This is a genomic window from Bacillus sp. JJ1532 (assembly GCF_036965085.1).
GTDB lineage: Bacteria > Bacillota > Bacilli > Bacillales > Cytobacillaceae > Cytobacillus.
In genome coordinates this window covers 54,708-112,378 of record NZ_JBALOW010000015.1, presented here as the reverse complement: position 1 = coordinate 112,378, position 57,671 = coordinate 54,708, and the positions used below count along the sequence as shown (strand labels likewise).

Sequence of the window (57,671 nt, the reverse complement as noted above, 5' to 3'; positions counted from 1 at the left end):
ATTTTAAAGGAAGCAAAAGCCACGTTTCTCTGGACAAAGAGGAGCTTGTACTAATTTCAGACGATGAGTATAAGCTTGGTCAGCTTAAAGATGTGCTATTAAGTAAAATGATTAGAAGAGGCATTCCAATAAAAAATTTAGATTATGGAAAAATTGAAGGGGCTTCAGGAGGAACAGTACGGCAAAGAGCCAAGATTGCCCAAGGAATCGATAAGGAAAATGCAAAGAAAATTAATACACTCATTAAAAACAGCGGTTTAAAAGTAAAAAGCCAAATACAAGATGATCAAATTCGAGTTACTGGAAAAAACCGTGACGATCTGCAACAGATCATTGCCGCTATTAAGGAAGCGAGCCTAACCGTAGAGGTGCAGTTTGTTAATTACCGTTAATAAAATCTATAGTAAAAGCCAAAGGAAGAAATTTCCTTTGGCTTTTACTATTTAACTATTCCTGGGACCGTTTCTTTTTAGATCTTCTCCATACAGCTATGATAAACGCAATAAAGGCACCCCACACAATAATAGTTGCAGTTACATAGGGAAGATTCATCCCAGATTTTTGGGATAATACATATATTTCAGCTTCTTCCCGATCAATAAAAATCTTATATTGATGATCATTGTTCTTTACTAGATCATTCGTTAATAAGCCTCTCAGCTCTTTATCATCAGCAAATTCATCTTCATTTATCGTAACATGACGAGATTCAGAACTATTGTTAATAACAATAACAGTCGTTTCATCATTATAAGTACGTTTGTAAGCAAGAACACCATTTTCCTCGGCAATCAGCTTCATCTCTCCCCTGGTTAGGCTAGGGAAATTATTACGCAGTTTTCCCAGATTTGTGATGTAATCAATTAAATCCTTATCTGTTCTGAAATCCATCTGTTTATGATTATCATGCCCTAAACCGCCATCCAAGGCTATTTCACTGCCATAATAAACGATAGGAATTCCCGGCGAAGTATAAAGATAGGTTAAAGCAAGCTTCCATCTTGGACCAGGATGCTGATTTTGTTCAACCATATCCCTCGTATACCGTACTAATTTATGGTCATCCATTAATGAGCCCATTAAATATGGGTTTTTGTAGGTTGACATCAATTCATCTTTGCGAGTTTTTAGTTCATTTTGTGGTTGATCAACTTGGTCAAAGGCTGGCCTTAATGTTTCGGTTAATGGAAAGTCCAGAAATCCATCAATTCCAGTTTCCTCATATTCAGAAATGAAATGAGGATCATTTGACCTTACTTCACCGAGTAAATAAAAATCCTTCTTTGCAGCTTTAGACTGTTGAACAAAATCAGTAAGGAATTTTTTTGAAACCCCATCGACTTCATCAAGGTAATACCCGTCTATATCCGTTTCATTAATCCACCATTTTGCAGCATCCAGCAAATAGCCCTGAACTTCTGGATTATCGTGATTCAAGCTAGGAAGTTCATTTAGCCACTCATTTCCCAGATCCTGCTGAATTGGTGATTGCTCGGTTTTAAACCAATCCTTCTTAGTAGGATCCTTTAGCCATTCATGTTTTGTGCCAACATGATTAATAGGGAAATCCATCATCACTTTCAAATTTCGTTTATGAATTTCTGTCACAAGCATTTTAAATTCATCGATAGTACCAAAATGCTCCTCAGTATTGTAAAAGTCTTTAACCCAATACCCATGATATCCGTTTTCTTCATTATCAAAAATTGGTGTCAGCCAAATAGCTGTAAAGCCCATATCCTTTATGTAATCGAGCTTTTTAATGATTCCTTGGAAATCACCGCCATGGAAGCTTTGCGGATCCTTTACATTCACATGATAATCATTTTTAAAATCCCCATTATCAAATCGATCCACCATTAAAAAGTAAACGGATTCATCTTGCCATTTTCGATCTTCTTTTTCAACTGCTCCTACAGGCTGAGCGTAAAAAAGAAGCAACGGAATTAAGATAAGAGTCCACACTCTTTTTACCATCTCCGCTCCTCCCCCCTCTTTAAACAAACAAGCTATTATGCAACTCCTATAGATTAGCCTTTTTTCCCTTGTGCAGTCAAATATTTGATGTGAAATTACCTAGTTTTCTGCGATTTATCCAAATGAAATTAGGTGTTTATCCATTTCATAAAACCGATTGTGAGAATATGCTTTTTATAGGGGAAACTTTTTTATCCATAATGAATGAAGAATTATTTAGATCTGGTTATAAAATGAGAGGAAACTGTCTAAAAAGATTGTTGAGGGAATCAGATGGAGGTTTATTATGAATAGACAGCAGCGAACGAAACTGATTGAATATCAAACACGTGCCTATACCGAAGGATCTATTGAATATATTAATGATCAATGGGTTTTCTTTGATAAAGAAACGGATGAAGCATCATTATTGGAAGAATTCCTCCACCAGGAAGTAGAGATTTTTCGATTTAAACGCTGGAAAAAAGGGATATTATCTGAAGATGGGAAACTCGCAGTGGACAAAGAAATCCTTCTTTTGAAAGATCAAGACTCTGTAAGAATTAGAAAGCACCTTGTATTTTCATTAGAAAAATTACTAGAGGGAATGAATGATGATGCTTTTTTCCAATTTATCACAACATTAAATTCCTTGAGGTTCTCTATATATGATTGCATCTACTGCTATAATCAGCTCTCCTTCCTTGATCGAAATGAGAGAAAAAGCGGTGTTAATTTTATCGTATTTGACAACCAGGAACATATTTGCAGTGTACAGCATCATTTTAGTTACTTCGAAAAAATGAATGACCGCTTTGAATTTACATTAAATAGCGGAAAAAGAATGGTGATTGAGAAAATATCATCTTAACAAAGAAAAGTATAAGCGCCTTCGGAACATCAAAAGGCGAATGTTCCTGCGATGAATATTCGCTGATGCTTTCCTTTGTGGTCACCCCCGACAAGCACAAGACGAGCCTCACGGAAAGGCGAGCTCTACCTTTCAGGATTGGCTTGGAACCTCGAGGTCGACAAAAACGCGACGTCCTCCCAAAAGCTTCACTTTTGGTCGTGCGATGATTACGCTTCCGAAGCTTTCCTTGTCCTGTCGCATTGTCGACACTAGTACGTCCTGTACGTTGGGGGTAGGCGCTGGAACTAGACATAAAAGGTGACTCCTAAGAGCCACCTTTTTGTTATGTTATTTCTACTTTTTCCTTTAATCCTTTTTCAAATTCAGTTATGTTTAGCGGTTTATGAATATAGAAGCCTTGAGCATAATGGCAATTTAATTCTTTCAGAAGTTCAATTTGTTCCTTCGTTTCGACTCCTTCAGCCACTACCTTCACTTCTAAGCCATGCCCCATTGTAATAATTGCCTTCACAATAGCAATATCATACGTATCCACGCGCAAATTATTTATGAATGAACGATCAATTTTTAAAGTGTTAATAGGCAAATCCTTTAGGTAGCTTAATGAAGAATAACCTGTTCCAAAGTCATCGATCGACACCTTAACTCCGAGTTTTTGAAGCTCCCTCATGATCGGAATACTATAATCAATATTCGTTAGCATTGTACTCTCTGTCAGCTCAAGTGTTAAATACTGAGGCTCTAGTTTGGATTCGCTTAAAGCTTGTTTTACATCATTCATAAAGCCTGGCTGCTGAAACTGGTATGCTGACACATTCACTGCAACTGATAACTGATTACTTCCAAGTGTTTGCCACTTTTTATTCTGCAAACAGGCTGTCCGTAGCACCCATCTTCCAATCTCTTGAATAATGCCCGTCTCTTCTGCAAGAGGGATAAAATCTGCTGGAGATACGAGACCAAGCTTAGGATGATTCCACCGAATAAGCGCTTCACTGCCAAAGATTTTCCCGGATTCTAAATCGATTAACGGCTGAAACATTAGATAGAATTCATTTTTCTGCAAAGCTTTACGTAAGTAGCTCTCGAGCTCGAGTCTACTCAGCGCCTGCTCATTCATTTCAGTCGAGAAAAAAGTAATTTGATTTCCACCCTTGTCTTTTGAACGATTTGTCGCAATATCGGCATTTTTCAGAAGCTCATGTTCATCTGTCCCATCCTCTGGATAAAAACTGACCCCAATACTTGCGGTAACAAAGAATTCTTGATTTTCATGGTGAACTGGTTTTGAAATTTCCAATAAAATAGATTTCGCTGCTTTCATTACCTCTTCTACTTGCGCTTCCTTTGTGAGTATGACTGTAAACTTATCTCCTCCAAATCTCCCAATGTATGATCCGCTCGGGAGAACTTTTTCAATTCGAAAAGCTATATCCTTTAAAATCATATCTCCCGCAAAATGTCCAAGGCTATCATTGATTAACTTAAAACGATCAATGTCGATAGAAAGTACGGAAAGCATGCGCTTTTTCCGTTTTGCCCGCTGAAGCATTTGTTCAAGCTGCTCAGTAAATCTCATTCGATTTGGAAGTCCTGTATCATGGTCAAAATTCGCTAGTTCTGTAATCTTTTCTTCGATCTTTTTTTGCTCTGTCATGTTTTTTCCAATAACATATATTCCGACACATTCGCCATTAACTGTAATGGGAATATTTTTAAATTGAAATAAATTCATTTCCCCTGATTTGGATATGAGAGTAGCATTATAGTATTGTTCTTTGCCCTTTATCGCTCTGAAAAAGTGCATTCTTACCTTTGGGATGTCCTCGCTTAATACAATTTTAAAAGATGATGCACCCATTATCTCATCATGACGATAGCCAAACATGTCGTCAAATGCAGGATTCACATTTGTAAAGTGTCCTTGTAAATCAGTTGAATAAACAATATCTGTATGATTATTAAAAAGAGATTGATGGTATTGCTCAGAAATAGTCAAGCTTTCATGCAATTGCTGAAAATCTTCTTGCGAGGATTCCATCAAACGTGTAAGTGATGCTAAGGTTTTCAACTGTTCAGGCATCGAATATTTAAATGAAAGACCACGATTCTCCCGCTTTTCAAGCGATTGTTCTGACAGTGATAAGTACGTAAGAGATTGGCCTCCAAGCTGGGCCTTTCCTTCGTTTCCCGCTAATACCTCCCCATTTGAGAAGAAACCATTAGCTGGAGCAATACTCTGAAGCATCATTAGTTCTTTTTCTGAAAAATCTCGGGCAAACCGTTTTCTCGATAAGCTATTGTAGACAAAAATAGTTTCTACCGTCTTTTTTGCTAATTGCCTAAACCCCTGTAATGTTTGATCAATAGTTGCTTCTATATCTGGGAAGGAGAAAGTAAGTTTATCTCCTTCGGACACATTCCTGCTGACACGAATGGCCCCATTTTTCAAAATATCCATTATAAATAAAGAAACTTTCCCATCTTTTTGACTAACCATGAAAGGGAATTCAAATCTTGAATTAGAAATATCTTTAATAAAGCCTTCGCCCAAATAATGTTTTAAGATTTGCAAAGGTTTTTTCTTATCTAATGAATAGACAATATCACCATTCGACTTCGTAACGGCAAAAGCCTTTCCAACTTCCTGCCATTCAAAATGGCTTTGGACCTGTGCAAAAAGCTGTTTGCTTCGAAGGGCTACTCCTGCAACTCCCTGGCTCGTCAAATCCTCTCCCGCTATTGAAAAGGAATCTGAATTCGCTCGTGTATTTCCTGCAAGACCGCCTGACACGATAAGCTGCGGATTACCATCAAGGATCCCTTCTAATAGTGATTGAGAATCGATTTTATCTCCAACAGGAAAAATAATCAGTACTTTCGTATCAAAATCGATAATTTGCTCAGCTAACCTTTTTCCCATGTCATAACTGTTTTCAAAAGATTCCTGATGAAGCAAAGTAGACTTTACTTCTGTTTTATCAAATACAGTAAAAGAAAGAATCGTCTTATTTTCTGTGATATTTCCTTCAAAAATCTCACCAGATGCTGAACACCCAATAACTGCAGCAAGAGGCACCATTTTTTTTATGATGCTTTGCAAGTTAAATAGAGAATCCCTGTCTTCTATCCCTGAAAAAACTTGAACAAGGAGGCTAGGGTATTCTTTTAGTTCATGCATATCTATAAAGCTATTTAATTGATGTTCATCTTCATAAATACATGTTATTGTTTTCGCCATAGCTCCACCACTAATTCTGTTACATATTTATATGATAAAAATACCATAAAAACCGAAATGTTGATATGTCTAAAAAAAGAAAAAGCTGCCTTTTTAGCAGCTTTTTACTAGAAAATTGACAATTTTTATCAAAAAATGTTTTACATGAGGAAAGTTAATGGAAGTTTAACAAATCCTAAGTAAAGAACGAGGATAAAAGTTATAAGGAACAATAACCAAAACATTGTAGTTTTCTTTCCCTTAACCGAACGGACAATAATCATTTCCATCATACCGATTACTACAATTCCAAGTAATGACTTTAGGATATAAAGCGAACTGATGTTAATTTTACTTAATATTACTACACCTGTAATAATAATTAATAAATAGAAAAGCCTTAATACCATTTGAACTACTTTCAAGGCTCTAGCTTTTCCGCTCTTATGTAATCCTAAAGCTACAAAGAATAATACAAGTGCTAAAACCCATGTTGTTATGTGTGCGTGAATCATCGAATGGCCCCCTTAACTAAAATCGATACAATCATATCATATTTGGAGAAAAAAATGTAATTCACACTATTATCATAGGAGAAATACCATCCAATTGTCCAGCCAAATATTTCTAGGCACAATCTGTATATAGGCACATAGGATATAAAGAGAAATTAGCGTAAAGGATGTCAAAGATGCCAGCTATCGTTGGAGTCGTTCAGGTCGTTTCTATTGGGAGCAGCGGAGTATTTCATATCGGAGATGTTTATAAGATCATGCCACTAGCCAATGCGAAAACATTTTCTGGTGCAGGTTCCTTTAACACAGGTGATGGTCTAACTATTTATAATCAACAGAGCAGTACGAACACCTATGATTCAGACAGTTTGGATCAAGGAATTTTATTAAATGTTTAATAGTAGGGTGAAGAGAATGAACTTCTACATTAATCAATCCATTCATATTAATTTCATAAAGATCGGCGGTATTACTAACTCCTCAGTATTGCAGATAGGCAGTGCTGGCATTATTAAACCCGCTTCCTATCTATATAATACAGGAGGATTTACAGGGCCTGCTCCTCATCACCTCCTGCCTGGGGTAGGTGTTATTAGCGGAGAACCAACGCTAGAAGCACCTGCAGTGCCTTTACATTCTGCAGGAAGATAATGTGTGGCAATGATGTTCCGAAAAAAGTGAGGTGGTATGGATGGATCAGACATTATACTCTTACCTGCAAAAAATGCATATTTTTATAGAAGCACAAGAAAAAAGAATTATTTACCTGGAAAAAAAGGTAAGAGAATTAGAGAAACAGACGCAGGAATTGAAGACACGACCACCAATAACTGTAGATAGAATTGAATATAAATTCGACCAATTGAAGGTTGAATCATTAGACGGAACACTAAATATTGGATTAAATCCATCCGAACTTCAGGAAATTGAGGATTTTGCCATTAATAATAAGGGGATTCAGACTCCCTTTCAGCCAAAAGCCCATTTCCAAAGAACAATGGAAATCGAGGATGAAATCAATAAATTTTTGGAAAATGAATTACAGAGCGTAATTGAGGAAACAGCCCTTTCACTAAATAAATCTGTAGATGAATCATATATTTTATTCATTAAGGAAGATATAAAAAAGCAACTGCCTAACCGCATTGATTACCATCTTAAGCAACAACTTGCTGCAACAAACAGGGAACAAGGTACAGTACCTGATTTCAATGAAGAAATATTGGTGAAATTAAAGAAAGAAATTAAAAACGGGGTTCACACCTTTATCAGCCATTTGCCAGAACCAGAGAAAGGAATGGAAACGAATGAATTTTGAAGTGTATAACCGAGATATTTGCGTTGGTAATATTCGAGTTATCGGGGTAGCAAGCTCTTCACTCTTAATGGTAGGAGACACGCAAACAATCCAGCTTGCTTCTGTTTTTGATACGCCTCCTGAATCGTTAATAGTCGGACCATTTGTTCCATTGTCACCGAAGTGATGAGCCATGCTTAGCAGAACCTCAATTGTTGATCAGTTTAAGGCAGATACTCTTATCTTTTCATCTGTTATTGAAATTGGCGATTCAACCTATGTTCATGGATTTTCCCGTGCCCTCGCCGTGCATCGTGAAGCAGATACCTTTTTTGGAAATGAGGGGAATTTCTTATCTTTCAAAGCTTTCACGATAAGCGTTCCCCTCGTCCCCATTGAAGAAGTCATATCTATGCAAACCATGCATTTAAACCCTGCCATTAAGGTTAATAATATTGATATTAATGGGATATCAACATCTTCCGTTGTCCATATCGGCAGCAGCAAGCATATTTCTATGGAAGCAAGAGTTAAGCATATCCGGCAGTTGCTACAGCTTGAATGAAGAGCAAGATGGGAAAATAAAAAAATTGTAAAAGGAAGAGTTCATATGCCAGCCATTGTTGGTCCAGTACAAATTATGAATGTTGATGGCGGTATTGTACAATTTGGAGATGCTCTAAATGTATCGCCTAAAACTAGTGTGAAAACCTATTCTGGCCAAGGTGCATTAAATACCGGCGCATTGATTATTACGAACAATGGTATAAGTGGTACCAATGTCCTTGATACTAACTTAATTGACCAGCCTATTATAGGGAATAATTAAGAAAAGCGGCCGGATAAGGACTCACATCCTTATCCGGTCGCTTCTATAATTTAATAATATGTGCTCCATCAAAAAAGAATAAGTATCTCTCTTGAATGTCTCTTTTTAATATTTGTTCCAAAGCTCTTGCATACATATTAATTTGAACTCGGTAACGGTCCTCCAGTACCGTTTTTGCTTCGTCAATTCCGCCTTTAAAACGGCCGGTAATTTGATCGGTTTTATAGTCAACTAATACGAAGCCGTGTTCATCTTCAAAAAGACAGTCAATGATCCCTTGGATTAACACAGCCTCCTCTTCACCCTTCCATTCCGGATATATATCGCTTGCAGGCAAAGAAATACTGAAAGGAATTTCTCGGTTAATCTCTCTAGCCTGCATCATTCTTTTCCCTAGCTCAGTATGGAAAAACTGCTCAATTAATGAAGGGTCAATGGCTCTAAGCTGCTCTTCTGTCAGCAATTCTTTCTGAACCATTTCATCCATTTTAGCTGCAATTGATTTTACAGTGACCTGTTCTTTAAAGCTAATGTGCTGCATGACCATATGCATGGCAGTTCCCCGCTCTGCTGGAGATAATGACTTTTCTTGCATAAATTGTGGCCGGTTAAATAAAGGCTTTTTGATTGGATGAATGATTTCTAGCCCACTATCTTCTTGGGAAAATATTTCCTTTTGTCTTTTCACTTCAGAAACTGACTGCTTAGAACGATTCTTGGAAGCTTCTAAATGTGAATATTTCCATGATAACTGGTCCTCAACCATACTATTAAATGGCGATTGTACCGGCACTGCTTCACCTGAGAATACCATTTGCAAATAAGTGTCTTTTTCCGTTTCTATCACTTCAACAAGGTTTGCAACCTCTTCACTGTTAATAATCTGAACATTCCATGTTGAAGGATGGTCGGTAATGTCACTGGAAATAAGCGGGCTTACGCTGCTTTCATAATCTCTATGCCTCACTAGTGCTGGACCAACCCAATCAAGAAAGCTTGTCGCAGATGCACGATCAAATTCATTTAAAAGCCAATTTGGATTTTCGGCAGATTGCAGCCATTGGTTTACCTTTTTCTCAGCCTTTTTTACTGAAGATACTAAGTAAAGCTTTTCCTTTGCCCTCGTTAAAGCTACATATAGAACGCGCATTTCTTCAGAAAGCATTTCCATCTTCTTTTTCCTTTTAAAAGCAATTTGTGGAAGAGATGGATACGATATTCGTTTTTCAGCATTTACGTATTTTGCTGCAAATCCGTAATCCTTATCAAGCATATAGGCTTTTTTCAAATCCATCGTATTAAAATTCCGTCCAAGCCCAGCTATAAATACGAAAGGAAACTCAAGCCCCTTGCTGCTATGAATCGTCATCAGGCGAACAACATCCTCCTGTTCACCTAAAGCACGTGCAGCACCGAGATCATCTCCTCTATCCCGCATGCGTTCTATAAATCTTAAAAACCTGAATAATCCTCTAAACGATGTAGCTTCATATTGCCGTGCACGATCATAAAATGCCCGAAGATTCGCCTGTCTTTGTTTCCCGCCAGGCATGCCGCCTACGAAATCATAAAACCTCGTTTCTCTATATAACTGCCAGATGAGTTCAGATAGAGAGCCTTGCCTTGCCATTACGCGCCAATCCATTAGCTGATCAAAGAATGGCCGGACTTTTTCATATAATGATTCAAGCTCCATTGTAGGCTTGTTCTTACAAAATGATTCCACTGCCTCATAAAACGAAGCCTTCTTATGCTGAATTCTAATCTGGGACATGTCCTCCTCAGTTAACCCAACAATAGGGGACCTTAATACAGCTGCAAGCGGGATATCCTGATACGGATTGTCAATTATTTTTAATAGTGACATCATGATGGATACTTCAGTGGCCTCGAAATAACCCGTTGATAAATTTGCATATACAGGAATTCCCTGTTGCTTAAATTCCTCCATGATCTGAGGCGCCCATGTCATCGAGCGCAGCAAAATGACGATATCCCGATACTGAGCCGGACGCCCTGATTTGGTTTTTGGATTGTATACGCCCTTCCGCTCAGAAATGATTTCTTTAATTTTTGCCGCCATAAATCTCGCTTCCAGCTGGGACTGGGCAAGCTCTGCTGCGTCAAACCCTTCCTGCTCTTTGTCCTGCGGCTCTTCCTCTTCCGTCCCTTCTAAATCGATAACCGTTAATTCAATGGGGTAGGAGTCATCTTCTGGATATGGAGCACCTGCTTTCAGCTCCGCGGCTTCGTCATATTCAATTTCACCAACAGAAACGCCCATAATTTGTTTAAAAATATAGTTCGTTCCGTGCAGCACTTCTTTACGGCTTCTAAAGTTTCTGGCAAGATCAATTCTTAAGCCAGCTTCTTCTCCATTTTTCTCAAACCTGTTGTACTTGCTTAAGAATAGATTCGGTTCTGCAAGCCGGAAACGGTAAATAGATTGCTTCACATCCCCCACCATAAAAAGGTTGCCCGAATGCTCTGAGTCCAGGGTCACTAGCTGAAGTATCGCTTCCTGGACCATGTTCACATCCTGATACTCATCAACAAGAACTTCCTTAAACTGATTTCTGCAGGCAACGGCTGCATCTGAAGGTGTTAAAATTCCATCGTCACTCTTTTCAGAAAGTATATATAAACAGAAATGCTCAAGATCAGCAAAATCCACTAAACCTTTTTCTGTCTTTATTTGATTAAACCGAATGGAAAATTCCTTCACAATATAGACGAGTGTCTCAATATGTTGCTTCATTTCCTTCATATCTCGCAGAAAGCTTTCTGGCTTGCGGGCAAAAAGCTCATCCTGAAGATCTTGAATGATTTTTTTGGCCTTATCTCTCAGCTTCTTGGCCTTTTCAATTAATTCGCTATCATACTCATCGCCCTTGCAATTTTTTGCTCTGCCAAATGACCAAGATTGCATCGCCTCGTAAAGCGTTTCCCAGGAGTCTTTTTTAGCTTCCATTAGTGTATGGACAACATGAAGGTCGTCAACAAAGTTTTCTGCTCTTGGTGCAGGGCCTCCAGGCAGCTTTGTTAGCTCAAGCCCATATTCAAGAAGCTGCTTTGCCCCTTTCAGCTGAAGTTCCATATCCTGTAATAGGGACTGTACAAAAGGCATCTGTTCGATTTCACTATTTTCATCAACGTTATACATTTCGATGATGGAATCAAGGTAATCATCAGGTGAAGGATTTGAGCGTGCAAAATCATATATATCCCTGATAATATCTTGTAAGGCAGTGTCGCTTCTATCATTCGTAAAAGTATCAACAAGAGCATAAAACGGATCGTTGCCTTCTTTTCCATACTCCTCTTCGAAAAGATCTTCAAGCACTTCATCTCTTAAAAGCTGTGCCTCTGTATCGTCAGCAATTCGAAAGCTAGGATCAATATCGAGCAAATAGTAATATTTTCTGACCATTTCCAAACAAAAAGAGTGAAGTGTAGAGATTGATGCTTTATTTAAGAGGCTCAGCTGCTTTCGTAAATGGGCAGATTTAGGATTTGCATTAATCGCTTTATCAAGGGCTTCTCCAATCCGGTGTCTCATTTCTGCTGCCGAGGCATTCGTAAATGTCACAACTAGCAGCTCATCCACATTGATTGAATCTTCCTCAGATACAATTTTATTAATGATTCTTTCAACAAGGACAGCCGTTTTCCCGGAACCTGCTGCTGCTGCAACAAGAATGTCCTGGCCCTTTGCCATAATCGCTTTCCATTGATCATCGGTCCATGTAACATTCGCTGGCTTAGCTGGAATAGTTAATTTCATCCTTCCCTACCTCCTTTCGAATACTAGCAAGCACTTCATCTTTCGGCTGAGAAACAAGCATACGGTATTCACTTGCTCCTAGTGACTCATCGAATTGGCATACAGGCTTAAAGGAACAAAATGTACAAGGTGTTTTATCCTTCATTTTATAAGGAGAAATGTCCACTTTTCCTTCTGTAATTTGATTTCCTGTCTTTGTATACATTTTACGGACATACTGACGGAGATGATCAAATTCTTGCTTGCTAGCGATTTTGGAGCGTTTAGACAGCGTGCCGTCCTTCTTAAAGCCTGCAGAAATGATGGACGAGTCACCGTTATCTAATGTCTGATCCATTAGCTTAATTACATTTTCTTCCCCTAATATGAGGCCATTCATTTTAAACTTTTTAAATATCTCCTGCTCAATATCATCTAATGTGAGCATTTTTGAAGTGCTGATCATAGGATTGTGGACATGGAAATATAAAATCCCTGCTGGACTAGCTTCAGTCCCAATCAATGTATGAGAATGGGAGATAATAATATCTAAGTAAGTCAACATCTGCAGGGCTAAGCCATAGTAGACTTCATTAACGTTTATATCCTTCGAACTCGATTTATAGTCTATGACTCTTAAAAATACACCATCCTTGTCCAATGCTTTATCCACACGGTCGATCCTGCCAATTAGTTCCATTTTCGATCCATTTTTTAGCGGGAATGTAAGAGGAGGCAGATCCCCCTTAGGTCCAAAGCCGAGTTCAAGACCTATCGGTGAAAATCCGCTCATCTTTGCATGCTCACTTAATACATAAGAGGCACGGCTAATAATTTGCTCCAGCTTCCTTTTAATATAATAATGACGATTGGAGCTGAGCAGGATTTCATTTTGTAATTTTGGAGCGAGCATTTCGACCGCCTCTTGCGCTAGGATTTCACATTGCTGTCTAGTTAAATCAGTCCAGGAAAGCTTGTTGCTCATTACGGTTTCGGCGATGTATTTTAACGCAGCATGAAATAATTCCCCGATATCGGGAGCTTCAAGACGGAATACTTGACGTTCTCTTAGCTTTAATCCATGCTGGGCAAAATGCGAAAAAGGACATCCGTGAAATAGCTCCATTCTTGAAACACTTGCTTGAATGACATCTCCATATAAATCCTTGCTCAATTCTTCTCCTAATGGCTTTGTATGATTCTCGTAATTTAAACTTGATAAAACTTTAAGAGCCTGTCCTCTCCATTGTTCATGTTGTAAGAAATAATTATAAATATCCCACCAGAAATCATAAATCGGATAATTTCTTTTCTTTAGCTGCATTTGGGATGTTAAATAAGCTAAGGACGTGTGCAGATTTGCTGCATACTCCAGCTGTTCTATTTCCGGCAGCTCTGCAGGATCTGATAAATAATCATGGTGGACGCAATCAGGCAATAAATCTGTTAATCTTTTTATATAGGAAGACGGGAGCAATGCTTTTCCTTCCTCATTGGCAAGCGGATAGCTGATAAATAGCCAATCAGAAGGTGTGGCAAATGCTTTATAGGCTATAAATTCTTCATCTAGCAGCCGTGTTTTGCTGGCAGGAGCAATTTTTAAACCATTAACAAGGAGCTGTTCCCGATCACTGTCTGCTAACAGCCCATCCTCAGAAAATTTAGCTGGAAAAACACCATCATTCATTCCGATGATAAAGGCTGCTTTAATATCAGAAAGACGCGACATGTCCAAATCAGCAGCCATAACCTGATCCAATGCTGGCGGGATTAGGGTAAAACGAAGAGACTCCATTCCAGCTTCAAGGATGGAAGCAAACTGCTTCAATGTAGGTTCCTCTTCCCCGAGCATTTCTACATATTGGTCAAGCAGCTCCATAATAGCATTCCAAGACTGCTCGTGTTCACGGGATTTCACTAGATTGCCCTTCTCATCTTCTTCAAGCTTCCAGCGCTCCATTTTAGCCGGAACGTCTAATTCTTCGAGGTATAAATAGACAGCTTCACAATATTGCCGCCCCGAATGAGCTTTCTTTAAGCGGCGTGATAGTCTGAGGATTGGACCCGTTATTATATCTCTTAGATCATTTAGCTCCTGCTCGATTTCTTTTTCTGCATCCGTTTGTGCAAAGCTTTCAAACTCTAGCCCTCTAATTCTTCGATAAATCCATCTTTTCTTGTTCGTCCATTTATCTCCTTGAATGCCATAGGCTAAGCAATAGTTCTCAAGCCTGTCCATTTGTTCCCGTAAATGTTGAGCATTTACTTTTGCCGGAAATAATAATTCTGTTTTTACTGCTCTAAAAATCGGCTCATATCTCCAATTTCCGTTTATCACTTCAAGAGTGGAACGTATTAACTCAACAAGCGGATGATGCAGCATCGTTCTTTTTTGATCGATAAAATAAGGTATTTGATAATCATGTAAGATCGTTCCGATGATATCAAAATAATCCTGGCCATTTCTTGATAATATGGCAATATCACGATATCGAAGCCCTTCTAGTCGCACAAGCTGATTTATTTTTCTGGCAATGCCTTCAATCTCTGCCCTGCGATTTGCTGCATGGCCTATATGAACAGCTGTCTCCCCTTTATATCCTTCCGCTGGGCGTGATTCGAACTTTTCTTCAAGATGCTTTAAAGATGGCTTTTCCCATCTATTCTGGCCGTTTAAGATTACTTCTTCTACTTGAAGTCCGTTTCGTGCAGCGATTTCATAAATAGTCTGGCAAGTTTCGCCTGTCATTCTAAAGAGATGCAGTTCATTAGGTGGGTTGTGCTTATATGGCTGATCTAGGGTTAAAGCGATCGTTACTTTCTTACAATGTTTTATCAACTGCTCAACAATCATAAATTCTTGGGGTGTAAAGCTATAAAATCCATCAATATAGACTTCTGCTCTCTGTAAATATTCAGACTGTGCCGCTTTTTCCGCTAAGAGTCGAAAATAATCCTCGGAATCTACATATTTATCAATAAGTGATTCTTCAAAGCTTCTGTAAATGAGCTCAAGATCGTGAAGTTTATCTTGGAGAGCCTTATTTGTTTTATCTCCTTGTGTTAGTTGAGCTTGTTTCTCTGCAAGCTCTTCAGGTTGAACACAATATCTTTTAAATTCCGTCATCATTTGTTCTATTTGCTGAATAAATCCATTTTTATCGGCAGCACGCTGAAAAAGCTTTAGACTATCCTTTTTCTCGTCAATGATTTTTCGAATTAACATATTAATCCCGACACTGTTTAAATGATAGCGGCTAATACCGCCTGTTTCCTGAAGTATTTTCCAGGCAAGGCGAGTGAAGGAATATACTTGACTGCGGATCATACCGCCAAGACCCGGTGTTGAAATTAATTTATATTCTGATAGAAATGTCATTTGCTCAGGGACTAAGTAAATAAGTGGCGGCTCCCCAATTGGATCCCTTTTTAATTCAGCCCTTATTTCATTTAAACAATAGTCTGTTTTTCCACTCCCTGAGCGGCCAATTAATAAACGAACGGACATAGATAGCCTCTCTTCCTTTCGACATTACGTTCCATATTCTATTAAATATTTTAACATATAGGAGAGCATTTGTTTGGATTGGCCGAAGTTAAATTAATGGTAAATAAAATGCCGAAAAATACAAAAAGCGCGACTGATGATCGCGCTGCTAACAATCTTTCACTATGGAATTTTCAATCCCCATCCGCTTTAATTCTTTTTTATCCACTTTACCGACAGGCGTTTTGGGCATTTCCTTTAAGACAAAAATGTTTCTTGGGATTTTATATTTGCCTAATTTGGTACTGCAATAGATTCTAATTTCCTCATCTGTAATAACAGCCTTGTCTTTGAGAGTGAGGAAGGCAGAAACTGCTTCCCCCCATTTTCGATCAGGAAGCCCAATAACTGCAGCTTCATTGACTTCTGGATGTGCAGATAACCATTGCTCAACCTCTAGGGGATATACATTTTCTCCCCCTGTAATAATTATTTCTTTCTTCCTGCCTACTATATAGTAAAATCCATCTGAATCTTTTCTCGCTAAATCACCTGTATAAAGCCAGCCATCCTTAACGGTTTCCTTAGTTGCTTTTTCATTGTTCCAATAATGACTGAAGGCGTGCTTTCCCTTTATCAGTACCTCTCCGACCTCATTGATATTTGCTTCTGACCCATCTTCTTTAGCAAGCATGATTTCATTGAAAATCATTGGCCTTCCGACTGACCCCTTTTTTACGACTGCTTGATCAGTTGTAATAAAAAAATTATTCGGACCGGCCTCTGATAATCCGTAGCCCTCTTTAAATGGAAGTCCTTTTTGCTTGAACTTCCCATATATTTCTAACGGGCAAGGTGCTCCTCCAGAAAGAAATACTTTTGTATAGGGAAAGCTGGTTTTTGTAAATTCAGGTGATTCCGTTATCATATGGTACATGGTCGGTACAAACAAAACGATTGAGCATTTATACAAATTTAAGAACTGCATCGCTTTTACAGGTTCAAAATAATCAGCAATAACTACTGTCCCGCCAATCATTAGCAAAGGAATTGAAAGAGCGTTCAATCCTCCAGTATGGAATAATGGCAAATACGTAAGGGTTTTATCTCTATTCGTCAAATTCCAGCTTATTATGGTATTCATAGCATTCCATAAAATGGATTGATGTGAAAGAACAACCCCCTTTGGATTCCCTGTTGTCCCTCCCGTATAGATAATGACTAAAGGATCTGTTTCGCTTAAATGACTTTCAATCCTATCTACTCTATCTCCAGTTGCTAACTCTTCATACTGCTCGTTATTGATTTGCATCAAATGAGTTCCATCCATGCAATTGCCCTTCAGCAGTTCTGTAAAATCGCTATGACAGCCAATGATTTTAGGATTACAATCGTTAAGTATATATTTAATCTCTTCACCAGATAATCGCCAATTGACCGGTACAAATACTGCTCCAAGCTTACCGCAAGCAAACAAAAAATCAAAATAACTTATATGATTAGGTGATAGTAAAGCTACCCGATCGCCCTTTTTCACCCCTTGATGATTCAGCCAGCAGGCTATTGCTTGGGCACGCTTATTTACTTCATCATATGTCCGCTTCAGATTCGTATCGGCTTCAATGATGGCAACAGAAGCCGGTGATAATCTCGCTCTATTCTCCAGCCAATCGAGTTCCCACCCCACTATAATCTCTCCTTCAATCAAGATACCATTATATTAAAGAAAGAGAGTTACATAGAAGTTACATCATAATCCCGCCATCTACATGAAGAACCGTGCCATTAACATAATCCGATTCATTAGAGGCTAAGAATAAATAAGCGTTGGCAATATCCTCGGGGCTTCCGAGATGCCCTAGCGGTATCATCATTTTCATTTGTCCGATCACCTTTTCTGGGACCTTAGCCGTCATACCGGTGTCAATAAACCCTGGGGCTACTGCGTTAACATTAATCCCTTTACGACCAAGCTCCTTTGCCCACGTTTTTGTCATCCCGACTACTCCCGCTTTAGTCGCAGCATAATTTGTTTGGCCAATATTGCCATATACACCTGAAACAGATGAAGTATTAATGATTTTCCCTTTTCCTTGTTCAATCATGAAAGGCAGTACCGCTTGTGTACAATGGAAAACCCCTGTTAAATTCACATCAAGAACAGACTGAAAATCTTCTGCAGACAGCTTTGATAGCATGCCATCTCTTGTAATCCCTGCATTATTGATTAAAATATCTATTTTGCCGAAAGTATTTTTCACAGCTGCAACCATTTGATCGATGCTTTCTCGGTCCGCCACATTTACCTGAAAAAAATGAACATGATGTCCTTGCTCCTTCAGCTCTCTAGCTCTTTCGGCTCCTAAATCTGCATCAAAATCAGCGAGTGCTACAGCTGCGCCTTCCCTTGCAAAAATTTGTGCAGCAGCAAGTCCAATTCCATTGGCAGCCCCAGTAATAATGACGACCTTATCTTTAAGTCTCATGTTTTCAACTCCTTCATCTATCTAAAAATTCCGACATCACTTGAAGCAACTGCTCCCAATCATCGATCAGCGGGGAATGACCGCAATCCTTTAATTCTACAAAGCTTGCATTCTCCCCAATATCCTCCATGATTTCTTCATTCATTTGTCTCGTGATCACTAAATCCCTGTCACCTAAGAGGACGAGTGTTGGTATTTTGATTTTCCCTGCATCCCCTGTTCCTTCTATTAATCCATTATATGTCTGACTAATATTAAACGTATTCAAGGCATGGAGAATTTCAGCATAATTTCTTTGGGTAAGCATATCATCTATATACTCTTCGTAGCGTTCTGGTTCAGGTTTGTTTTTTGTATAAATAACTGCATCATAAATCATTCTTAATAATTCACGATTTCTCGTTGCGTATGCTTGCTCGGTAGTGATGACTTTTGCTTTCTCGCTCTTTGTCTGGGCATAAGTTTCAACACGCCGATTTAAGTCAAGCATCCCCTTTTCATCTGATTCATATAGTGGATATCCCCTTGTGGAACCTGATGCTAGCAAGATCATTTTATCGCACATTTCGGGATGGTCGGCAACGTATTGCATACTAACAGTGCCTCCAGTAGACCATCCGATTATTGAAAAATCCTTCAATTCAATTGCCTTCGTAAAATGGTCAATATCATCGGCTAGATCTTTAATTGAATAGATCGGATTTTGATAGCTTGATAGTCCAAAGCCTCTCTGATCGATTGCATAAAGCTTGTATTTAGGATCCATGTTTTCAAGAACAACATCCCAATGCTTTGAGGAATTCATATTGCCGTGGACAAGCAGAACTTTTTTAGTTCCACCTAATCTTTCACGATAGAAAATCGTTTCCCCATTCGGCAGACTTACGTTTTTTATCATTATTTCTGTCACTTCTGAATCACTCTCCCCATCTAATTGTAGAAGCTCCCCAAGCATAGCCAATGCCAGCACTGACTAGTACAATGACATCTCCGTTTTTCAATTTCCCAGATCTTTCAGCAAGCTCTAAAGATAAAATTTGATCAATTTGACCTATATGCCCATATTCCTCTAAATAGATTGAAGCTTCTTCAGTTAATCCTAACTCCTTTAAAACATAATCATGAGCGGACTTCTTCATATGAAGCATCCCGATATAGGAAATATCCTTCTCCTTGTATCCGCTTTTCCGGACAGATTCACGAATAACATGAAGGAAGTTCTTCATCGATTTTTTTTCGAGGCGCTCTTTCATGCCAGCAGGATCAAGAACGTCAAGTTTATATTTCCCTTCCTCTAACGCTTCCCTTGTTAGCGGATTTTTCGTCCCGCCTGCCACAACGACAACATCCTCGGAAAAAGAACCGTCTGTCAGCAGCTCCGTCTCCAATAATAAATTCCTCTTGCAGTCTTTTTGTAAAATAATCGCCCCTCCGCCTGCCCCAAGATTATACATAAATCTTGTCCGAGGGTTATGATAATCTATAAAATCCCCATTCCGATAACCGCCGGCTAAAAGAACAGTATTGATTGCCGGATCTGCGATCATCATATTTTTTGCTACCTTTAGCGCCATGACGGTCGTTCCACAGCGAAGTGCCACATCGAAAGCATAGGCATTTAACGCACCAATTTCCTCCTGCAGCTTAATACCTGCTGTCCAAAGCGGATATTCCTTATATTCCTCGCCAATATAGATGACGAGATCAATAGTTAATGGATCTAAATTCGCTTTTTTAATCGCTTTTTCTGCAGCTCTAATTCCCATTAGACATGTGTGATCTTCCGGTCCAGGAATAGTCTTCCTTTTTATCCCCATTTTACCTTCAACAATCTCTTGCGGAATTCCTGCCTTCAATGCAATTTCTTCACCAGTTATATATTCTTCGGGCAGATAGATTCCAGTACTAAGAATGCCGATATTCACGTTCTCACCTCATTCCTCATTATCTCGCCCCGGTGCCTCCGCTTTTCTATTTGTCTAGATGCGGCGCCTAGGGGCTCGAGGTCATAAGCCATTCCGACAAGAAGGTTAAAGTACAACCTTCCTGCCGGAATGGCTTATACTTGTCGCCCCTGGGCACAAAGGAAAGCTTCTGCGAATATACATCGCAGGAACAATTGCCCTTTGATTGTTCCGAAGGCGCCTCCGCTTTTCTATTAATCCCCAATAATATTTTTCATGAAATTCATCGCATCTTCGATTGATTCGAATAGTATTTCTATATCCTCTTGAACATGGGATACTTTAATGCGCCATTTTTTCTTTCCGGTATGTTCATCAATGTCTGCTAAATGAAAGCGGACGATGAAAGAGGCAATTTGTTTCTGCTCCATCCTGCTCCCCCTAACTGGCAATTTTCTCTTCTTCTTTACTCTCCTCTTTCTTCTTTCGCGTTAGTTTCAGCTTTTTTAACGTTCCTACAATCCCCATAGGGAAGAACATAACGGCCAAAATATAAATAATCCCGAAGAAGATGATCCAGCGTTCAAAGATCCAGTGGACCTTTGCCAATTCAGTTAGCCAGTGATGGGCAAATTCTATTAGTCCAGCCCCAATGATCGCACCGACTAACGTTCCCACTCCTCCAATTATAGTCATGAGCAATGCATCAAGTGTTATATCCATTGTGAACACACTCGTATTAACAAATCGCAGTGACATAGAATAGAGAAGACCAGCCAATCCCGCTATTACCCCCGATATGACACTCGCAATGACCTTATAATGGAGGATGCTGTAGCCGAGGGATTCTGTTCTTTGTTCATTTTCCCGAATGGCCTGCAGGACTCTTCCTAAAGGGGAATTCGTGAATCTTTTAAGAATCGCAAATACCAAAATCATCATGACAAGACAAATGAGATAAAAATCGGTCCGGTCTTTAAATAATTCTGGAATTCGAAAGGTAAAGCCGTCATTGCCATACGTAACCGTTCGCCACTTTTCAGCCAAAACGAGGAAAAGCCCCGAGAAGGCAAGTGTTAACATCGCATAGAAATGACTTTTTAGCCTTAAAGTTAGCAGTCCTAGTATCAAGCTCACAATGGATGTTAAAATAATCGTTACTAAAACAGCTAATAAAAGATACGGAATAGTTGGATCAAACCGTTTCATAAAGACGCCTATTGTGTAAGCGCCAATTCCAAAAAACATGGCATGACCGAAGGAAACAATTCCGGTAAAGCCTAGTAAAATATCATAGCTCATCGCAAAAATCGCAAATATAAACACTTGTGTCAGCAAAATTAACAGTGTTCTAGATTCATAGACAAATGGCAAAATAAGGAGAAAGATTGCCGTTATTAAGTACACAAAATTCATTCTGCTTGCAGCTAATATACTCATATTCCTCACCCCTTTAATCCAAACAAGCCTTGTGGTCTAAAAATTAATACGATGGCCATTAACAGCATATTGACAGCTAAAGAAAGTGAAGGAACGTAATACGCCATAAATGATCCGGATAAGCCTACTAATATGGCAGCTAAAATAGAGCCCGGAAAGCTGCCCATCCCTCCAATAACAACAACAATGAAAGCTAAAATAGCAAACTCGAGGCCCATCTCTGCGTAGATGACACCCGAATAAGGACCAAGCATAACTCCTCCAAGAGCTGCCATTCCCGCACCAACCATAAAAACAAACATAAACACTCTCTTAATGTTAATGCCAAGCGATTGCACCATTTCTTTATCCATGACGCCAGCCCTTACGATCAATCCAATTTTTGTGTTTTTCAAAATATATTGAACAATTCCGAACACGAGCAAGCCAATGGCGATAATAAATACTCGATATTTAATAATGATGACGTTTCCAATCTCCCAGCTTCCAGCCAAATATGGGGGTGGTGCAGCAGATAATTGATTAGGTCCCCACACAACCTTTAATAACTCGGACAAGACTAGCATGAGGCCAAGAGTAATTAAAATTTGCTGAATATGATTTCCGTAGACCGGTTTGATAATCCATCTTTCAGTAAGCAATCCGAGAATAAGTCCTGTAACAATAGCTCCTGCAATCGCAATGAAGAAACTGCCTGTTGTCGCATATAGCCAAGTCCCGCTATAGGCTCCCCATGCAAAAAGCCCGCCATGAGCAAAGTTTAATACATCCATGAGACCAAAAATTAACGTTAAACCAGCGGCAAGCAGAAATATAAGCATTCCAGTCGCTAATCCGTTTAATGTCAGAGTGATTAAAACATCCACATCTTTTCCTCCTTTCTTTACGCAATTCCTAAATACTTTCTCCGCATGTCTGCATCTTCTTTTAACTGGGCCATATGTCCTTCGCTCACTGTCCGGCCATCGTCAATAATGTAGAATTGATCGCCAATTGTACTGGCCATTATAAAATTTTGTTCAACGAGGACAATGGTTGTCTGCTCCTTCATTTGCAGAATGGTTTCCATCACCTTTTCCACTACAATTGGTGCCAGACCCTTGCTTGGCTCATCTATTAAAAGCAAATCATTATCATTAATATAGGCTCTCGCAATAGACAGCATTTGTTTTTGCCCACCACTTAAAAGCCCTCCCTGCTTCTTCCAAAATGTCTTTAAATCAGGGAATAAGCCTAATATCCATTCAAGCCTTGCCTTCGTTTCATCATCTTCATTTTTCATTGCTACCTTCATATTTTCCTCAACCGTCAAGCCAGCAAAAATCCCTTGATCCTCAGGGACGTACCCAATCCCTTTCTGTGCCACACTGTATGTTGGCAAGCCTTCGATTCCTTCCCCTTTGTAAAAAATCGTCCCTTTTGACGGAGGATTCAGCCCCATAATGGTTCTTAGGGTTGTCGTTTTTCCTGCACCATTTCTCCCAAGCAGTACTGTTACTTCTCCTTTTCGCGCTTCAAATGAAACTCCCTGCAAAATATGATATTGTCCAATATGCGTCTCAATGTCATTAAGCTTTAATTGAACTGTCATCGTACAGACCCCCTAAATACGCGGACTGAACAGTCTCGTTTTTCATGATTTCCTCTGGAGTTCCGTCTGCTAGTAATCTCCCATTGAATAGAACCATGACAGTGTCAGATAAATCCAGAATCATATCCATTTTGTGTTCAATTAAGATGATTGTTCGATCCTTCCCTTGCTTTATTTTTTTAATAACCTCCAAGATAGCAGGCACCTCTTCAACGGACATTCCAGCTGTCGGCTCGTCAAGGAGAAGAACCTCTGTATTCAAGGCTAATAGCATGGCAATTTCCAGCTTTCTTTTTTCCCCATGGGCTAAGTTTTTAGCTAAAATCTCTTTTTTATTTTGGAGAAGAACGAGCTCTAGCCATTCTTCTGCCTTTTCCTCAAAAACTTTATATTTCCGATAATGAGCAAGCATTTGAAGGCGTGTTCCCGCTTGGGACTGTACTGCCAGCCTGACATTCTCCAGAACAGTTAAATTAGGAAAAACATTTGTAATTTGAAAGGACCTTCCAATTCCTAGACGTGTTCTTTCTGTCGTTGACATTTTAGTAATCTCTTTTTCTCTGAAGAAAATCTGCCCCTCCGTTGGCATTAGCTGTCCGCTTAATAGATTAAAGAAAGTTGTTTTACCAGCTCCATTGGGGCCAATAATAGACTTAAAGTGGTTTTCAGGAACTGCTATACTTACACGGTCCACAGCTGTATGGCCGCCAAATGTAATGGATAAATCCTTTGTCTCTATAATTGGTTTCACTCTCATTCACCACCTGGCTTTTTAATTAGTTATAGAAACAATGAACCTCGGTATAACACCGAAGTTCATTGTTTCTGTGGGAAATCTCCCGTAATTCTTAGTTTCTGATTGGCGGTTCAGTTTCTTCAGGGCTTAGTTCGCGAATTAACACTGGAACCGGATAAGGGACTCCATCCTTCTTCTCCAGCCTAATAGCATATAGCGTTTGTAGTGCTTGATGATCTTCTGGACGGAAAGTCATCTTTCCTTTCGGCGTTTCAAAGCTCATTCCTTCCATTGCTGCAATTAATGTATTGGCATCTGCTTTTCCTTCTGTTTTCTTCAATGCCTCGACAATGGCGATAGCTGCGGTCATTCCACCTGGAGTAAATAAGTCAGGAACTTCACCGTTAAAGCGTTTTTTATGTTCTTCTACTAGCCATTTGTTAATATCATTCGTTGGCAAATCATGATAGTATACGGTAAATCCTTCCATGCCAATCAGCGGCTCCATTGTAGATAAAGCAGGAATATCTGGCGCCCCTGTCGAAATCTTTATTCCTTTTTCCTGAACCTTCATATCAGCGATTTGATTCCATGGGGAGTTTGCACCTGCCCAGACAACAAATAAATAATCTGGTTTAGCATCAATGATTTTTTGAATATTTGACGTGAAATCTGTAGCAGCGGGATCGGCATACTCTTCATGAATAATCTCCGCTCCAAGCTTAATTGCTGCTTCCTTAAAAGCTTCTACCCCATCCCGTCCGAACGAATAATCTGGTGCGAGAGTTGCAATTTTAACACCATCTCCTGCAATCGCTGCTGCTCCTGCCACTGCATCTTGGGAGGAGTTACGAGCTGTCCGGAAAATATATTTATTAAATTCAGATCCAGTAATCGTGTCTGCCACTGCTGGTTCAACAACCATTATCTTTTCATATTCTTCCGCAAGCGGGAGGACAGCAAGTGTATCTCCTGAGCTCGAAGATCCTACTAAGAAATCCACTCCATTTTCTTCAAGAAGCTTCGTTGCCTTTTGAACGGCTACTTCAGGTTTTGTTTCCGTATCTTCTATGAATACTTCAATCTTTCTTCCTGCTACCTCTCTCGTGCCATTCGTTGCGTAATCAAGACCTAGTTCGAATCCTTGTAGAGTTTGCTTTCCATAGGATTCAAGGCCTCCTGTCTGTGAGGCGAGCACACCGATCTTGATTGGCTCACTGTTTTTCGATTCTTCAGGCTCGCTTGTGTTATTATTATTTGTGTTTGTGTTTGTGTTTGTGTTCGTGTTTTCTTGTCCAGTGTTTCCAGTCTTCTCTGTTCCGCTGCAGGCGCTAGTGAATAGCATCACTAGGATCAGCATGCAAATAAAACCCATTTTACGCGACATTGCGGTCATCTTCCTTCCCCCTTCTACTTTTCAAAATAAAAAACTAGCATTGAAACCATCATAAACTCAGGTGGTTACAAATGAGTTACAGAAATAGAAAAGCAGAGAGTTCCTTATTCAGAATCCAATGCACGGGTTTATGGAAGTGAGGAGTATAAACCCTAACATAAAAGTTTTCAATGTAAGGGTTTTGGAGAAATCTAGACTAAAACGCTAACATAGAAACATCCAATGTAAGTGTCTTGGGGAAATCTAGACTTAAGCCCTAACATTGATTTGTCCAATGTAAGTGTTTCGGAGAGACCGGTGACGAAAACCTAGTATAGAATTGTCTATTGAATGTGTTCAGGACTAGCATATCTCTAGGCGCCAGAGCTAGACATCTGAAAAACGGAAGCGATTGGGTACAGAAAAAGGCAGCCTTTATGGCTGCCTAACTGAGTTTAGTGTGTTACCTGATTCTAGAATCATTTCATACATATGACGTGTTGGATCCAGCGGGGGAACGCCAAGCTCCTCCTCCAATATTTCACAGCATTTTTGGTACCATTTAAGTGCGAAGGGGCGGTTGTTTTTCCTGTAATAGCAATACATCGTCAGTCGATAGGCTTCCTCCCATGTGCGGTCCTTCTCTAGTATTTTACTGCACCAATGTATAGCTTTGTCATACTCCTCACTTCTCACATAAAGCTGAGCTAGCTTTTCCGCTGCCCTAATAAAAAAGACGGATAATCTTTCTTTCTCATTCAGGCACCAATCATCAAATCTGCGCTCTGGCAAATAGTCTCCTCTGTACATCTTAAGTCCCTTTTCTAAATAATTCATAGCCATTTCTGTTTTCTTTTCTTCCAAACCAGCTGTCACCCAATGTTCAAAAACCAGGCTATCGACTTCAAGAACGGCATGAGGATTTAACCCGTATGCTGCTCCTTCCCTCATGATAAAAAAGGGTGTTCTTCTTGCTTTCCGGTTCGGTTCAAGGACGTTATTAAGAGCATTTAATGCCACTTTGAAATCTCGTGCCGCGCTTTTTTCATCCTGATCCGTCCATAGAAGCTGATAAATTTGCTCCTTTGGAATCAATTTATGAGGATGGGTAATAAATAATTGCAGTAATTCTTTAGCCTTTCCCCTCTGCCAATCCTTCTCTTCCACCTCTTTTTCACCTAGCCATATTTGAAACCTTCCAAGAGTACTGACTTTAAGTGTATAGCCAGGGTGAAAGTCAACCTTTGATAAATTCATCTCCTGCAGCAGCCTTGCTACCAATTGCGGCATGACTTTTTGTCTCTGTGCCTCAATAAGAATAGGAGCAAACATTTGCAAATCCCTTGGACCAAACATAGTCCTTTTATTAAAAATAAACTCATATTCTCCTGTTTGCACTTCTTTTAATAAAATGGGCAGCAGTTCCAAAAGGGATGGAAGTTCATTTTGGCTAAAGGAAATATACGTTTGCCAGTAAAGGCAGAGCATGCTTCCATATTGATCTCCGCACTCGTTAAAATGGCTGGATGCCTTTTGAATATATTTAGATCCATAAGAATAATGCTTGCTGTAAACAGCTGATATACCCATCGCAAGCTGAATAAGAGCCGATAACCAAATATCCTTTACTTTTTCCGTTTCGACAAGGGCGGCATCACCTGCTGCTATTGCTCTTTCGAATTCACCTTTGCTCCCATATAGTAAGCAAAGCCCCATAAGAGGCTCTGCCTTACCTCTCTCGATTCGTAGCCGGGTCATTATTTCAAGTGCTGTTCCATAGCACTTCTCTGCTAAGCTTAGGTCATAATCATTAACAATTTGAATGGCATGACCCATTCTCATCCAGCCACACGCCTCCACGTAAGGGGCTTTTATGCTTATTCCATGCTGAATCCCTTCCTGTGCAAGTGACTTCGCTTGATTTCCGTTTCCGGTAAGTCCCTCAATTAGAGAAAGAAGAATATCTGTTTCCCTATGAGATTGCGGCAAGGGTGTTTTTTCTGAGCCTTCTCTCTTTTTATCATTCAATAATATATTCCTAGCTTGACTGAATCTTCCAGTTCGCAAATATAATCTCGCCTCAAGGCTGTTATTAAAATGAGGTCCCTTCAGATTGCCGGCTCTTTTGATCCATTTTTCAGCTTTCATATACTGACCGGAGTTTAACAAATTTTCTGCAAGAAGGTGATAGAGTTTGGCCGTTTCATCCTTGGACTGAATATCATATTTTTCTCTTATTTCAATTGCCTGAAAAAGAATTCTTTCGGCTTTATGCGGCTGAATCGTGTCTAGATAGATTTTTGCCTGTCCTTCAAGTGCTCGGCTTTTTTCGAGCAAATTATTTTTTTCTTCAGCCATTTGCGCAGCTTTGATATAACATGCCTCTGCCTCGTTGTATTTGGAGCAATACCGTAAAACCTCCCCTTGCAAAAACCAAAGGAGATAAAATTTGTCTTTTTCCGTATCTGAAATAAACATGAGCCGGTCATAGAGATTTTCAAGCTTCCCGTTCTCTAGCATCCTAAAGCCAACTTCATTTAAGACGGAAGCAACTGCATCGCTATACTGGATTTTCTCATAATGCAGCAAGGCCTCCTCCCACTGTTTTTTTCGTTCAAAAAAACGGGCGGTTCGCTCATGCAAAGACCGAAAAGTTTCTGGATCCTTTACCTTTAATTGATTCTCTAAAAACTCTTTAAATAATGCGTGATATTTAAATTGCTTTTCTCCGATACGATAAATAAACAAATTCCTTTCAATAATTTGATTAAGGATTGAGGATGAACCCGTTATGCCTAATACAGAGTCACAAATCTCTTCACTTAGTTCATCGAAAATACACGTCTGTTCTAAGAATTGCTGGATAATTGGTGGCTGCTTCGCAAAAACCTCTAAAGCCAAATATTGAAATAAATCTTGGAGAGATTGTGATGATTTTGAATGTAAGTTCGAAAAATCACCGTTTTCCGGTATTTGCTGCGCAATCATCCCAATGGCAATGACCCATCCCTCAGTTAACGCATAAATTTGTGCTAATTCCTCTTCGTTAACATTTATATCATAATAGTCATTTAGCAGAAGATCTGCCTCATCCAATGTCATGATAAGATCGTCTTTCGTGATTTCCATTAACTGATTACATACCTTCATTTTCGTCAGCTGTTTCCACATGGGACGGCTTCTGCTGGAAATAATAAAATGAATATTCGAAGGAATGTGATCAAGCAATTTTTCCATCCACCGATTGATTGTATATGATTGTTCAATTTGATGAAAATCATCTAAAATGATAAATAGTTCTTTTTCGATAGATAGTAGTTCATTAATAAATAGGGAACTAAGCATATTGATTTCTTCATCTCTAATATACCTGTCCATATCCTTCATCATGAAAGAGAGGTTCTTGCCGAACTCTGGAAAAGAAAATTGAATCGAGGAAATTAAATAGGACAGAAAAGGAAGAATATCATCATCAGCCGCGGAAATTGAATACCAGCTGCAGTCTTTTTTCTCATCGTTAACAAAAAGTGCCAGTGCCGTACTTTTCCCGTAGCCTGCTCCCGAATGAATAATGGTCAAAGGATAACGCGAAATTGATTTCATTTTTTTCGTTAAGGCTGCTCTTCTAATGGATTCTATTTTAACATCTGGAACGAGAAGCTTCGTTCTGATAATAGGCATAGATTTGAACAAATTACTTCCCTCGCTTCCAAAATTCTTAATTTTCCGATTAATATTTCCAAAAAAATATACTAGTTATTTTAACTTCGCTATGAAGCGAACATTCTCCTTCAAAAAAGGACCCGAGTTTTCGAGTCCAGCTAGAAAATATGAACTTGCAGTTTAAAAGGAAATATCCATTTCATCAATCGGCCAATATCTAAGGTTTACTTTTCCGACTACTTGATCAACAGATATTAATCCATAATGACGACTATCCCAGCTTTTTGCACGGTTATCTCCTAGAACAAAAATCTTTCCTTCTGGGATCGTCTCAGTACCAGTAACTTCCATTAAAGTAAAATCTCCAGTAAGCATACTTCCAATTGCCTCTTTTCGAAACTTTTCGAGGTATGGTTCATATACTTTTTCTCCATTAATATAGAGCTCATCATTATGGTATTCAATCTTATCTCCCGGCAAACCAATAACCCTTTTCACAAAATCTTCTTCCTTGCTATGGTGAAAGACAATGACATCAAACCGGTGCAACTCGCCAATCTGAGTTCCAATCTTGTTGACAATTAATTTATTCCCATTTTCAAGGGTCGGCATCATGGATTCACCTTCAACTATATAATTAGAAAAGAAAAAGGTTCGGATAAAAGCAAAAATAATAATTCCGATAGCAAATGCCTTTATCCACTCAATTCCTTCCTTTTTTATTCCCTCATTCATCTTTTCTCCTCCCTTCCAGCCTTTACTCTTGGTAATCCCTTTCCTTTTCCATCTTTAAATTCATTTTTATTTCAATTCTTTTTCCAACATACCATAGGATAAAGATAATAACTCCTACAATCGCAGACCGAATCGGCTGTGTGACCAGTGATTTAATATCAGATCCAATAAAGCTGATCGTAAATATCATGACGAGCTTTCCTGTTAAGACCGCAAGCATATATTGAGCGATGCTAATTTTTGATAGACCTGCAACAATATTTACTACCGCTGAAGGCGTGAAAGGGAAGCATAAAAGAATAAATAACGGACCAAATCCATGTCTTTCCACCCAGGCCATAAGCTTTTGGACTTGCGAATGCCTTTTAAGCATCCTCAGTACCCGGCGCTGTCCATACTTCCGCACTAATATGAAAACTAACAACGCTCCTATTGTTGCCCCAATCCATGAAAATAGGAAGCCTAGCCATAAACCAAAAGCATTTGCATTCGCCATTACAAATAAAAATAACGGAAGGAATGGCAAGAAGGCTTCGAGCATGGGCAACAAAATACCTGGAAGCGGGCCAAAGGAACGATATTTATCTATTAATTCCATTATATGTTCAAGTGTAAACCAGTCTTTAAGCCATTCTAACTCCATTTAATGTCTCCTTGTTACTTTCGAGCTGTTGTTGTGTGTAATCGTATATATTTTTACCTCTTTCTATTTAATTGTACACCCATTTTTGGGAAAAAGAATGTTATTTTGCCAAAAATTCGTGAATTGCCTGCTTATTTCTTTCAAGATCTATTGCTAGAACAGATCCAGAACCGCTAACTCTTTGATTGCTGTAAGAACCATCTACAGGAATTCGTAAAGTCCCAATATCCTGAATGTCTTTTGAAATAAAATCCTTGCCTATATAAAGAATATCAGTTGTATCCATGTTTGTATTCACAAACGGTGTCATCACACCGACTAATTTTGGCAGCTTCGCAATTGTTTGAATGCTCTTTAATTGTGACCCGACTTCCTTAATTACCTTTTGCTGTCTTTCAACCCTGCCGAAGTCACCAACCGCATCATGGCGGAATCGGACATAGCCAAGTAAATGCTTGCCATCAAGCCGTTGTAATCCTGGTTGTAAATTTACTCCGATATAGGCTGACATTGCTTTCTCTACCTCAATTTCTACACCTTGTGGAAATGCTTCATCAATTAGATGAACGAAACCATTAAAGTCAACAATAGAGTAATATTTAATGTCTATATCAAAGTTTTCCTTAATCGTTTTTCTTAATAATTCCGGACCTCCAAAAGCCAAAGCAGCATTAATCTTGTGTTTTCCATACCCTGGAATATTTACATAACTATCTCTCATAATAGAAATGACTTTATATGTGCCTTTATCCGGATGGTATTGAGCAATCATAATGGTGTCTGCTCTAGATTTTTCATTTCCGCGTGCATCACTGCCAAGAAGAAGAATATTTGTGCCGCCATACTGATCCTTGTCTCCGTGAAATTCAAACTCCTTCGTTTCTATGTTTGCCTTCTTTAAGGATTGTGAAACCCCTTGTTTATATTGAAAATAGGAATAGCCAATAAGTCCGAAACATATTAGAAAAAGAATGAGGACAATTGATTTCCACTTCTTCTTTTTTTGTTTTTTCTGTTGGTATCGATCTGATCTCATTTTACTAGTCCTTCCTTTTAATTTAGGTTATTTACTTTCAAACATATAAGACTGCTTTCATAGTTAAAAAGTTTCTTATTTTAGGCTGGTATTTATTGTATTTCGTTATTCTTAAAAAATAAAAACCACAAACCTGCTTTAGGCTTGCGGCTTTGAATCTAGTATCCTATAAATAGTCTTTAAACCATCCGATAATATAGTTTAAACGGCTAATTCTTAAGTTCGGCTTGCCGCTTCTTGAAAGCTCATGATTAGCTTCCGGAAAGCGAATAAACTTTGTTGGTTTTTTACGATCCTTTAATGCAATAAATAATTGTTCAGCCTGTTCGATTGGGCATCTGAAATCCTTCTCGCTATGAAGAATTAGCAGCGGTGTTTCAATATTGTCGACATAGGCAAGCGGAGAATGCTTCCACAATGTTATCACATCATGAAGACCGCTTTTGATTTGCCAATCAGTGAAATAATAGCCAATATCACTGACTCCGTAAAAGCTAATCCAGTTTGAAATTGAACGCTGGGTTACTGCTGCTTTAAAACGGTTTGTGTGCCCGACAATCCAGTTGGTCATAAATCCTCCGTAACTTCCGCCTGTGACCCCTAAACGATCACTGTCAATAAAATCAAAGGACGCTAACACATGATCGACCGCATCCATAATATCCTCATAATCTTTTCCGCCATAATCCCCTCTTACAGCGTCAACGAAAGTCTGTCCATAGCCATGGCTTCCGCGAGGATTGATAAATAAGACGGCAAATCCTTGTGCCGCAAGACTTTGAAATTCATGAAAATATGTATTGGCATACATCGCATGAGGTCCACCATGAATTTCGAGAATAAGCGGGTATTTCTCTCCTTCCTTAAAGTTCACCGGCTTCATCATCCAGCCATGTAAATTCCAGTTATCCGAAGATTGAAACTCGAATGGCTCTGCTTCTGCAAGGTCAATGCCATTAAGGAATTCTTCATTCACATTTGTCAGCTGCTCCAACTCACCTGTTGACACATTAAGGAAATGCAGATCTCCTGGCTTTGCTGGTCTACTAATAGCAACAACCGCCCGATCAATTTTCCCGCCGGTTGTAAGTCCGTATACATGCTGGCGATCCAAAAGAGCCGGATAAAGTTCTCCGTCTATAGTTCCATAGTAAACAACTGTATTGCCATGGTCTGTTGCTAGGAAATAGAAGCTGTGATTATCCTCACCCCACAAAATTCCCGGGGTGACAGCACCCTGGTGGAAATCACCAATTGCATAATCGCCAACTAATAAGTCTGAATCAGCAGTCAGGCAATGAAGCTTCTCCATTTCTGTTTCGTAAATCCAAATCTTTGATAGCGTGGCATTTTTGAATTCTTTTTCGTGTCCAAACATACCAAGATACTTTCCGTTAGGTGACCATGTAACATGGCCGAAGCTTCCGGTTCCACTTGTGATTTTCTGGAGCTTCTTTGTTTCAATATCAATAAAAAAAACATCATTTATAAAGGATGTGTCCTTTTCCTCACTTAAATCTGCTGTGATAGCTAGTTTTTTTCCACAAGGAGACCAGCTATGAAGCTGAAAATCATTTTCTTCAGATGTAAGCAGCTCGATCTTTCCATTTTCCACTTCAACAAAAGCGATATGAGTATATTTTCCGTCCCAAAATCCTGAGGCATCTGATTTGTATTTCATTTTTTCAACTTCAAGCGGAACAGGGGGTTGGTCTTCCTTCTTTTCTTTCTTTTCAGCTGAAGTGACCGATTCATCTTTTTTGAGCGCTGCATTAAAGGCAATTCTAGTGCCATCAGGAGACCATACCGGATTCGATGCTCCATTTGGACATTTCGTTAGCTGGCGTGCCTCCCCTCCTTTAGCATCCATGACATAAATTTGTCCTTTTCCGCTCCGGTCCGAAACAAAAGCAATTTTCGTTCCATCCGGAGACCAGCGTGGGGAGGAATTTCTGTTTTCCCCAAATGTCCATTGAACAGGCTTATTCTTTTCTTTCGTGTTTATGTAAAACAAATTGGAGCAATATTTATTTTCCTTCTCAAGCATTTGTGTTTCTACAAATAAACAATCCTCCCCATTTGCTGCAAGCTGAGGATCTGATACAGATTTGAGCTTATACAGATCCTCTGGGGTAATCGTTCTTTTTTCCTTCATTCCTTTTCCCTCCTATTAGTTTAGGGTAAAGCACCGTATGCACTGGGCTCTGGAGCTAGCCATTTATATAGCTCCTTTTTATTTCGACACTAGAAATATTTTCCCTTCTTTTTTTATTTTGAAGATAAGATCGTTTTTTTAAATTTTTGGGAAATGCTGAGTATAGATATTCGACAAAGTAAGGCACTTGCAAATTATGATATTTAAATATAAAATGATTACAGAACACACGTTCCTATTCGTGTAAATTTTATTTTTTGTATAACTAAGGGAGGCATGCATAATGACAAGAATTCCTGAGGAGGATCGAAATATTATTGAGCAGGCTATTTATTTGCCGATGGTACTAACGGTTTTAAATCGGGATCTTAACGTTATTAATAAGAGCCCTTTTAAGCTTAAACAGCCATATCTAAATTTAATTGAGGAGACCATGAAAGTTATTCAAAAGGAATTGAAAGAAGTAAAACAATATATGTATAAAAATAAACTGAAGGTTGAACAGCTGAAGCGGGATGAGGCGTTTACGATGTTCATTTTTCTATATAAGGGCTATGAAGAACAGCATAATTATTTTAATCCCCGTATTCGCAATAGAGTTCAGGAGTTATTAGAATTTTATTTATATCGGCGTCACCTTCACGAATTACAGAGTGAAAAAAAAGTGGGGTACTCATAGGGAATATCCCCTAAGACCACCCTCACTAATTATTTGTATTCCTTTTCTCCTGCACTATACTTGCTAGTATGCTCGGAAGCATTTAGATTTCTTCTTCCGCTAATGAAATACCAGTCCTTTCGCTCTAAATTTTCGATCCTTCTGCTAAGCGTAGTTTTCAACAAAGCCGTTCGTAGTATTTGATTATTAATGGAGTTGTAGGAAACCGGTAAAGTCAAAGTTCTTTTATTGTTAAATAAAATTTTTGTATTGGCTGCGTCTTCACGGCGGTGTAAAAGGACATGCTCTTGAGATATCCATATGCATTGAGAGTTAGTCGGAGATGTCGTTGGAAAAAAATAAATGGAGTTTGTGGAGTCTACTGTGATGGGTGCTTTGTGGGTAATTCCTGTAAGTTGTTTAGTCGCCTCTTTCCTGCCCTCATAACTGCTCCCGAAGGAAATACACCCTTTCTTTATTATATCAATAGGTTTAAATGGTGAAACATATTCATCCTCCAGCTCCCAAATTTGCGAGTAAACTTTGCTGCCATATGTTAAAGGCATAATAATCATTGTGTCTGGATTAATTTCATATTCTTCAATCAAAGGGGGAGTTATTATTTTTACCATTACCTCATCTCCTCAAAAGTTATATTCCATCAACCATACCAGATTATTACCAAATAAACTCACTTTCTTCAAAAAGTTCTTAAATTGTTCATAATTTTCATATTCATAAATATTTTTAGAAAATTTATATAAATTAAGTGAATAAAAAGGAGGAACCCCATATAATAGTAAAAAGCGTTGAGGTGATTTTCGTGAATGAAAAATCATACACAGAGCTGATGAAAAAAAACGCCATGAAAAGGAAAAAGTTGAAGGAATCCTATGTTTTAGATCTTTATATTGACATGTTGCTATCAGAAGTGCTGCTGACAAAGGAAAAAAAGCATCTCATGGAAGAAATTGACCATTCCCTTGATGAAGGCAATAAACCGGCATTTATTCATTTATCAAAGAAGTATATTGAGCTGACAAAGCGATTTGGCACATAATTCTAGAATCTCCCGAAATTACGGGAGATTTATTTAATTTGTAAAAAAGTGATCTGGAATCAGATATTTAATCTAAAATGGTTCCGTAAAAAATTCATGGTGAGGGTTTTTGATGTGGATACTTCTAGACACGTTTCATGGACGCTTCATGGTGAGGGTTTTTCATACGGATGCTCCGGAACGTGTACCATGAACGCTTTATAGTGAGCGTTTCTCATACGGCGCTCCGAAACGCGAGTCATGAACCCTTCATAGTGAGCATTTCTCGTACGGGCGCTCCAAGACGCGAGTCACATCTACTCTAAGTTTAAGATATTAAAAGGCAGATACCAAATTAGTTAGGCTTCCTAATTAAATATTCTAATTTGATTTCCTTAAAATTACAAAGTTTAAAATTGTCATTCGAGTTAAAGAAAGCACTAGTAAGAAAAGTTCGAGTCATATTTTTGTAGACAGGCTTTTCAATGAATGAAATAATTTGAATTATAAGATAAAGGAAATTTTAAAAAAATCTAAATTCTTTTAAGAGAAAAAGTGGTTAAGGATGCTAGAAGGAGTGGAAAAAAGATGAAGTATAATTTTGACGAAATAATTGATCGTAAAGGGACAAATGCAATGAACACGGACGGCTTTAGAGAATATATTTTTAAAGCACCAAAAGACATGGTTTTCCCTTATAAAGATGATGAATTTATTCGTATGTGGGTAGCTGATATGGAGTTTGCTGCTCCTCCTGAAATTATCGAAGCGGTCAAAGAGCGAGTGGATAAGCGGATTTTTGGTTATAGCAAGGTATTTGATCCAAACTATTATCTTGCTTTCTCCAATTGGACGAAACAGCATTACAACTGGACCTTCGAACAAGAGCACTTGGTGACTTCGCCTGGAATTATACCTGCTTTGTATGAGTTGGTTGAATATATCTGCAAACCAGACGAGAAGGTTTTAATTGTTACCCCGTCTTATGCCTATTTCAAACATGCTGCGGATTTCAGTAATATTGAATTAGTAACCTCTGATCTAGTGAATCAACAGGGTTATTACACGATGGATTTTGATGATTTAGAAGCAAAAGCGAGAGATGAAAAAGTAACATTATGCATTTTCTGTAATCCCCACAATCCATCTGGTCGTGTGTGGACTCCAGAAGAGTTAAAGAAATTTGGCGACATTTGCCTTGAAAATAATTTGTGGATTATTTCGGATGAAATTCATTGCGATTTGCTTAGAAATGGAGTTGTTCATACCCCACTGGCAAAAGTCTTCCCGCAAACAGATAGGATTATCACTTGCATGGCAACAAGCAAAACCTTTAATTTGGCTGGGTTAATGTTCTCGAACGTCATCATTCCTAATGATGAAATCAGAGCGGTGTGGAAGGCCCGCCACTACGATTTTGAAAACCCGCTGAGCATTGCAGCAACGCAGGCTGCCTACGAGCACGGTCATGAATGGCTAAAACAATTAAAAAACTATCTAGATGACAATTTTGCTTTTACCAAACAATATTTAGAACATCATTTACCTGAAGCTGAGTTTCGGATTCCTGAGGCCACTTATCTGGCATGGGTGAATATTAAATCCTATCTGCCCAACGAAGAAAACTTGCCATTATACTTTGCCAACAACGCTGGAGTGCTTCTAGAAGGAGGAAATATGTTTGTCGACAATTCAGATGGCTATATTCGCCTTAATCTGGCATGTCCAAGATCCGTATTGGCAGAGGGACTAAAAAGAATTTGTGAAGTGTTGAAAAAGGAAAGCGGAATGAAATCAGATTGCTTGGTGGGCCAAGATTAATAGATTATGTTCCCATTTTTTATAGAAAAAAATAAAAGAAAAATAACCATCAAATGTTGTTAAATCAACTTTTGATGGTTATTGTTTGTTTTAAATAAGAAAGTAATACCTGGATTGTTCATTAAAACTTAGGATAGTTAATTTAAAGATGATCAACTAAGTTCAGAAAGATTCGCAGCAACCATAGATATGTCTAACTAACCTGTTGGAACTTAAACAGGAATACTTGAAATGCAAAGGAATTTTACAATCGAATCTGTTTTATTCATCCAATTGTGGGGAGTTGTTGAATCTAGGAAAATACAATCAAAGGGATTCAGATCATATTCCTCTTTGTCAAAAAGGATAGTAAGTTTCCCTTCTAAAACGTAAAGAAATTCTTGCCCCGAGTGTGAATAAGAATCCTCTCTATTAGCGCCTGGATTAAGCAAGACTAAAATAGGATTAAATAGTGGATTTTCAATGTTTCCCACTAAATCCCTATAAAAAAATTGGCTATGTAAGGTGTTCGTCTTATTAATTATGTTTCTCATAACAGTTGGTGTAGCTTTCCTATCAGAATCTGAAAAGAAGTAGCTCGGATTGACTCCAAGTGCTTCAGAAATTTTTTTCAATGATTCAAGCGTTATGGATGATTTTGAGCGTTCCACTTGAGATAAAAAGCTGATTGAAAGATTAGTTTGATCGGCTATTTGTTTTAATGTTAACTTTCGCTCTTTTCGTAAACTCTTTATTTTTACTCCAATTAAATCGTTCACTTCCCCACTCCTTGTCAAACATTAATCAAGCTTGCCATTCTGGAAAAATTATTTACTAAGATGTTATATTAAAATTTCATTCGTTTTTCATTCAAAATAAAATTAATATATCTAAATGGTGAATTTGTTGATTTTAGGTCGAAGAAAGTATAATAAAATTCCTTACAATTAGATTTGGTAATCTTGTCCAACTTTCTAATCAAAAGGAGCATAACACAAAAGCTAAAATTTATGAACTCTATTAACTGTAATTGATTAATAGAAATTTAGTAAATAAATATATGCCATAAACAAATAGTTCTATTAAATTTTGCACTGAAGTGGCACTTAAATAGTATGTAATTACAGATGAAGAAAAGAGATATTTTTATAAAAAAATATTCAAAAAATTACGTTTACAACGAAAATTCAGTGTGTTATTATCTTAAATAATTGAAGTGGTACTTCAATAAAGATTCTTTTAATCAAGTAATCTATTTCAAAAAAATTAATTATTTAAGGAGAATGACGATGAATTTTCATGGTATTTTGGTTCCTTTGGTTACCCCTTTTAATAGTGATAAAAGTTTGGATGTAGAAACCTTAAAACAATTGACTAACAGATTTATTGATAAAGGTGTTGCTGGCTTGGTGGTGTGTGGCACCACTGGCGAATATTACACATTAAACGAAGCAGAGCGTGAAACCGTTTTAAAAACCGTGGCAGAAGTCGCCAAAGGTCGTGTAACATTGATTGCCGGTATCAATGATTTATCAACCGAAGGGGCAGTAAACCGTGCCAAGCAAGCTAAAGAGTTGGGCTATGAGGGTTTAATGCTTTCACCCACTCCTTATAGCCTGCCTGATCAAAATGGTGTGATTGCGCATTACGAAACTGTAGCATCAGCAACGGATTTACCTATTATCATGTACAACTTTCCTGCTCGCATTGGCATTGAAATTGAGTATGACACAGTGGTGCATTTGGCAAAGAATCCAAATATTGTCGCTATTAAAGAGAGCAGTGGTGACTTTAGCCGGGCTTTACGCTTACTACAAACCCCATTTGAGAATTTTGAAGTGATTTGCGGTTGTGATGATCAACCCGTAGACTTTTTCTTCTGGGGTTCGAAAAGCTGGATTGCTGGTGCAGGTAATGTGTTTCCAGAAGAGCAAGTCGCCATGTTCAATGCTGCGCAAGCTGGTGACTGGGACAAGGCAAAACAAATTATGTGCGAGATTTACCCTGCGATTCATTCAATGGAGTCTGGTAACTACAACCAAAAGGCAAAATTAGGCTGCCTAAAAGGTGAAATCAATGTTGGTACGGTACGCCTGCCTTTATCTGAATTATCTGAAGGGGAAAAAGCAGAATTCTTGGCTTTCTTTAAATAATCATTGGAGGAGAGACAAATGACCGTAACAAAAGAACAAGTCTTTGCCCTCGCCAAAGAAGGCAAACTATGGGCAGGTAACTTAATTGATGGTTTTACGAGCGCTGCAGGAAAATTAGAAAACCGCACCCCTATCGACAACAGTTTAATTGGCTATATCGCTGATGGGGATGCACAGGATGTGGATGCGGCTGTTAAGGTAGCGAGAGACACATTTGAAGCTGGGATTTGGAGTCAATTATCCCCTAGTGAGCGTAAAAAAGTGATGATTCGCTGGGCACAGTTGCTAGAAGAACACAGCGAAGAATTAGCTGCCTTGGATTGCGTGGATGCTGGTAAACCTATTACCGAATGTTTAAATACCGACATGCCAGCAACAATCGATACATTTTATTGGTACGCCGAAGCGATTGATAAACTATTTGGCAAAGTCGCTCCTACGGGTAAAGATGCCTTGGGCTTGATCGTCACGGAACCGATTGGCGTGGTTGGTGCGGTATTGCCTTGGAACTTCCCAGCGCAAATGTTTGCTTGGAAAGTGGCACCTGCTTTGGCCGCTGGTAATTCTGTGATTGTGAAACCTGCCGAATTAACTTCACTGAGCGCTTTCCGTATGATTGAACTTGCTTATGAAGCGGGTGTACCAAAAGGCGCTTTAAGCATGGTGTGTGGTTTGGGCGAAAAAGTAGGTGAACCATTGGGTCGGCACATGGATGTTGATATCGTTTCATTCACTGGTTCAACTGAAGTGGGCCGATATTTCCTGAAATACTCAGCAGAAAGTAACCTTAAAGATATTGTCTTAGAGTGCGGTGGCAAAAGCCCGCAAGTGGTATTTGAAGATGCTGACTTGGATGCGGCTGTTCCACAAATTCTATCTGCCGCCTTCTGGAATATGAGTGAAAACTGCAGCTGCGGTTCACGACTTATTGTACAAGAATCCATTAAAGAGGCATTATTAGAAAAATTAAAGTCTGGCTTAACAAGCTGGAAAGTAGGTAACCCCATGGATGAGTCGGTTGCCATTGGCCCCATGGTTGAAGAAGCACACTTTAATAAAGTGAAAGCGTTCTTGGACATAACTCTTCAAGAAGGTGGTCGCTTAGTAGCTGGCGGCAACATTCACAGTGATGTGGGTAGTGGCTGGTACATCGAACCTACTATTTTTGACAATGTAACTGCCAATATGACCTTGTTTCAAAATGAAGTCTTTGGTCCTATTTTAGCGGTTAGCACGTTTGAAACGGAAGAAGAAGCCATAGCTCTTGCCAATAACACCTCTTACGGTTTGGCTGCTTCTTTTTATAGTCAAAATGTAAACCGGACGATGCGCGTGGCACGTGCCATTAAAGCAGGAACCATTTCTGTAAATGGCTTTAGCGAGGGCGATATCACCACACCGTTTGGTGGCTTTAAACAATCTGGCTTCGGTGGCAAAGACAACGGCTTAGAAGCATTTGAACAATATGTGCAAACAAAAGTGATTTGGTACGTTAATTCATAAAAAATCTGAGTTGACATAATTGGGGGAGTAAATATGGCGAAAACAGAAAATAAGCAGTTAAAAAAAGTTGTTGCTGCATCTATGGTTGGATCTGTAGCTGAATGGTATGAGTTTTTCTTATATGGTACCGCATCTGCCCTCGTTTTTGGTGAATTGTTTTTCCAACAAACTGGAAGCGCTATTGACGGCATCCTAGCAGCATTTGCTCTCTATGCAGTAGGCTTTTTAGCTAGACCTATTGGGGGACTTGTTTTTGGTCATTTTGGTGATAAAATTGGGCGTAAAACATTATTACAGGTCAGTTTGATTATTGTTGGAATTACGACCTTCTTAATGGGATGTCTTCCAACATTCAATAGTATTGGTTATTGGGCTCCTGTTTTACTCGTTACTTTACGTTTAATTCAAGGTTTTGCTTTTGGCGGAGAATGGGGAGGAGCTGTTCTTTTAGTATCTGAGCACAGCCCTAGTAATAGACGTGGTTATTGGGCAAGTTGGCCGCAGACAGGCGTGCCATTAGGAAATTTATTAGCAACAATTATCCTCTTAATTGCATCTAAAAGCTTAAGCCCCGAGCAATTTATGGATTGGGGTTGGCGCGTAGCATTTTGGTTCTCCGCAGTTGTCGTACTAATTGGTATTTGGATTCGTAAAAGTGTTGATGATGCCCCTGTTTTCAAAGAGGCACAAGAAAAACAAGCTAAATTAGAAAAACAACAATTAGGTATTATAGAAGTGTTGAAAGACCATAAAAAGGCTATTATTGCTGGTATTGGAGCTCGTTTTGCAGAAAACATCTTATACTATATAGTTGTAACTTTCTCCATTAGTTATTTAAAACTTGTCGTCGGTAAAGATACGACACAAATTTTAATATTAATGTTTGGTGCCCATGCTATTCACTTTTTCTTTATTCCATTAATGGGACACTTAAGCGATGTTTGGGGACGTAAGCCAATCTATATTACAGGAGCCATTTTAACCGCATTTTGGGGATTTATTGGATTTCCAATGATGGATACAGGAAATGATTGGTTAATTATGTCTGCCATTACGATTGGTTTATTCATACAATCGATGACGTATGCACCATACTCATCATTAATGACAGAGTTATTTCCAACTCACATCAGATATACAGCTTTGTCTTTGTGTTATCAAGTAGCACCAATTTTAGCAGGATCATTGGCTCCATTAATTTCATTAAGTCTCCTAACTAAATTTAATAGCTCCATCCCAATTTCAATTTATTTAGTCGCATCAAGTATCATTTCTATTTCATGTATCATGTTAGTAAAAGAAACAAAAGGAAAGTCACTCACTTTTGATAAAGCAGGATAAATATTTTCGCCAGCTTTACACATTTGTTGGTATTAAAGTCTTTGAAAAATTTATCAATAATTAAGAAGTAACCAAACATGTATGTTAAAAAAAAGTAGCCTTTCTTTGGAGAGGCGCTTTTTTGTTTATTATGTGGGAGCAGATCTGCGTAAAACCTTGTGAAAAATAAAAGTTCTGATTGCAATTTTTTTAAAACCGATTAATTGAAAAGTAAAAGGTTTGATATTGCCTCAAGACAATCTGTATATATTTTGTTGACGTGGTATCGAGTTCTTGATTATTCAATTTCGGAAACGGTAATGCTTTTTATACAAATAGATCAGGAGCTACTTTACATGTAAAAATGATATAATATATTTAAAATTATTAGTATGAATCGGAGGTGCATGTCAATGCAGAAAATCAAAATCGGGAATTATTTATCTTTCACATGAATAATGAAGAAATAAGGGTAATTGAAAGCCATTATATAGCTAATATAAGGATTGGGGGATTCCATTGTTAAAAACAATTAATCAAAACTTTATTGATGAATTAGTATTAACTGCTGTATCCAAGAAACACATTTTCGGTGCTGTATTATGTGTTGAAAAGGGAGATGACTCGTTATCCCTAATCAGTGCTGCTGGAACCCTAACTACAAATCGGCCCTATTTCATCGCTAGCGTAACAAAATTATATGTAACGGCTGTTTTGCTAAAATTAAGATCAGAAAATTTTCTCCAACTTCATGATAAAATCTCCAAATATTTACCTAATGATATCCTACACGAACTCCACATGCTTAAAGGTATAGATTACTCCAAGGGAATAACAATTCAACATTTAATGTCCAATACATCGGGAATTCCTGATTATTTTACTGGTGATGTGATTGCCGAATTAACAACAGGAAACGATCAAAGCTGGGGCTTTGAAAAAACTATAGCAAGTGCAAAACAGAAAAAACCGAAATTTATCCCTGGAAAAAGAGCTCATTATTCTGATACCAATTATCAGCTTTTAGGGAAAATCATTGAAACAATTACGGAAAAAGATATTCATACAGTATTCAAGGAGGTTATTTTTGATGAACTAACATTAGAGAGAACATACCTTTTTGAAGAACTTAACGATGTAAAGCCAGCACCTTTCTATTTTAAAGATAAGAAACTGCATTTGCCTTTATACATGTCTTCTATAGGACCAGAGGGAGGTATTGTATCGACGGCTAGAGAATCTATGATTTTTTTAAAGGCATTTATAAATGGTCACTTTTTTCCTAAAGAATATTTCAATGAGCTAAGAAATTGGAGGATTCTTTTTGGCCCAGGATTATTTTTTTATGGTGTTGGGATTGCAAGTCAGCCCATATCTTTTAAACAATTTAAGGAGGGTTTAATTGGACATTGGGGCCAAACAGGTGCTTTTTCGTTTTACCATCCAAAGACTGATCTTTACTTTACAGGAACCGTTAATCAGTTTTATGGGCATAGAATTGCAGCAAAGATGATGTTGGATGTCATCAAGATGTATAAAACACAGAGTTGATGTTGTTCTATATTCCAAAATTAGGGCGCCTATCTTGAATAAGAAGGGCGTTCTTTTTGAATGGGGCTAAATAATAGAAGAATCTCAAGAAAAAATTGATTAGTAATGGTTACATAATTAGCCACAGAAGACCAATATGGGTTTTCTGCTTTTTTATTGGACCGAGTATCTACTCGTGTAACTCTAGCATTCATTACTTAAAAAGGTGGTTTAATAGATTTAAATCTAATGGTAAAAATATATAAACAAATTTTCAACCGATAATAGACGTAGTATACTAATCATTGAAATTTATTGAAAGTCGAGGATTACCATGATAAAGAAGCTGACAGAACTTTTGCGACCTACTAACCTTCTAGTAATCATTATCTTAATTGTTTTTCCAATCATTCCGATGACATTTATTAGGGCGCTAAATCTAGAAATAGCTGAACCAGATACGTTAGCCTATTTTGGTTCCATTTTAGGAGGAATTTTAACACTAGTTGGGGTGTCTTTAACGATAAGACATTCTGATAATTCATATAAGAAGGCGTTTGAAAAAACCTTAGAAAGTGAATTTATTCAATCCTTTCCTCAAAAAATTGAAGCCATTAATAATGTGAAAATTGAAAGTGAGAAATTCCTTTCTGAATTTAAATCTATGATTGGTCCGGTTATTGAACACCCTGAAGCAGCAGGGATAAACTCTGAAACACTTAAGGAGTTAAAAAATACTTATAGCCTTAAACTTTTACCAGTGGCAGCAAGATTAGACGGTCATGTCTATGTTGAGGTGATCCATTATTTAGAGGAAATCGATCATTTTAATGATTTTATTCTTGATAAAGATCGGTATATCGAACGTAATGGTCTTGATATGTATAAGGAAGAATTTAAAGTAAAGTATGCACAGGCTTGCCTTAAAATAAGTCGTTCCATCGAATTTTTTGATGAATATCAAAAATCAATGGGGGATTATTTTACAAAGATCACAAAAGATACGAATCTTTGGAAGCATAACCCCATGCTTGGTCATCGACAAAGTAAAAGAAACCTTTATGAAAAGCTATTTCAGAGAGTCCGTTCATTTAAGAGAGAAAAATTTAAGATTACAGTTGCTCATAATCAAACCTCTCTTGAAAATCCTTATCATTTAGGGATGCAGAAATTTAAAGAAGCAGTCGAAACAGCATCAAATGAAACGCTTCAAGTTGAAATTCACCCTGGGACACTAGGAACAAATGAAGTTGAATTATTGACCAAGCTTCAAAAAGGAGCCATTGATGTCATTGTGGTTTCACCAAATGTGGTATCAAGGATAGGGATTAATGAACTTGATCTTTTGGCTTTACCTTATCTTTTTGACAGTTATGAGCATTGGGAGAGAGCGGTTGATGGGAAAGTTGGACGGTACATTTCTTCTCTAATTAAAAGAAAGTCAAATAATCGGTTACACGTTTTAGGTTACTTGTCAGCAGGTGTAAGACATTACTATGGAAAGAAACCTATTGTTGGATTAGATGATTTAAAAGGAATGACCGTACGAACACAAACAACAGGTGTTGCGGCGGACTATTTAACAAAAATCGGTGCCATTACGACCTCTATGGTTTGGGGTGAAATCTACCAAGGACTCCAACAAAAAACGATTGACTTTGCAGAGAATGCATATCCTTACTTTGTTGAACAGAACCATCATAAAACGGATAATGGAAAATATATCACGGAGACGGGTCACGATTATACAACTCGCTTTTTGTTAATGAATGGTAAGAAATATTCGGCTTTATCAAGACAACAGAAAAAAGTTCTTATGGAAGCAGTAAAGGTAGCTGTTGAAGAGGAAAGACAAGCATTATATGATCAGGAAGCAGTGTACAAGGAAATCGCTTTACAAGATGGAGCAGAAATTTACCAAATTGATCCTCAGCCTTTTAAACAAATTGTGGAGCCTATCCAGCAAATGTTAGCAAAGGATATTGAAACAGAGAATCTGTTAAAAACGATTAAGGAATTAAAACAGATTAGTTAAGCCAAAGGGAAAATCTCTGTTTTTTTGGAATTTGGGTATGGTAAACGCAAGCACCTTATACACTCTAGACATGTGGAGTGCTGTTCACTGCCTGTAAGAAAAGAATAATACGAGATGTAACAGTGAGAAAAGCCTTTCCATTTGGAAAGGCTTTAGTTTTTGTAAATATAAAACGGTTCCCAATTTCTACGTTGCCAGAGTGAGGATTGAAATATTAAGAGTTAAGTACAGCCAACGCAGCTAGTCTTTCTTATGGTTTATATTTCAGTAAGAGTGCTATTTGCTCTAAGATTAATTTTTTAGAATAAGTCAATAAGGAATAAAACTGTAGGAAATAGGATTCATCATCTATGTATTTATAAATATTTTTATATTTTGAGTGGCTGCTTTTGTATTTGTGTTTGAAAAGCGGATGGAAGAAAAGTATTTGGGCTGATAGGCAAGTTACCAAAACCAGCTTCAGGTAATAAGTTACTTGTATAAGCCGGAGGAGGGAGAAAATGGGTAGACGAATAAAACATACTTCACGTGATGTAGAGGAGTTAGCAAGGCTCATGCTGGCGGAAGGGATCGGTGAAGGACCCAAAGGGATGAGCATGGTAGGAACGGTTGTGTCCAATCGAGTCGAAGCTGACTGTGCTCCTGACTTCAGAGGGTTGCGCAATATCAGACATGCGATTTATCAAACTATACCTGGGACTGGAATTCCTCATTTCGAGCCAGTCTTAAATGGAACATTGTATACACAACGTCCCAAAGATGCTGACCTCCAAAGGGCTAGGAATTTGTTGCATGGTTATAGGGAACCTCGGTCTAGAATGAATTTGTGGTTTTTTAACCCCAGTCCGGGAAAAAAATTCCGAGCTCCTTGTTCCGCCACGATGCCAAGATCCCCCAATACGAAGTTCGATCATGCCTACAGGAATCATTGCTTCTATGTGGCTGTACCAGGCTACTGTGAAGAGTTTTATAGATAAATTAAAAAGGAGCTGATCTTCATGACATGTGGAAACTCTAGTTATTATCCAGTGAGTTATTATCCTGGTTATTATCCAGATTCTATGATGCGTAGCAGTGGCACACAATCTGCTGGCTTCCCGATGGCTATGCCAGCTGGACCCTCATATTCTGTACCAACGGTCCCATTAGGTACTGCACAGCAACTTCTCGGAGGTGCGATGGAAGAATCATTTATCGAAAATATTTTACGCTTCAACAAAGGTAAGATTGGTACATTCTACTTTACTTACCAAGGTAACAACCAATGGAATGCGATGGTTTACCATGGACGTGTAGAAACGGCAGGTCGAGACCACCTAATCATCAGCGACCCGAAAAGCGGTAAACGCTACCTGCTGATGATGGCCAATCTCGACTGGGTGGAATTCGGGGAAAGAATTAATTATCCTTCCCCGACAATCACTCCGGAAGTTCAGGCGTCCCTGACTCAAACGGACTGAGTTTGTAGAAGGTAAAAACCCGCTTACTTCCTTTTTGGAAAATGAGCGGGTTTTTAGTTCTAACACAGATAGATTGTAAATTTAGGAATAAATTGAAGTGAACTTTTTCGCTGGTACCATTAAAGGTCATACAGTTGATAAGTTCGGTCTGTATGCTTGGATTTAAGAGGAAGAGAGTCAGAGAATCTCTATGTATGTTTTCAAAATAAAAGACTCTAACCCATGTAAGATTAGAGTCTCTGTATTTTATTTATCTATTTGGATTTTGATTGTAATTGGTTCAACGTCCATTTTAACGTTTAATGCGGCATATGATCCGACTTTGTCAATTCTGCCCCAGAACCCTTCCGTGTTGTTTGTTTTTCTAAAGGTAAATTTGAAGCCAATTCCTTTTTTGTCGTCTTCCATGTCAAACCAAATGGCTTCTGCTTTTTGGGCCTCATTATCGATGAGATCTTCAGTTAGCACTTTTTTTAATACTTGTGCACCGAAGATATCGGTCGCCATTGGATTTTTGCTATAGTATTCGATCCCTTTTGTCGTTTCGTGCATTTTATTAAGCTCGAACGTACCAGCAGATACGTTGAACCGGTCGCCTTTTTCCAAGTAGTGCATCGTTACATTGTTCATCGCAAAGCGCTTACCCTTAGGCGTTTTCGCATCCTGCAAATCGATGATTAATAAGCCGCTCTCACCAACAACTTCTATACTGTCATCCGAGCCATAGTATACCATGGCGGAATTTTCATCAATTCCAAAGCCATAACGTGTTTTATTATATTGGGTTGCCACTAGCAAACGTCCAAAACGACCCCGTTCGAGAAAATGCTGGTCAACAATTCCGTGTGGAAAAAATCCGAAACCGGTAGTTAGATACAGTTGATCGTTATCTACCTCTTGATCAGAGTGTTTAAGAAGATGAACTCCTTCCGTTAAGGCACTGACGCTCGTTCCATTCGCAATCATCGGATTGCTCATAATCGCAGCACCTGCACTTGAACCGCCAAGAACCGCGCCGTTTTCATATATTTTTCGAATGGCTTGTAATACGACTGTATCTTCTCCATCTGATGTCATTAACGTTTTAACATGTCGTAATTGATCACCGCCCACAAACCAAATCGCGTCAACTTCTTCTATTTTTTTTGCTATCTCGGCACTATTTCCGTTATCCTTCCACGCAGATTCATCCACGTCCTTTGTCGAAGGATCATCTATTACTGCGATGGGTGCCGTATAAATATTCGCTGCGGAAACACCGTAGTGAATGAAATCCTCTTTATATGCATTAGCACTTCCAATCGGTTCAGCACTAGACGCAGGAATAATCGCAATCTCAATATCTTCTAGAGACTTCCCTTTATATTGTTGGGCTAAAGTTAAGTATTTCTTGTAAACTGCCTCATTATCTGAATCCAGGGCACCACCAACAATGACGAGTGAACCAGCATTCTTAGTTACATTTTTATTATTCTGAGCTGCTTCTACATTAAATGATGATATCGTTAAGGCAAACACTGTTAACACAAGAACGCAAATAATGGATAATTTCCTCAACCTTAATCCCTCCAATTTTTTATTCAAATGTACCTTTAACAATCGGCACTTTGTTTTCAACCATCACTTTCCCTTTGGCGATGACAGTGTCAATGTCTAGAGTCTCTTTATCTAGTAAAACAATGTCAGCATCTGTTCCTTCTTCAATGCGACCCTTGTTCGAAAGCTTAAGAACATTTGCAGGGTTTAATGTAATAACTTGCAGGGCTGTTTCTAATGAAATTCCATCATTGATGACGGCATCTCGCGCCTCCATATATAAGGAGGAAACTTTTCCAACTTGAAGACCAATTAATTCTCCATTTTCGTTAAAAGTAGGCAGACTGCCTTGGCCATCAGACGAAAAAGTAATATTCTCAAGCGGCACACCGGCATCAAGCATCCGCTTCAACCCTTCGCTACACTTCACTTCTCCTTCTTCAAAAAACTGTGGAACGGAACTCGTCGTAAAATCAACGTAACCACCGTTTTTGGCATACTCAATCCCAGCCAGGAATAAATCTTCATTCCGGTTAATATGGGTTGGGTGAAAGTGGGAAATAGGAATATTCGTCTTTTCAATGACTTCCTCAAGCAAAGAGAGCTTATCTGCCCCATCGCCGAGATGAATCTCAACAAGGCCGGCCTTACCTGCTAAAATCCCGCCATTTCGGGCTGCGGTAGCAATTCTTGCAATTTCCTCAGCCGTTGGTTCCGATGACCGATGATCGGCGATGGCAATTTCGCCAATCCCGATAATTTTGTCAATAAAAATGAGATCTTCCTCGATTTTGCCTGTGATCGTTCTTACTGGCAACTGATACGAACCTGAATGAATAAAGCATGTCACGCCTTCTTCTTCTAAGCCGTTCGCTTTCGCAAGCAGGCTTTCCATTCGTCTCGTTGTCCCATCCGTACCAAGAAGGCCGACGACCGTCGTAATGCCTGCAGTGGTTAAATCAGTTAACATCAACTCCGGCGTCCGGGTTTTGAAGCCACCTTCGCCCCCGCCTCCGATGATATGAACATGGGCATCGATAAATCCAGGGACAACGATTTTGTCCGAAGCATCAATAACCGTAATGGGAACAAAATTATCAGGTTGTTCAATGAATTCTCTTACATAACCGATTTTACTATCAACTAGCAATATATCTTTCTTGCCTAAATAATAAGGTGCATACACTTCCCCATTTTTAATTAAAGTAAGCACTATATTCCCCTCCTACGTTACACTCTAGATGTGCTTTTTTTAAAACGGACCATAATTGATTAAATGTGCGACAACCACTGCAATTAAGCCAATTACAAATTGGATTATCACTAACGGTAAAACCCACTTTGCCCATTTCGTCCACGGAATCCCAGCGATTGCTAACCCAGCCATTAAAGTACCGGCAGTTGGGAAAATAATATTTCCGATCCCATCAGCAAATGAGAAGGATAGAACAGCAGTCTGTCTTGTAATATCAAGCAAATCAGCGAGCGGTGTCATAATAGGCATTGTTAACATCGCATGTCCGCTTCCAGATGCTAAAATAAAGTGAATCACCGTTTGGAAACTATACATACCCATAACACTGATCGTTCCCGGAACATGACTAATCGCTTCCGATATACCGTACAGCATCGGATCGACGATATTCCCTTGGTTTAAGACAACTAACGTCGCCCGCGATACCCCGATAATTAACGCACCGGTTATTAAAGCAGCGGACCCGCTCATAAAGTTTTTCACAAGATTATCAACAGAAAGTTTGCCAATGATGCCTATAACGATCGTTAAAATAATAAATAAAGCCGCAATCTCAGAAAGGTACCACTCATATTTGATTACTCCGTATGCTAGAACGACATAAGCTGATAGAAATGCTCCAAGAATTAATTTATGTTTTGTTGTCAATTGCACATTTGATTTCAGCAGCTCGTCGGCAGCTGTTTTGTCGTAATTGCCGTAAAAACCTAATTCAGGGTTTCGTTTTACCTTCATTGCATAACGATAAACAAAAATCACAGAAACAAGGTAAACAATAACAAACAAGATTAAGCGTAATCCAATCCCTGAGAATAATGGAAGTTCTGCAATTCCTTGAGCAATTCCCACTGTAAATGGATTCATAACAGCCGTTGTAAAACCAGCAGCTGCACCAAGGAGCACAATGGCCATCCCTGTGATCGTGTCAAAACCAAGGGCGATGGCAAGCGGAATTAATAAAGGTATATAAGCTAGCCCCTCCTCGGCCATCCCCATTAATGATCCTCCAGCAGCAAAAAACAGCATCATTATTGGGATTAACAGCTTTTCCCGTTTCGCTAGTTTTTTCGCCATTGTGGCAATTAAGACATCAATGGTTCCAGTCGCCTTGAATACACCAAAAAATCCCCCAATGATTAAAACAAAGAAAATAATACCGCCGGCTTCCACCATCCCTTTATGAATGGCTTTCACCATATCGAATGGGTTTACTGGTGAAGATTCCGTCCATTGAAATGAACCTGGCTCAACGACGGTTCTGCCATCTACCTCTACTCGGTTATACTCCCCAGCTGGCAAAACCCACGTTAAAATCATCGCTACGACAACTACTCCGAATAGTAACGCAAAGGCATTGATTTGCACCGGCTTCTTTTTAGGCGCGGCTGCCGGTTCTACAATCTTGTTCAATTGACTCATTAATCCATCTCCTTTTTAGAATTTTAATGAATGACACTGAATTTACTTGCAATTATTGTGCCAATTCAGGGGGGGGCGAATTCTGAAAATTTAAATCATTAAGGGCTTTATATTGGTTCTTATTGGTTCCTTTTGGTACAATAAAAGAACCAGATTCACGTAAAAGGAGGCCGCTACTATCAAACAATCACTTACGTTAATTGCAGGCAGCAGGCAGACAAAACAAGTTTTGCATGAACAGCTGCAACAGTTATTGGGAGATTACGTCCAAATTGAGATTTACTCCACTGATGAAGGGCTACCCACCCAACTGACCGATGATTTCTTTTTATTCTCATCAGAGGTGACAAAGCTAGAATCGCAAGAGGTGTGTCAGATTACCGGCAAAGAAATGATGGTCGGAAAGCGGACAATTCATCACCGATTCATCGACCAGCTATTAAAAATACCAGTACATTCTGATGTTCTAGTTGTCAATGATGACGATTCAGCAACGATTGAAGTGATAGAATCGCTTTATCAGCTGGGTATTGATCATTTACGGTTCATCCCATACAAGAAGGACCAAATTTTTTATAAAAATATCGATATCGCCATATCTCCCGGAGAAACCCATCTTTGTCCGCCCTCTATTAATAATGTCATTGATATTGGAGTTCGGCTGTTTGATATGGCCACGATTTTAAAAGTAGTAGAATACTTTTGTTTAGGGGAAAAAATCTCATCATTGATTTCAGAAAGATATATTCGTAACATAATTGATTTACAACGAGAGCTATCATTCGCGGAACAAAATGCAAAACAAATGAAGCAGCATATTCAAAACGTGGTTAACACTGTCGATGACGGCATTATTGCGATTAATAAACAGCATCGGGTTACTGTTTTTAATCGGCGCTTAGGGGCCTTGTTTCATCTTCCTGTTGATGACGCCATCAATAAGCAATTGGAGGAAGTGATCATCCAACAAGATCTTATCGACTTTATCTTACATAGTAATGAAGAAAGTAAATTTTTTACGATTTACGGTGTGGATCTTGTCATTTTCCGTCATCAAATGGAAACGGAAAATACAATCGTGGCGACTTTTAAAAGTATTCATCAAGCGTTTGAGGTTGAAAAAATGGCGCAGAGGGAATTGAAAAACAAAGGATTTTATGCAAAATACCACTTTGATGATATCGTTGGCGACCACCCGCTCCTCAAAGAAACGAAACAAATCGCCAAAAAGCTGGCCCTCTCCGAGCATCCGGTTTTAATTCAAGGGGAAACAGGGACGGGAAAAGAATTATTCGCCCACTCGATCCATCTTCATTCCATGCGAAAAAACGGACCATTTATCGCCATCAATTGCAGTGCTTTAACCGAAAATCTACTTGAAAGCGAATTGTTTGGCTACGAGGAAGGAGCTTTTACTGGTGCGCAAAAAGGTGGGAAAAAGGGGTTGTTCGAATTAGCGGATAATGGAACAATTTTTTTGGATGAAGTAGGCGATATTAGTCTCGCAGTTCAATCTCATTTATTACGGGTCCTTCAGGAGAAAGAATTGCGGCGAATCGGCGGGAGGAAAGTCATTCCTATAAATGTCCGGGTCATCGCGGCCACAAATAAGGATATTCAACTAAAATTGGAAGAAGGCTCATTTCGTTCTGATTTATTTTACCGCTTGAACGTTCTTACGCTTTCTGTTCCACCGCTTCGAGATCGAAAAACGGATATCCCGTTATTGGTCAAACATTTTATTACGAAAAGCGGAAAATGGGTCAAGGTTGAAGAAAATCTCCCAGAACAGCTGCAAAAACACGAATGGTTAGGTAATATCCGTGAATTAAAAAGCACGATTGACTACATGCTCACCATCTGTGATGGAAATAAGATTGAACTGAAAGATATTCCTTACAACCGCATTCAAAAAAATAGGAAGCAAGAGATAGTAACGAGCTATCCAATTCCTAACAATTTAATGGAAATATATGAATATAAGTTTATCCTCGAAACGATTAAACATTGTAATGATAATGGTAATCCGGCAAGCCGACAGCATATTTCAATGGTTAGCGAGGAAACCGGTTCTTTTTTATCGCCGCAGCAAGTTCGCAGACGATTGGATTACCTCGAAACAAAAGGCTTCATTACGAAAGGCCGGGGAAGATCCGGGACAAAAATTACCACTAACGGGGTAGAGTATTTACAACAGCTGGAATTACATGCAACATAACAACAGCCGATAAACTTAAGTTTTCTTTATATTAACCGACACTGAAAAAGCGGTTGAGGCGACAAGGGGGATTTTGTCACTTCAACCGGTTTTAGTTTAATTGGGAGGTACCCTCCATATGAAGTGCTCGGTAATAAAATTTTACGTTGGGGGTCAGACGGCATTTTTTATGGCGGCAATCCTTTCTTCCCACAATACCCTTCAATAAAACCGACTAAATCCCTATCCTCGATTAGTCAGAATAATCCGATAATACCATTTCGTTTAAATACTCTTCCAACTATACTAGTAATGTAATTGAAAAAAATGATAGTTTGGGAGGTAATGTGTTGAAAAAATTATGGATGTCTTTTGTCGTAGTAATGTTCTTTGTGTCAGCTCTGTTAACATCTCAAGCAAATGCAGCTGACACCGTTCCTGGAGGTCCATCAACAAATGGAAACACGAGTATGGACAGTATGATTACATACGATGACATGATTAAAGAACTGAAGAAAATCGAACACACGAGTAAAGGGAAAGTAGAAGTATTCACGTTAGATGAATACGGAAAGAGTGAGCAGAACCGAAGCTTCTACGTAGCTAAAGTGGGTACAGGCCCAATTAAAATTTGGGTACAAGCTCAAATTCACGGAGATGAAAAATTAACAACGGATGCCGTATTAGAATTATTGAAAACTTTTGGTAGTAGCGGATCCAAAGATATTGAAAAGATCTTAAAAGAAACAACTATTTATGCAATCCCTATGTATAATCCGGATGGAAGCATCATGAACACACGAACAACTGCACTTCATGATGAAAATGGACAACCTAAAGTAGACAACAGAGGTCGTACCATGACGATTGATTTAAATCGTGATTGGGCAGCAAACGGGTTTCAAGCAAAAGAATCACTTGTTTTCTACAAATACTGGGCAGATGTAAAGCCAGATTTCGCTGTGGATCTTCACCATCAAGGATTTAAAACAGTTTACGGAACAAATGAATCAACATCCATGTCTCTTGGAGTTTCATTAGCACCAAATGGACCGACTTTACCAGGTATTAAAGACGGCTTATACAATGACCTTACACGCCAAATGAACGTCTATGTATACGATGCATTAAAAGATTACGGGTATATGCATATTGATCGTTACCAAACCGGCAGTGGTGATAAGAGATACGAGATTGACATCAAAGGCGGAGTTGTTTCCGCTATGATGATGGGCCTAAACTACAACAATATCAATCCAACTAATCACAGCAACCCAGCCATCTTCTTTGAAACGAAAGGAAATACAAGAGATGGAAATCTAGGCCAAAAATCAAACGGGTATTTAATCAAACAAAATTATCTTGGATTAAAAGCCTTACTTTACGGCTTAGCCACAGGTGAAGTACAAAAGGTTAATCCAAACCGTTGGGAACAAGAGATTCCTGCTTACCCGTTAGCTGGATATCAAACAGATTCTGGTATTGTTCCGGTGAGTTATTAAAAAAATGACAAAGCCCCATAGGGAGTAATCCTGTATGGGGCTTTGTTGTTTATTTTAGTTTCTTTAGTTATAAACAGAAATGTATCAAAAAAGGAAATCCTCCTCTAATACTCTCGTATAGTTTATAGAAATCACTTCCAAAGGGGGATTCGTAAGAAATAAAGTGGTTGCAAAAGATGCTAAATTTCATTAAGCCACGCGTCATGATAGAAATGAATAATTAGTGCCTGTCCCCCAGCAAAGTAATGCTTTAATACACCGAGGGTCAGGTGCCTTTTTAAGGTTTGAGTATGGGTGAGTATATTGAATTTTAATCTTTATATTTCCTCATTGCTTTCTTCGCTTCTTTTAAGTCTATTTTAGCGTTATATCCATGCTTTTGAAGAAAGTGTAATAAGTTATTTCCATTTAGTAACGTGATAGGCTTATCTTTAGAAAAATTGTATGTATCGGGTCCGTTATCAGCAGTGGTGACTAATATTCCTTTTGTTGTACCCTCATTCATAACTGTACCATATAAGTCCCTTACTGCCGAAACCCCTACAACATTTGTATATCTTTTTGCTTGAATGACGATCTTGCCACCACCAATCGGGTCAGGGGCATATGCCACTGCATCTACACCCCATCTCTACTTGCTTGAATAATTTTTACTTCTCCACCTGTCTGATTAAACTCTTTTTCAAATAATTCTCTTATTAAGTGTTCGAAGTCTTCCCAATCCATTGCTGCTAGATTAACAGTTTCATCTAATGAATCAACAACATTATATGAAGCTGTAAATCTAGAATCTTCTTGATTAATTTGGATTCTCGGGGCTATCGGGAGCCCATTCATTATACACCTAATGCCTTTATTTACCGTAAATTTTAGTTATTGAAAATAATAGCTTTAGATAAGGTACCAGACCCCTACTACGATAATGCTTAAAACCCAGGGGACATGCACCATTTTTGCAGGTTGCACTAAAATTCACAAATACGAAAATGAAATCTAATCGTACAATTTTATCAATTATAGTTATTAAATGGTACAATACTTATAGTAAAATATTGGATAAATTATAAAAAAATTCATAGGGAGGGTTTTTTATGAGGGCTTTCTTATCTCATAGTAGTAAGGATAAAGAACATTACGTTAGTAAGATTGCAAATAAGCTAGGTAAAGATAGGGTGGTTTATGACGCTCTAACTTTTGAAGAGGGATTAAAATCAATAGAAGAAATTGATAGGGGGCTAGATGTAAGTGATATTTTTGTAGTTTTTTTATCTGAGAACTCTATTAAATCTGATTGGGTACAATATGAACTATTCAGAGCAAATGAACTTCTTAATGACGATTCAAAATTAAAAAGAATTTATCCGATTATTATAGATTCAAGGATTAAGCATGACGATTCAAGAATCCCTAAATGGCTACAAGAAAATAATTTAAAAGTTGTTCTTAGTTCAAATAAGGCGGCCAACCTAATTTTACAAAGATTAAGGGAACTAAGTTATGTGGAACATCCTACCTTGGAAGAAAAGGATAATATTTTTGTTGGTAGAAATGAAATAATGGACAAGTTTGAACTTAGGATCAATGATTTCGAGAAAAATATTCCATTTGCAATTTTTGCATCGGGATTTTCAAAAATTGGACGAAAAAAGGTAATTTTTCATTCATTGATTAAATCAGATGCTATAAGATCGAGTTATAGACCACCAATTATTAAGTTAGATTCTCATGAAAGTATAGAAGATTTTATCCTAAAATTAGATGATTTAGGGTTAACTGACAGTATTGATAGGGTAGGTCTTCTAAGAAAAACTGTTGAGGAAAAAGTGCAAATTACTACAAGTTTACTTATACAATTGAAAGAAGAAAACCAGAGGTTATTCATTGAGGATAATGGTTGTATTATTAATCATACTCGTGATATTGTTGATTGGTTTAAACTAATATATGATAAGTTAAAAGATTTAAATTACATAGTTCTAGGCATTGCATCAAGGTACCGAGTTTTTGAACATTATTTATTTCGCTTTGATAATATCTTGTTCTCTCATATACCAGAATTAAATAAAAAAGAGAGAGCAATATTAATGTATAGGTACTTGCAATTTGAAAACGTAAATCTCTCAACAGACGACATTAGATATTTTGCAGATCTTTTAAGCGGGTTTCCTGAACAAGCATATTATGCTGTTAAACTAATAAAAGAATTGGGAGTACCTGTTTCTAAAAGAAATACAAATCTAATTATAGAATTTAATACAGAAAGAGTAATAAAATTGATAAACGAATATGATGGTAATCAAAAGGCAAAGGATATTCTGGCTTTATTAACTGAATATGGAACGATAGGGTATAATACTTTTTTTGATATTGTAGGAAATGATGATGAAAATAACGGTATTTTACAAGAGTTCTTTGCCAAGGGAATTTGTGAGACTTTTGGAATTAATAAAGAATATATTAGGTTAAATGATATAATTTATGACTATTTAATTAGGATGGGATTGAAAATTCCTGAAGAGTATAGATTAAAAATAGTAGAAAGCTTAGAAAGTTTTATTA

At 38.4% G+C, this 57,671-nt stretch carries 48 protein-coding genes (1 of these 48 only partly in view); 21 read left to right on the top strand and 27 right to left on the bottom strand.

All coding sequences use genetic code 11. The features are described from left to right. Positions 1-392, top strand: partial view of a YajQ family cyclic di-GMP-binding protein gene (locus V7122_RS06860; protein WP_335348065.1) — the 3' portion only. Its footprint begins 100 nt before the window's first position; only the last 392 of its 492 coding nucleotides appear in the window; the start codon falls outside the window, past its left edge; the stop codon is at positions 390-392. Between the two features lie 55 nt (positions 393-447). Here the strand turns inward: V7122_RS06860 and V7122_RS06855 are convergent, their stop codons facing one another. After that, entirely contained in the window at positions 448-1,977 is a 1,530-nt protein-coding gene (locus V7122_RS06855) for an alpha-amylase family glycosyl hydrolase (protein WP_335526127.1), read from the bottom strand. Between the two features lie 286 nt (positions 1,978-2,263). Between V7122_RS06855 and V7122_RS06850 the strand changes: the two genes are divergently transcribed. Continuing rightward, on the top strand, positions 2,264-2,827 hold the full coding sequence (locus V7122_RS06850; protein WP_335348063.1) for a DUF2777 domain-containing protein: 564 nt from the start codon (positions 2,264-2,266) through the stop codon (positions 2,825-2,827). 325 nt (positions 2,828-3,152) lie between these two features. Here V7122_RS06850 and V7122_RS06845 read toward each other — a convergent pair whose 3' ends face one another. Both V7122_RS06845 and V7122_RS06840 read right to left on the bottom strand, forming a co-directional pair. After that, positions 3,153-6,071: an EAL domain-containing protein gene (locus tag V7122_RS06845; protein WP_335526126.1), complete on the bottom strand. Its 2,919-nt coding sequence runs from the start codon at positions 6,069-6,071 to the stop codon at positions 3,153-3,155. A gap of 140 nt (positions 6,072-6,211) precedes the next feature. Next, on the bottom strand, positions 6,212-6,565 hold the full coding sequence (locus V7122_RS06840) for a YisL family protein (RefSeq protein WP_335526125.1): 354 nt from the start codon (positions 6,563-6,565) through the stop codon (positions 6,212-6,214). A 176-nt stretch (positions 6,566-6,741) separates the two neighbouring features. On the opposite strand from V7122_RS06840, the gene V7122_RS06835 reads away from it, so the two are divergent. Genes V7122_RS06835 through V7122_RS06810 form a run of 6 tightly spaced genes read left to right on the top strand, consistent with a single transcriptional unit; the run spans position 6,742 to position 8,691 of the window. Further along, complete coding sequence (locus V7122_RS06835) at positions 6,742-6,963, top strand: spore germination protein (protein WP_335346017.1); 222 nt, start codon at positions 6,742-6,744, stop codon at positions 6,961-6,963. Between the two features lie 16 nt (positions 6,964-6,979). Further along, the gene (locus V7122_RS06830; protein ID WP_335346018.1) at positions 6,980-7,216 is read left to right on the top strand and encodes a spore germination protein GerPB; all 237 of its coding nucleotides are present in this window, start codon (positions 6,980-6,982) and stop codon (positions 7,214-7,216) included. 40 nt (positions 7,217-7,256) lie between these two features. Further along, positions 7,257-7,883, top strand: coding sequence for a spore germination protein GerPC (gene gerPC, locus V7122_RS06825; protein WP_335526124.1), 627 nt, complete (start codon positions 7,257-7,259; stop codon positions 7,881-7,883). Next, complete coding sequence (locus tag V7122_RS06820) at positions 7,873-8,049, top strand: spore gernimation protein GerPD (RefSeq protein WP_335526123.1); 177 nt, start codon at positions 7,873-7,875, stop codon at positions 8,047-8,049. Before gerPC ends, V7122_RS06820 begins: the two co-directional genes overlap by 11 nt. 6 nt (positions 8,050-8,055) lie before the next feature. Further along, positions 8,056-8,427 carry a spore germination protein GerPE gene (locus tag V7122_RS06815; RefSeq protein ID WP_335346021.1) on the top strand — a complete coding sequence of 124 codons (372 nt, stop codon included), beginning with the start codon at positions 8,056-8,058 and terminating at the stop codon, positions 8,425-8,427. A gap of 45 nt (positions 8,428-8,472) precedes the next feature. Further along, entirely contained in the window at positions 8,473-8,691 is a 219-nt protein-coding gene (locus V7122_RS06810) for a spore germination protein (RefSeq protein WP_335346022.1), read from the top strand. Between the two features lie 43 nt (positions 8,692-8,734). Here the strand turns inward: V7122_RS06810 and addA are convergent, their stop codons facing one another. The 17 genes from addA to V7122_RS06725 form a co-directional block, all read right to left on the bottom strand. Beyond that, positions 8,735-12,475 (bottom strand): helicase-exonuclease AddAB subunit AddA, encoded by a 3,741-nt coding sequence (gene addA / locus V7122_RS06805; protein WP_335526122.1) that lies wholly within the window; start codon positions 12,473-12,475, stop codon positions 8,735-8,737. Beyond that, positions 12,453-15,962, bottom strand: a complete 3,510-nt coding sequence (addB, locus tag V7122_RS06800; RefSeq protein WP_335526121.1) for a helicase-exonuclease AddAB subunit AddB — start codon at positions 15,960-15,962, stop codon at positions 12,453-12,455. The genes addA and addB overlap by 23 nt, the downstream gene beginning before the upstream one ends. A gap of 148 nt (positions 15,963-16,110) precedes the next feature. Further along, positions 16,111-17,628 (bottom strand): acyl-CoA synthetase, encoded by a 1,518-nt coding sequence (locus V7122_RS06795; RefSeq protein ID WP_335526120.1) that lies wholly within the window; start codon positions 17,626-17,628, stop codon positions 16,111-16,113. Positions 17,629-17,686: 58 nt separating this feature from the next. Beyond that, the gene (gene fabG, locus V7122_RS06790) at positions 17,687-18,427 is read right to left on the bottom strand and encodes a 3-oxoacyl-ACP reductase FabG (RefSeq protein WP_335526119.1); all 741 of its coding nucleotides are present in this window, start codon (positions 18,425-18,427) and stop codon (positions 17,687-17,689) included. A gap of 13 nt (positions 18,428-18,440) precedes the next feature. After that, on the bottom strand, positions 18,441-19,337 hold the full coding sequence (gene phaZ, locus V7122_RS06785; RefSeq protein WP_335526118.1) for an intracellular short-chain-length polyhydroxyalkanoate depolymerase: 897 nt from the start codon (positions 19,335-19,337) through the stop codon (positions 18,441-18,443). A gap of 7 nt (positions 19,338-19,344) precedes the next feature. Continuing rightward, positions 19,345-20,352 (bottom strand): 3-oxoacyl-ACP synthase, encoded by a 1,008-nt coding sequence (locus V7122_RS06780; RefSeq protein ID WP_335526117.1) that lies wholly within the window; start codon positions 20,350-20,352, stop codon positions 19,345-19,347. 233 nt (positions 20,353-20,585) lie between these two features. After that, a complete protein-coding gene (locus V7122_RS06775; RefSeq protein ID WP_335348250.1) occupies positions 20,586-20,762 on the bottom strand; it encodes a hypothetical protein in 177 nt (58 codons plus the stop codon). Between the two features lie 10 nt (positions 20,763-20,772). Further along, on the bottom strand, positions 20,773-21,771 hold the full coding sequence (locus V7122_RS06770) for a branched-chain amino acid ABC transporter permease (RefSeq protein ID WP_335526116.1): 999 nt from the start codon (positions 21,769-21,771) through the stop codon (positions 20,773-20,775). 5 nt (positions 21,772-21,776) lie between these two features. After that, complete coding sequence (locus V7122_RS06765; protein ID WP_335354656.1) at positions 21,777-22,637, bottom strand: branched-chain amino acid ABC transporter permease; 861 nt, start codon at positions 22,635-22,637, stop codon at positions 21,777-21,779. A gap of 17 nt (positions 22,638-22,654) precedes the next feature. Further along, positions 22,655-23,362, bottom strand: coding sequence for an ABC transporter ATP-binding protein (locus V7122_RS06760; protein ID WP_335346093.1), 708 nt, complete (start codon positions 23,360-23,362; stop codon positions 22,655-22,657). Continuing rightward, positions 23,340-24,113: an ABC transporter ATP-binding protein gene (locus tag V7122_RS06755; RefSeq protein ID WP_335346092.1), complete on the bottom strand. Its 774-nt coding sequence runs from the start codon at positions 24,111-24,113 to the stop codon at positions 23,340-23,342. Before V7122_RS06755 ends, V7122_RS06760 begins: the two co-directional genes overlap by 23 nt. A gap of 97 nt (positions 24,114-24,210) precedes the next feature. Beyond that, a complete protein-coding gene (locus V7122_RS06750; RefSeq protein ID WP_438824771.1) occupies positions 24,211-25,485 on the bottom strand; it encodes a substrate-binding domain-containing protein in 1,275 nt (424 codons plus the stop codon). Between the two features lie 423 nt (positions 25,486-25,908). Further along, positions 25,909-29,166, bottom strand: a complete 3,258-nt coding sequence (locus tag V7122_RS06745; RefSeq protein WP_335526114.1) for a BTAD domain-containing putative transcriptional regulator — start codon at positions 29,164-29,166, stop codon at positions 25,909-25,911. A 150-nt stretch (positions 29,167-29,316) separates the two neighbouring features. Next, positions 29,317-29,871 (bottom strand): signal peptidase I, encoded by a 555-nt coding sequence (gene lepB / locus V7122_RS06740; protein WP_335526113.1) that lies wholly within the window; start codon positions 29,869-29,871, stop codon positions 29,317-29,319. A gap of 22 nt (positions 29,872-29,893) precedes the next feature. Further along, complete coding sequence (locus tag V7122_RS06735) at positions 29,894-30,514, bottom strand: TVP38/TMEM64 family protein (protein WP_335526112.1); 621 nt, start codon at positions 30,512-30,514, stop codon at positions 29,894-29,896. A 100-nt stretch (positions 30,515-30,614) separates the two neighbouring features. Further along, positions 30,615-31,550, bottom strand: a complete 936-nt coding sequence (locus V7122_RS06730; protein WP_335346087.1) for an LCP family protein — start codon at positions 31,548-31,550, stop codon at positions 30,615-30,617. Between the two features lie 166 nt (positions 31,551-31,716). Continuing rightward, complete coding sequence (locus V7122_RS06725; RefSeq protein ID WP_335526111.1) at positions 31,717-33,705, bottom strand: S9 family peptidase; 1,989 nt, start codon at positions 33,703-33,705, stop codon at positions 31,717-31,719. Positions 33,706-33,988: 283 nt separating this feature from the next. On the opposite strand from V7122_RS06725, the gene V7122_RS06720 reads away from it, so the two are divergent. After that, on the top strand, positions 33,989-34,384 hold the full coding sequence (locus tag V7122_RS06720; protein WP_335354662.1) for a hypothetical protein: 396 nt from the start codon (positions 33,989-33,991) through the stop codon (positions 34,382-34,384). Positions 34,385-34,413: 29 nt separating this feature from the next. On the opposite strand, the gene V7122_RS06715 is transcribed toward V7122_RS06720, so the two are convergent. Continuing rightward, entirely contained in the window at positions 34,414-34,995 is a 582-nt protein-coding gene (locus tag V7122_RS06715) for a competence protein ComK (RefSeq protein ID WP_335526110.1), read from the bottom strand. 191 nt (positions 34,996-35,186) lie between these two features. Here V7122_RS06715 and V7122_RS06710 point away from each other — a divergent pair, with 191 nt between their 5' ends. Continuing rightward, positions 35,187-35,423, top strand: coding sequence for an IDEAL domain-containing protein (locus tag V7122_RS06710; protein WP_335354663.1), 237 nt, complete (start codon positions 35,187-35,189; stop codon positions 35,421-35,423). A gap of 567 nt (positions 35,424-35,990) precedes the next feature. After that, positions 35,991-37,223 carry a MalY/PatB family protein gene (locus V7122_RS06705; protein ID WP_335526109.1) on the top strand — a complete coding sequence of 411 codons (1,233 nt, stop codon included), beginning with the start codon at positions 35,991-35,993 and terminating at the stop codon, positions 37,221-37,223. A 212-nt stretch (positions 37,224-37,435) separates the two neighbouring features. Here V7122_RS06705 and V7122_RS06700 read toward each other — a convergent pair whose 3' ends face one another. Beyond that, positions 37,436-37,981 (bottom strand): helix-turn-helix domain-containing protein, encoded by a 546-nt coding sequence (locus tag V7122_RS06700; RefSeq protein ID WP_335526108.1) that lies wholly within the window; start codon positions 37,979-37,981, stop codon positions 37,436-37,438. A 510-nt stretch (positions 37,982-38,491) separates the two neighbouring features. Here V7122_RS06700 and dapA point away from each other — a divergent pair. The 7 genes from dapA to gerQ all read left to right on the top strand — a co-directional run bounded on the left by dapA (position 38,492) and on the right by gerQ (position 47,203). Then, on the top strand, positions 38,492-39,355 hold the full coding sequence (gene dapA / locus V7122_RS06695; RefSeq protein ID WP_335526107.1) for a 4-hydroxy-tetrahydrodipicolinate synthase: 864 nt from the start codon (positions 38,492-38,494) through the stop codon (positions 39,353-39,355). A gap of 18 nt (positions 39,356-39,373) precedes the next feature. Then, complete coding sequence (locus V7122_RS06690) at positions 39,374-40,858, top strand: aldehyde dehydrogenase (RefSeq protein WP_335526106.1); 1,485 nt, start codon at positions 39,374-39,376, stop codon at positions 40,856-40,858. Positions 40,859-40,891: 33 nt separating this feature from the next. Beyond that, positions 40,892-42,199: a fosfomycin efflux MFS transporter AbaF gene (gene abaF / locus V7122_RS06685; protein ID WP_335346210.1), complete on the top strand. Its 1,308-nt coding sequence runs from the start codon at positions 40,892-40,894 to the stop codon at positions 42,197-42,199. A 498-nt stretch (positions 42,200-42,697) separates the two neighbouring features. Continuing rightward, positions 42,698-43,729 carry a serine hydrolase domain-containing protein gene (locus tag V7122_RS06680; protein ID WP_335526105.1) on the top strand — a complete coding sequence of 344 codons (1,032 nt, stop codon included), beginning with the start codon at positions 42,698-42,700 and terminating at the stop codon, positions 43,727-43,729. A 313-nt stretch (positions 43,730-44,042) separates the two neighbouring features. Then, the gene (locus V7122_RS06675) at positions 44,043-45,743 is read left to right on the top strand and encodes a TRAP transporter substrate-binding protein (RefSeq protein ID WP_335526104.1); all 1,701 of its coding nucleotides are present in this window, start codon (positions 44,043-44,045) and stop codon (positions 45,741-45,743) included. 500 nt (positions 45,744-46,243) lie between these two features. Further along, positions 46,244-46,720: a cell wall hydrolase gene (locus V7122_RS06670; protein ID WP_335526103.1), complete on the top strand. Its 477-nt coding sequence runs from the start codon at positions 46,244-46,246 to the stop codon at positions 46,718-46,720. Between the two features lie 21 nt (positions 46,721-46,741). Beyond that, positions 46,742-47,203, top strand: coding sequence for a spore coat protein GerQ (gene gerQ / locus V7122_RS06665; protein WP_335526102.1), 462 nt, complete (start codon positions 46,742-46,744; stop codon positions 47,201-47,203). A gap of 246 nt (positions 47,204-47,449) precedes the next feature. Here the strand turns inward: gerQ and V7122_RS06660 are convergent, their stop codons facing one another. From V7122_RS06660 to V7122_RS06650, 3 genes are read right to left on the bottom strand one after another with little or no spacing between them, the layout of a single operon-like run. Further along, the gene (locus V7122_RS06660) at positions 47,450-48,760 is read right to left on the bottom strand and encodes a cyanophycinase (RefSeq protein WP_335526101.1); all 1,311 of its coding nucleotides are present in this window, start codon (positions 48,758-48,760) and stop codon (positions 47,450-47,452) included. Between the two features lie 19 nt (positions 48,761-48,779). After that, positions 48,780-49,952 (bottom strand): beta-aspartyl-peptidase, encoded by a 1,173-nt coding sequence (gene iadA, locus V7122_RS06655; protein WP_335526100.1) that lies wholly within the window; start codon positions 49,950-49,952, stop codon positions 48,780-48,782. 39 nt (positions 49,953-49,991) lie between these two features. Beyond that, positions 49,992-51,413 carry a YfcC family protein gene (locus tag V7122_RS06650; RefSeq protein ID WP_335353974.1) on the bottom strand — a complete coding sequence of 474 codons (1,422 nt, stop codon included), beginning with the start codon at positions 51,411-51,413 and terminating at the stop codon, positions 49,992-49,994. A 178-nt stretch (positions 51,414-51,591) separates the two neighbouring features. Here V7122_RS06650 and V7122_RS06645 point away from each other — a divergent pair, with 178 nt between their 5' ends. Further along, positions 51,592-53,631 (top strand): sigma-54 interaction domain-containing protein, encoded by a 2,040-nt coding sequence (locus tag V7122_RS06645; protein ID WP_335353980.1) that lies wholly within the window; start codon positions 51,592-51,594, stop codon positions 53,629-53,631. A 329-nt stretch (positions 53,632-53,960) separates the two neighbouring features. Continuing rightward, on the top strand, positions 53,961-55,112 hold the full coding sequence (locus V7122_RS06640; protein ID WP_335353973.1) for a M14 family zinc carboxypeptidase: 1,152 nt from the start codon (positions 53,961-53,963) through the stop codon (positions 55,110-55,112). A 310-nt stretch (positions 55,113-55,422) separates the two neighbouring features. Here the strand turns inward: V7122_RS06640 and V7122_RS06635 are convergent, their stop codons facing one another. Next, positions 55,423-55,725, bottom strand: coding sequence for a restriction endonuclease (locus V7122_RS06635; RefSeq protein WP_335353972.1), 303 nt, complete (start codon positions 55,723-55,725; stop codon positions 55,423-55,425). Positions 55,726-55,730: 5 nt separating this feature from the next. Then, on the bottom strand, positions 55,731-55,949 hold the full coding sequence (locus V7122_RS06630) for a hypothetical protein (protein WP_335353971.1): 219 nt from the start codon (positions 55,947-55,949) through the stop codon (positions 55,731-55,733). Between the two features lie 254 nt (positions 55,950-56,203). Here V7122_RS06630 and V7122_RS06625 point away from each other — a divergent pair. Beyond that, the coding region (locus V7122_RS06625; RefSeq protein ID WP_335526099.1) for a toll/interleukin-1 receptor domain-containing protein at positions 56,204-57,671 on the top strand (1,468 nt) is incomplete at its 3' end.

Excerpts from the sequence above, each read along its gene's own strand:
- V7122_RS06855 (WP_335526127.1), bottom strand. The coding sequence starts at position 1,977 with ATGGTAAAAAGAGTGTGGACTCTTATCTTAATTCCGTTGCTTCTTTTT.
- gerPC (WP_335526124.1), top strand. The coding sequence starts at position 7,257 with ATGGATCAGACATTATACTCTTACCTGCAAAAAATGCATATTTTTATA.
- gerQ (WP_335526102.1), top strand. The coding sequence starts at position 46,742 with ATGACATGTGGAAACTCTAGTTATTATCCAGTGAGTTATTATCCTGGT.
- V7122_RS06725 (WP_335526111.1), bottom strand. The coding sequence starts at position 33,705 with ATGAAGGAAAAAAGAACGATTACCCCAGAGGATCTGTATAAGCTCAAA.
- dapA (WP_335526107.1), top strand. The coding sequence starts at position 38,492 with ATGAATTTTCATGGTATTTTGGTTCCTTTGGTTACCCCTTTTAATAGT.
- V7122_RS06630 (WP_335353971.1), bottom strand. The coding sequence starts at position 55,949 with ATGAATGGGCTCCCGATAGCCCCGAGAATCCAAATTAATCAAGAAGAT.
- V7122_RS06845 (WP_335526126.1), bottom strand. The coding sequence starts at position 6,071 with ATGGCGAAAACAATAACATGTATTTATGAAGATGAACATCAATTAAAT.
- V7122_RS06650 (WP_335353974.1), bottom strand. The coding sequence starts at position 51,413 with ATGAGTCAATTGAACAAGATTGTAGAACCGGCAGCCGCGCCTAAAAAG.
- V7122_RS06750 (WP_438824771.1), bottom strand. The coding sequence starts at position 25,485 with ATGTCGCGTAAAATGGGTTTTATTTGCATGCTGATCCTAGTGATGCTA.
- abaF (WP_335346210.1), top strand. The coding sequence starts at position 40,892 with ATGGCGAAAACAGAAAATAAGCAGTTAAAAAAAGTTGTTGCTGCATCT.
- V7122_RS06670 (WP_335526103.1), top strand. The coding sequence starts at position 46,244 with ATGGGTAGACGAATAAAACATACTTCACGTGATGTAGAGGAGTTAGCA.
- V7122_RS06770 (WP_335526116.1), bottom strand. The coding sequence starts at position 21,771 with ATGAGTATATTAGCTGCAAGCAGAATGAATTTTGTGTACTTAATAACG.
- V7122_RS06815 (WP_335346021.1), top strand. The coding sequence starts at position 8,056 with ATGCTTAGCAGAACCTCAATTGTTGATCAGTTTAAGGCAGATACTCTT.
- V7122_RS06715 (WP_335526110.1), bottom strand. The coding sequence starts at position 34,995 with ATGGTAAAAATAATAACTCCCCCTTTGATTGAAGAATATGAAATTAAT.
- V7122_RS06820 (WP_335526123.1), top strand. The coding sequence starts at position 7,873 with ATGAATTTTGAAGTGTATAACCGAGATATTTGCGTTGGTAATATTCGA.
- V7122_RS06720 (WP_335354662.1), top strand. The coding sequence starts at position 33,989 with ATGACAAGAATTCCTGAGGAGGATCGAAATATTATTGAGCAGGCTATT.
- addB (WP_335526121.1), bottom strand. The coding sequence starts at position 15,962 with ATGTCCGTTCGTTTATTAATTGGCCGCTCAGGGAGTGGAAAAACAGAC.
- V7122_RS06760 (WP_335346093.1), bottom strand. The coding sequence starts at position 23,362 with ATGACAGTTCAATTAAAGCTTAATGACATTGAGACGCATATTGGACAA.
- V7122_RS06690 (WP_335526106.1), top strand. The coding sequence starts at position 39,374 with ATGACCGTAACAAAAGAACAAGTCTTTGCCCTCGCCAAAGAAGGCAAA.
- V7122_RS06730 (WP_335346087.1), bottom strand. The coding sequence starts at position 31,550 with ATGAGATCAGATCGATACCAACAGAAAAAACAAAAAAAGAAGAAGTGG.
- V7122_RS06705 (WP_335526109.1), top strand. The coding sequence starts at position 35,991 with ATGAAGTATAATTTTGACGAAATAATTGATCGTAAAGGGACAAATGCA.
- lepB (WP_335526113.1), bottom strand. The coding sequence starts at position 29,871 with ATGAATGAGGGAATAAAAAAGGAAGGAATTGAGTGGATAAAGGCATTT.
- V7122_RS06735 (WP_335526112.1), bottom strand. The coding sequence starts at position 30,514 with ATGGAGTTAGAATGGCTTAAAGACTGGTTTACACTTGAACATATAATG.
- V7122_RS06810 (WP_335346022.1), top strand. The coding sequence starts at position 8,473 with ATGCCAGCCATTGTTGGTCCAGTACAAATTATGAATGTTGATGGCGGT.
- V7122_RS06775 (WP_335348250.1), bottom strand. The coding sequence starts at position 20,762 with ATGGAGCAGAAACAAATTGCCTCTTTCATCGTCCGCTTTCATTTAGCA.
- V7122_RS06850 (WP_335348063.1), top strand. The coding sequence starts at position 2,264 with ATGAATAGACAGCAGCGAACGAAACTGATTGAATATCAAACACGTGCC.
- fabG (WP_335526119.1), bottom strand. The coding sequence starts at position 18,427 with ATGAGACTTAAAGATAAGGTCGTCATTATTACTGGGGCTGCCAATGGA.
- V7122_RS06840 (WP_335526125.1), bottom strand. The coding sequence starts at position 6,565 with ATGATTCACGCACACATAACAACATGGGTTTTAGCACTTGTATTATTC.
- V7122_RS06675 (WP_335526104.1), top strand. The coding sequence starts at position 44,043 with ATGATAAAGAAGCTGACAGAACTTTTGCGACCTACTAACCTTCTAGTA.
- V7122_RS06835 (WP_335346017.1), top strand. The coding sequence starts at position 6,742 with ATGCCAGCTATCGTTGGAGTCGTTCAGGTCGTTTCTATTGGGAGCAGC.
- V7122_RS06830 (WP_335346018.1), top strand. The coding sequence starts at position 6,980 with ATGAACTTCTACATTAATCAATCCATTCATATTAATTTCATAAAGATC.
- addA (WP_335526122.1), bottom strand. The coding sequence starts at position 12,475 with ATGAAATTAACTATTCCAGCTAAGCCAGCGAATGTTACATGGACCGAT.